General features: G+C 62.7%; 32 protein-coding genes and 1 pseudogene. 13 read left to right on the plus strand and 20 right to left on the minus strand.

All coding sequences use genetic code 11. From position 1 onward, the window contains the following. Nucleotides 1-119: 119 nt before the first annotated feature. Nucleotides 120-284 (minus strand): DUF3309 family protein, encoded by a 165-nt coding sequence (locus tag Q7U29_RS26555; protein ID WP_304746413.1) that lies wholly within the window; start codon nucleotides 282-284, stop codon nucleotides 120-122. A gap of 156 nt (nucleotides 285-440) precedes the next feature. On the opposite strand from Q7U29_RS26555, the gene Q7U29_RS26560 reads away from it, so the two are divergent. Then, nucleotides 441-752: a polyhydroxyalkanoic acid system family protein gene (locus tag Q7U29_RS26560; RefSeq protein WP_304746414.1), complete on the plus strand. Its 312-nt coding sequence runs from the start codon at nucleotides 441-443 to the stop codon at nucleotides 750-752. Nucleotides 753-936: 184 nt separating this feature from the next. Here Q7U29_RS26560 and treY read toward each other — a convergent pair whose 3' ends face one another. Genes treY through Q7U29_RS26590 form a run of 6 tightly spaced genes read right to left on the minus strand, consistent with a single transcriptional unit; the run spans nucleotide 937 to nucleotide 14981 of the window. Next, nucleotides 937-3732, minus strand: a complete 2796-nt coding sequence (gene treY / locus Q7U29_RS26565; RefSeq protein ID WP_304746470.1) for a malto-oligosyltrehalose synthase — start codon at nucleotides 3730-3732, stop codon at nucleotides 937-939. After that, nucleotides 3732-5498 carry a malto-oligosyltrehalose trehalohydrolase gene (gene treZ, locus Q7U29_RS26570; protein WP_304746415.1) on the minus strand — a complete coding sequence of 589 codons (1767 nt, stop codon included), beginning with the start codon at nucleotides 5496-5498 and terminating at the stop codon, nucleotides 3732-3734. Before treZ ends, treY begins: the two co-directional genes overlap by 1 nt. Then, nucleotides 5495-7570, minus strand: coding sequence for a glycogen debranching protein GlgX (gene glgX / locus Q7U29_RS26575; protein ID WP_304746417.1), 2076 nt, complete (start codon nucleotides 7568-7570; stop codon nucleotides 5495-5497). The genes treZ and glgX overlap by 4 nt, the downstream gene beginning before the upstream one ends. Nucleotides 7571-7573: 3 nt before the next feature. Next, the gene (glgB, locus tag Q7U29_RS26580; protein ID WP_304746419.1) at nucleotides 7574-9721 is read right to left on the minus strand and encodes a 1,4-alpha-glucan branching protein GlgB; all 2148 of its coding nucleotides are present in this window, start codon (nucleotides 9719-9721) and stop codon (nucleotides 7574-7576) included. Next, nucleotides 9718-13023, minus strand: coding sequence for a maltose alpha-D-glucosyltransferase (gene treS, locus Q7U29_RS26585; protein ID WP_304746421.1), 3306 nt, complete (start codon nucleotides 13021-13023; stop codon nucleotides 9718-9720). The genes glgB and treS overlap by 4 nt, the downstream gene beginning before the upstream one ends. An 8-nt stretch (nucleotides 13024-13031) precedes the next feature. Then, complete coding sequence (locus Q7U29_RS26590) at nucleotides 13032-14981, minus strand: alpha-1,4-glucan--maltose-1-phosphate maltosyltransferase (protein WP_304746423.1); 1950 nt, start codon at nucleotides 14979-14981, stop codon at nucleotides 13032-13034. Between the two features lie 200 nt (nucleotides 14982-15181). Between Q7U29_RS26590 and malQ the strand changes: the two genes are divergently transcribed. The 11 genes and pseudogenes from malQ to Q7U29_RS26640 all read left to right on the plus strand — a co-directional run bounded on the left by malQ (nucleotide 15182) and on the right by Q7U29_RS26640 (nucleotide 25130). Next, on the plus strand, nucleotides 15182-17131 hold the full coding sequence (gene malQ, locus Q7U29_RS26595) for a 4-alpha-glucanotransferase (protein WP_304746425.1): 1950 nt from the start codon (nucleotides 15182-15184) through the stop codon (nucleotides 17129-17131). 77 nt (nucleotides 17132-17208) lie between these two features. Further along, a pseudogene (locus Q7U29_RS26600) lies at nucleotides 17209-17790 on the plus strand (glycoside hydrolase family 15 protein); the annotation flags it as partial. Nucleotides 17791-17896: 106 nt separating this feature from the next. After that, entirely contained in the window at nucleotides 17897-18319 is a 423-nt protein-coding gene (locus Q7U29_RS27745; protein ID WP_370691838.1) for a nuclear transport factor 2 family protein, read from the plus strand. A gap of 265 nt (nucleotides 18320-18584) precedes the next feature. Then, a complete protein-coding gene (locus Q7U29_RS26605; RefSeq protein WP_304746427.1) occupies nucleotides 18585-19136 on the plus strand; it encodes a hypothetical protein in 552 nt (183 codons plus the stop codon). Between the two features lie 345 nt (nucleotides 19137-19481). Next, entirely contained in the window at nucleotides 19482-19853 is a 372-nt protein-coding gene (locus Q7U29_RS26610; RefSeq protein WP_304746429.1) for a peptidoglycan-binding protein, read from the plus strand. Beyond that, the gene (locus Q7U29_RS26615) at nucleotides 19837-21369 is read left to right on the plus strand and encodes a glycoside hydrolase family 15 protein (protein ID WP_304746431.1); all 1533 of its coding nucleotides are present in this window, start codon (nucleotides 19837-19839) and stop codon (nucleotides 21367-21369) included. The genes Q7U29_RS26610 and Q7U29_RS26615 overlap by 17 nt, the downstream gene beginning before the upstream one ends. Nucleotides 21370-21669: 300 nt before the next feature. After that, nucleotides 21670-22152 (plus strand): BLUF domain-containing protein, encoded by a 483-nt coding sequence (locus tag Q7U29_RS26620; protein WP_304746433.1) that lies wholly within the window; start codon nucleotides 21670-21672, stop codon nucleotides 22150-22152. 89 nt (nucleotides 22153-22241) lie between these two features. After that, nucleotides 22242-23006, plus strand: coding sequence for a B12-binding domain-containing protein (locus Q7U29_RS26625; RefSeq protein WP_304746435.1), 765 nt, complete (start codon nucleotides 22242-22244; stop codon nucleotides 23004-23006). A gap of 241 nt (nucleotides 23007-23247) precedes the next feature. Beyond that, the gene (locus tag Q7U29_RS26630; RefSeq protein ID WP_304746437.1) at nucleotides 23248-24246 is read left to right on the plus strand and encodes a L,D-transpeptidase; all 999 of its coding nucleotides are present in this window, start codon (nucleotides 23248-23250) and stop codon (nucleotides 24244-24246) included. Nucleotides 24247-24363: 117 nt separating this feature from the next. Further along, nucleotides 24364-24825, plus strand: a complete 462-nt coding sequence (locus Q7U29_RS26635) for a YidB family protein (protein ID WP_304746439.1) — start codon at nucleotides 24364-24366, stop codon at nucleotides 24823-24825. Nucleotides 24826-24869: 44 nt separating this feature from the next. Next, nucleotides 24870-25130, plus strand: a complete 261-nt coding sequence (locus Q7U29_RS26640) for a GlsB/YeaQ/YmgE family stress response membrane protein (protein WP_304746441.1) — start codon at nucleotides 24870-24872, stop codon at nucleotides 25128-25130. Between the two features lie 186 nt (nucleotides 25131-25316). On the opposite strand, the gene Q7U29_RS26645 is transcribed toward Q7U29_RS26640, so the two are convergent. The 8 genes from Q7U29_RS26645 to Q7U29_RS26680 all read right to left on the minus strand — a co-directional run bounded on the left by Q7U29_RS26645 (nucleotide 25317) and on the right by Q7U29_RS26680 (nucleotide 34388). Beyond that, nucleotides 25317-26129: a Cof-type HAD-IIB family hydrolase gene (locus Q7U29_RS26645; protein WP_304746443.1), complete on the minus strand. Its 813-nt coding sequence runs from the start codon at nucleotides 26127-26129 to the stop codon at nucleotides 25317-25319. Next, nucleotides 26126-26650, minus strand: coding sequence for a gluconokinase (locus Q7U29_RS26650; RefSeq protein WP_304746445.1), 525 nt, complete (start codon nucleotides 26648-26650; stop codon nucleotides 26126-26128). The genes Q7U29_RS26645 and Q7U29_RS26650 overlap by 4 nt, the downstream gene beginning before the upstream one ends. Next, the gene (zwf, locus tag Q7U29_RS26655; protein WP_304746447.1) at nucleotides 26651-28165 is read right to left on the minus strand and encodes a glucose-6-phosphate dehydrogenase; all 1515 of its coding nucleotides are present in this window, start codon (nucleotides 28163-28165) and stop codon (nucleotides 26651-26653) included. Nucleotides 28166-28171: 6 nt separating this feature from the next. Then, complete coding sequence (gene gnd, locus Q7U29_RS26660; protein ID WP_304746449.1) at nucleotides 28172-29200, minus strand: phosphogluconate dehydrogenase (NAD(+)-dependent, decarboxylating); 1029 nt, start codon at nucleotides 29198-29200, stop codon at nucleotides 28172-28174. Between the two features lie 11 nt (nucleotides 29201-29211). Then, nucleotides 29212-32058 (minus strand): bifunctional transaldolase/phosoglucose isomerase, encoded by a 2847-nt coding sequence (locus Q7U29_RS26665; RefSeq protein ID WP_304746451.1) that lies wholly within the window; start codon nucleotides 32056-32058, stop codon nucleotides 29212-29214. Nucleotides 32059-32296: 238 nt separating this feature from the next. Further along, nucleotides 32297-33124, minus strand: a complete 828-nt coding sequence (locus tag Q7U29_RS26670) for an RMD1 family protein (protein WP_304746453.1) — start codon at nucleotides 33122-33124, stop codon at nucleotides 32297-32299. A 141-nt stretch (nucleotides 33125-33265) separates the two neighbouring features. Next, nucleotides 33266-33715 carry a DsrE family protein gene (locus Q7U29_RS26675; protein WP_304746455.1) on the minus strand — a complete coding sequence of 150 codons (450 nt, stop codon included), beginning with the start codon at nucleotides 33713-33715 and terminating at the stop codon, nucleotides 33266-33268. A 40-nt stretch (nucleotides 33716-33755) separates the two neighbouring features. Further along, the gene (locus Q7U29_RS26680; protein WP_304746457.1) at nucleotides 33756-34388 is read right to left on the minus strand and encodes a hypothetical protein; all 633 of its coding nucleotides are present in this window, start codon (nucleotides 34386-34388) and stop codon (nucleotides 33756-33758) included. A 389-nt stretch (nucleotides 34389-34777) separates the two neighbouring features. Between Q7U29_RS26680 and Q7U29_RS26685 the strand changes: the two genes are divergently transcribed. Further along, entirely contained in the window at nucleotides 34778-35992 is a 1215-nt protein-coding gene (locus Q7U29_RS26685; RefSeq protein ID WP_304746459.1) for a DUF3754 domain-containing protein, read from the plus strand. Here the strand turns inward: Q7U29_RS26685 and Q7U29_RS26690 are convergent. The 5 genes from Q7U29_RS26690 to Q7U29_RS26710 form a co-directional block, all read right to left on the minus strand. After that, nucleotides 35989-37044, minus strand: coding sequence for a 2-oxoacid:ferredoxin oxidoreductase subunit beta (locus tag Q7U29_RS26690; RefSeq protein ID WP_304746461.1), 1056 nt, complete (start codon nucleotides 37042-37044; stop codon nucleotides 35989-35991). The genes Q7U29_RS26685 and Q7U29_RS26690 overlap by 4 nt on opposite strands. Further along, nucleotides 37041-38891, minus strand: a complete 1851-nt coding sequence (locus Q7U29_RS26695; RefSeq protein ID WP_304746463.1) for a 2-oxoacid:acceptor oxidoreductase subunit alpha — start codon at nucleotides 38889-38891, stop codon at nucleotides 37041-37043. The genes Q7U29_RS26690 and Q7U29_RS26695 overlap by 4 nt, the downstream gene beginning before the upstream one ends. After that, nucleotides 38861-40660 (minus strand): FAD-dependent oxidoreductase, encoded by a 1800-nt coding sequence (locus Q7U29_RS26700; RefSeq protein WP_304746464.1) that lies wholly within the window; start codon nucleotides 40658-40660, stop codon nucleotides 38861-38863. The genes Q7U29_RS26695 and Q7U29_RS26700 overlap by 31 nt, the downstream gene beginning before the upstream one ends. Nucleotides 40661-40889: 229 nt before the next feature. Further along, nucleotides 40890-41555 (minus strand): DUF4286 family protein, encoded by a 666-nt coding sequence (locus tag Q7U29_RS26705; protein ID WP_304746466.1) that lies wholly within the window; start codon nucleotides 41553-41555, stop codon nucleotides 40890-40892. Nucleotides 41556-41568: 13 nt separating this feature from the next. Beyond that, on the minus strand, nucleotides 41569-42327 hold a 759-nt coding region (locus Q7U29_RS26710; protein WP_304746468.1), incomplete at its 5' end, for an alpha/beta fold hydrolase.

Consider the following 42327-nt stretch of genomic DNA (forward strand, 5'->3'; position numbering starts at 1 on the left):
CTACGAAACCTGGCGCCGTCATTACGGGGCGCGCGGAGCGCGAAACCCGAATCTCGAGGTTAAAATCTCAGGATTACGGGTTCGCGAGTTTAACTCGCGCCCCGGAATGACGAGACGATTTAAAGCTTCCCGAGCAGAAGCAGGATCAACAGGATGACGATGACGAGGCCGATGCCGCCGCCGCCGTAATACCCGGTGCCGTAGAACGGGCCGCCGCCGATGCCGCTGAAGCCGCCGAGCAGGGCGATAACGAGAATAATGAGAATGATCGTACCGAGTGACATGTGGCATCTCCTGCAGCCCGGCAGCGGGCACTGTTGCTCTGCCTTCCCTCGAAAAACGAACCGGAACTCATAAAGTTCCGGATTCGAAACATGCAAATGGCCTCGCATTCGAACGATGCGGAATTACATGGTCTGAATCAGCTGGAGGTTTGAAGAATGTCCGCACCGCTCGTGGTTTCGATTCCGCATCGCCTCGGCCGCGAAGAGGCGGCCCGCCGCCTCAAGACCGGATTGACGCGCGCCGCGTCCAGCGTTCCCGTTTTGAAAGTCGATGAGGAGCGATGGGAGCAGGATCGCATGATCTTCCGCGTCCGCGCGCTCGGGCAGGCGGCTTCAGGTCATCTCGATGTGGCGGACGACCATGTCAGGCTGGAAGTGACCTTGCCCTGGCTGTTGCAGCGATTTGCCGAGGCGGCGCAAACGGCGATCAAGGCTCGCGGCAATTTGCTGCTGACGAAGAAGAGCTGAACTGAGAGCGCTCCGCACTGCAGCATCAAAGAATCCGATGCGCTCGATTTTCGTAAACTTCTCGGTAACCAGACGCACGGAAGATCGACACAGCGGGAGAAGGGAACCGGCTTATTGTCGGCACAACATCCGCAAGGCCGTCCGGCCGTTGATCCCGGGCGGCCTTCCGCGTTTTGGGCGGGCCTTACCTGCGGCCACGCTTTCGCGCCGGCTTCAAGGCGCCCTGAAATTTCGCTTTCATCACCGCGACCGGCAGATGCTGAAACAGCAGGGAGAGCGGTACCTCGATGGCGCCGTTCTTGCCGAGGCCTTCCAGCGAATGGCCCTTGAGGTTGACGGTGCCATCAAAAACGTCACCGCGCGGCCAGCTGCGGCCGCCCTGCGAGAAGGCCGCGAACGATTTCGTGACCGCAACGATCACGGCGTCGCGGCCCCGGCGCCGCGCGAAGGCGATGACATGGTCGCGGTGCGGCCCACTGACCTCGAGCGGCTGATAATCGCCATGCGCGAACAGGTCGGCGAGCTCGGCGCGCCGCTTCAGGAGCCGGCGGGTCCAGGCCAGCTTGATGTGGCCGTCAGGCCAATGTTGCGCGAGATCGGGCCAATCCGGAATCTCCAGGGCGGGCAGCACCGCGGCGCGCGCGGCAAAATCCACCGGGCGCCGGTTATCGGGATCGACCAGCGACAGATCCCAGAATTCCGTGCCCTGATAGAAGTCCGGCACGCCGGGCATCGTCGCCTTCAAGGTGATCTGGCTCAGCGAGTTCAGCGCCCCCAGCAGCGCGACGCGCCTGGCCAGCGTCTCCATCGAATCCAGAAACTCGGCCGAGACAGTCGGATCAAGAATCCGTTCGATGAATGTGTGCAATCCCGCTTCATAGGCCTGGTTGGGATTGAGCCAGCTGGTTTCCTGTTTGCCCTCGCGCGCGGCTTTCAGCGCATAGGCCTGCACCCGCTCCGCAAATGTTTCATCCGGGCCGTCCATCGGCCAGGCGCCGAGCAACGCCTGATACAGCATGTATTCGAACGCGGCCGATGGCGCGCGCATCTCGCCTTCGATCACCAGATGCGGCGCGTTCAGGACTTTCCAGCGCCCGACCGTGCTGGTCCATTCGCCGGGAATTTCCGCCAGCGCCAGGATGCGGGCGCGCGCGTCCTCGCCGCGTTTGGTATCGTGCGTCGCGGTTGACGTCATGCCGTGCGGCCACTCGCTGGCGCGCGTCTGCATCATGTCGTGAAAGGCGTCGACCGAAAGCGCCCTGGCGGAGGGATCGCCGCCGACCTCGTTGAGCGCAAGCAGGCGGTGATAGCGGTAGAATGCGGTGTCCTCCAGCGACTTCGCCATCAGGGGTCCGGTAAACTGCTGCACCTTCAGGGCGAAGCGTCGCACGCGCGGCGCGCTGTGCGCAGGCCCGCCCGGCTTGAGCAGGTCCATGGCCAGCGCATCGCGCAGGAAATCGAAGATGCCCTCGTCGGCGGCGAACCAGTCCGCGCGCGCCTTTTCGATGGTCGCCGAAATCAGCGCACGGTCATGCGGCGATGGCGCTGATGAGGTCAGATAGGTGCGATAGACCGGGAAATGCAGAACATAGAGTTCGAGCGCCTGCCGCAGGCTGTCGGCGGAATAGTCGCGGGTGGAATAGTGTCCGCCGGCGATCCGCGCCAGCAGCCGCGCCAGCACCGTGAACTCGCTGGCCAGCAGGGTTTCGAGCACCCGCCGCTTGGCCTCCTTCAGCAGCGGCTCCAGTTTTGGCGAGGTATTGCTGACCTGCCGCCAAATCTCATCGAGCGGATCGAGGCCGTTGCCGTCGACCAGCACGTGGGTGATGACATTCATCCATTCATATCCCGTGGTGCCGTGCACGCCGGAGAACGGATGCAGCTTCTCGCCTTCGCCGAGAATCTTCTCGATCACGAGGTAGAACGGTTTCGCGTGCTCGCCCTGGGCGTCGCGGATCAGGCGGCGCAGGCGCTGGAAATATTGCGCGGGATCGCGCAGCCCGTCGATATGGTCGAGCCGCAGGCCCTGCAGCCGGCCGTCCGCGATCAGTTGCTTGACCAGGCAGTGGATGGAATCGAGCGTGCCGGGGTCCTCGACGCGCAGGCCGGCCAGCGTATTGACGTCGAAAAAGCGCCGGTAGTTGATGTCGCTGGAAGCCAATCGCCAATGGCCGAGCTTGTAGTGCTGGCGCTCCAAGAGATGATGCAGCGCCAGAATTTGCGCAGGCCGGTCCGCCCCCGCGCGATAGGCGTCCAGCCCGTGCGCGATGATATCAGCACCGCCGTCGATGGCCTGCAACTCGGCCTTGAAGGCGGGCGCTTCCTTGCGGTTGGGATGCCGCAAGCCCTTGTAGCGTGCCGCCAGTGCGAGAATGCGCTTTCCCGCCGCGCTGTCGTCGGCCCCGGCTTCCCTCACGACGCTGCGCAAAATCTCGCTGTACCGCTCGGGGGCGATCGGCAGCCGGTGTTCGAAATACCAGGCGGAGAAGCTGCCTTCGGCAGCGTCGTAGCGCAGCTCGATCTCGCCGCTCTCCAGCGCCCGCCCATAGGACGAACCGATCACCGGCAACAGCACGCCGCCGCGGGCGCGGTACGGCAGCTGGTCCCAGTCGATATCGAACGAGACCGCGTGCGGCGAGGCCGGGCCCCATTCCAGCACGTCGAGCCACCATGGATTGTCGGCGAAATGCACGCCGACATGGTTGGGTACGAAATCGAGGATCAGGCCGATATCGTGCCGTTGCAGCGCCTCGCTCAGTCGCAGGAAGCCGGCCTCGCCGCCGAGCTCGGGATTGAGTTTGGTGTGATCGACGATGTCGTAGCCGTGGGTAGAGCCCTTGCGCGCCTTCATGAAGGGCGAGGCATAGAGATGGCTGATGCCGAGCGCCTTCAGATAGGGCACGACGGCGGCCGCGGCGTCGAAATTGAAATCGGCGGTCAGCTGCAGACGATAGGTCGCGATCGGTACGTCGGCAGTCATCATCGCGAATCCAGACGCCAGAATACCGACCACGGCGGAATCGGTCCGCTGGCCGCGCCGCCCCAGATCGGCGTGCCCATGAGTTCGATTTCCGGGCGGGGAATTTCGTCATTCGACAGGTTGGCCATCAACCGAAGCATTGCGCCATCGCCCATGCGCCAGTTCGCCGTCAGCAAGCCGTTGTCCGCCGCGTGCGCCTCGCCGAATGCCGCGCTAGCCAGCCGCGGAACGATTTTTTCGCGGCGAATCGCGAGCAGGTCCCGCACCAGCGCCAGCCGCCGGCGCCCGTTCGCCTGATCGCGGGAGTCCCAATCCAGCACCGCGGATTCGGCGGTCGATCGCTCGAGCGGGTCGGGGACCTCGTTGCCGTGTTCCGCATAGGCGTCGGCAAATTCCCTGCGCCGCCCCTGCCGCACGGCCTCGGCGAGTTCGCCTTCGAAGTCACAGAAGAACGGGAATGGCGCTTTTGAACCCCATTCCTCGCCCATGAACAGCATCGGCACCATCGGCGCCAGCAGGGTAATCGCCAGTCCGGCTTCGACCGCCCTGGGCTCGGCAATGGCTTCAAGCCGGTCACCGAGCGCGCGGTTGCCGATCTGGTCGTGATTTTGCAGAAAATTGACAAACGAAATGGGAGCGAGCTGGCCGCTGGGCTCGCCGCGCAGCGCCCCGCCGCGATGCGCGGAGGCTTCGCCCTGGTAGACGAAGCCGGACGCCAGCGCCCGCGCGATGTCCCGCAGCGGCGATCTCGCATAGTCGCCGTAATAGCCATGGACTTCCCCGGTCAGCAGCACATGCCAGGCATGGTGATAGTCGTCATTCCACTGCGCGCGATAATTGCCACGGGGCGGATCCTGCCCGGCATCCAGCAGGCTTGCGGCGTTGTCGTCGTTTTCCAGCACCAGATGGATATGCCGGCCGGTTTCGATGGCGAGGTCACCGACGGCGCGGCTGAGATCATGCAGCATCGAGATTTCGCCGAGCTCGGGAATGGCATGCACCGCATCCAGCCGCAGCCCGTCGAAGCGGTATTCGCGCAGCCAGTACAGCGCGTTGCCGATCGCGAAGGCGCGCACTTGCCTCACCCGATAGTCGATCGCGCTGCCCCACGGCGTCTGCGCCTCGGTGAAGAAGTCCGGCGCATAACGGCCGAGGTAATTTCCCTCGGGCCCGAAGTGGTTATAGACCACGTCGAGAAACACCATCAGCCCGCGCAGATGTGCCTCGTCGATCAGCGCCTTGAGATCGTCGGGGCGACCATAGGTGCCGTCGGGCGCATACCACAGCACGCCGTCATAGCCCCAGTTGCGGGACCCGGCGAAATCCGCCAGCGGCATCAATTCCAGCGCGGTGATACCGGTTTCCATCAGATGATCGAGCCTGCCGATCATGGCGCGGTAAGTGCCGTCAGGCGTGAAGGTGCCGACATGGCTTTCCAGCAGCACGGTGTCCTGCCACGGCCGTCCGCGCCAGTCGGCCGCGCGCCAGCGGTAAGCGCCGTGATCGATCAGCTCGCTCGGACCCTTGATATCGTCGGGCTGAAAGGCGGAGGCCGGATCTGGCACGTCGATCTCGTCGTCGATGCGGAATTTGTAGCGCGCTCCGGCCTTTACACCGGCGACGTCGGCGGCAAACCAGCCGCCTTCGCCGCGCTGCATCGGGTGAGATGTGTCCAGCAGCAGCTCGACACGCTTCGCCGCCGGCGCCCACAATGAGAAGGAGGCGCCGTCCGATGTCAGCCTTGCGCCGAATTGCCGCTCATTCATGCCGAACCCGCAAAGGCGAGGACCGAGCGGGGAGATGCCTTGATCTCGCTTCCCGACGCGAAGTCCATGACCTCCTGCTTAACGTCCGCGGTGCTCAATAGTTGCTGCCAGCTCTTGTATTCCGGCATGCCAGGCAGTTTGAACGCGATCTCTTCGGGGGCGGCGTTCAGCACGATGAAGATCGGTTGCTGTCCGTCCCCGGTCGGTCCCAGCACGTAGGCCAGGAACCGGCCTTCCGGAAAATTCCAGTCCTCTTCCGTCATCTCCTCGGCGGCGGGCGTCAGCCACAACACGCCATACGAACCGTCGGCGCGCCGGCCGTCGAGCCAGCAGTGTGAGCGGATCTGCGGAAAGCGCCTGCGCAATTCCGTCATGTGACCGACGAATCCGGTGAGGTCGTCGCCTTCGCGGCCGAGGCCCTCCCAGCCGACCCAGCCGATCTCGCTGTCCTGACAATAGGCGTTGTTGTTGCCGTTCTGGGTGTTGCCGACCTCGTCGCCGGCCAGGATCAGCGGCAGGCCCTGGGCCAGCAGCAGGCAGGCCAGCTGGTTTTTCCGGAGCTGGCGGCGCAGCGCGATGATCGCCGGATCGTCGGTAGGGCCTTCATGGCCGCAGTTGTTGCTCAGGTTGTCGCTGGAGCCGTCGCGATTGTCCTCGCCGTTGGCCTCGTTGTGCTTCTCGTTGTAGCTGAACAGGTCCGCCAGCGTGAAGCCGTCATGGACGGTGATGTGATTGACCCCGGCCCGCTGGGTGCGGCCGTCATGGTTGAACAGGTCGGACGAGCCGGTCATGCGGCGCGACACTTCGCCGATCAGGCTGCCTTCGCCGCTCCAGTAGCGCCGCATCGCGCTGCGATAGCGGTCGTTCCACTCCGACCATTGCGAGGGAAACGCACCGACCTGATAGCCGCCCATGCCGAGATCCCACGGCTCCGCCACCAGCTTCACCGAGGCCAGTACCGGGTCCTGACGGATCGCGGTCAGGAAGGAGGCGTTGCGGTCGTAGCCGTTCGGCCCGCGCGCCAGCGTGGTCGCGAGATCGAAACGGAAGCCGTCGACATGGCAGACCTCGACCCAGTAGCGCAGCGAATCCATCACCATCTGCAGCACGCGCGGATGGGTGAGGTTGACCGAGCTGCCGCAACCGGTGAAATCGTCGTAGAACCGCGGATTGTCCGGCTTCAGCCAGTAGTAGGAGGCATTGTCGATGCCGCGAAACGACAGCGTCGGGCCGAGATGGTTGCCCTCGGCGGTGTGGTTGTAGACGACATCGAGCATCACCTCGATGCCGGCGTCGTGCAGCCGCGCCACCGTGGTGCGGAAGGCGTCGAGCGGGTTGTCCTGCGAGTAGCGCGCCTCCGGCGCGAAAAACGACAGCGTGTTGTAGCCCCAGTAGTTCACCAGCTTCTTCTCGACGAGGGTGCGATCGTCGACGAAGCCGTGGATCGGAAGCAATTCGATGGTGGTGATGCCGAGCCGCTTGAGGTGGTCTATCATCGCAGGCGACGACAGCCCGCCATAGGTGCCGCGCAGGCCGGGCGGCACGTCCTCGCGCTTCTGGGTCAGGCCTTTGACGTGCGCCTCATAGATGATGGTGTCTTGCCAGGGGATATTGAGACGCATTTCGCGGCGGCCCCAATTAAAAGTCTCGTCGACCACGACGGCCTTCGGCATGCCGCGGGCATTGTCGCGGCGGTCGAATGACAGGTCCTCGCGGGCGCTGCCGGTACGATAGGCGAAATGCGCATCGCTCCATACCAGACGGCCCGCCGTTCGCCTGGCATAGGGATCGATCAGCAGCTTGTTGGCGTTGAAGCGGTGGCCGTGCTCGGGCTCGTACGGCCCGTGGACGCGATAGCCATAGAGCTGGCCCGGCGACACGTCGTTCAGATAGCCGTGCCAGACATCCTCGGTACGTTCCGGCAGTTCGATGCGTTCGAGTTCGCGACGTCCCTGGCTGTCGAACAGGCACAGCTCGACCTTCTGCGCATTGGCCGAGAACAGCGCGAAGTTAGTGCCCCGGCCGTCCCAGCTTGCACCGAGGCGTGAGGACGTTCCGGCGGTCAATCGCATGCGTCAGCTTTCCGGTACGAGAAATATCGCGGCCAGTGGGGGAATGGTGAGATCGAGTTGGGGCACGAGGCCTTCCAACGTCTGGACCTCGCCGACGTTCCCGTCATTGCTGCCGCCGTAATGCGCGGAGTCCGAGTTGAACACCTCGCGCCATTTGCCGGTGAACGGCACGCGGATGCGGTAGTCATGATAGACGTTCGGCGAAAAATTGACGACGACGAGGCAGCGCGCGCGGGCAGCGTTGCCCTTGCGGATGAAGCCGAACACGTTGCCGGCGGCATCGTCGGTCACCACCCATTCGAACCCGGCGGGATCGCAGTCCAGTTCATGCAGCGCCGGCAGCGACGAATACAGCCTGTTGAGGTCGCGGATCAGGCTGTGGATGCCGCCGTGCCTTGGCTGTTCGAGCAGATTCCAGTCGAGCGCACGGTCGTGATTCCACTCCCGTTCCTGGCCAAACTCGCAGCCCATGAACATCAGCTTCTTGCCGGGATGCGCGAACATGAAGGAGTAATAGGCGCGCAGATTGGCAAAACGCTGCCAGTCATCGCCGGGCATCCGGCCCAGCAGCGAGCGTTTGCCGTGGACGACCTCGTCATGCGACAGCGGCAGGACGAAATTTTCCGAGAAGGCATAGTGCAGGCCGAACAGGATATCGCCGTGATGGTGCTTGCGATGGATCGGGTCCTTGCTGATGTAACTCAGCGTGTCGTGCATCCAGCCCATGTTCCATTTGTAGCCGAAGCCGAGCCCGCCATATTCGACCGGCCGCGACACCTGCGGCCACGCGGTCGATTCTTCCGCCGCCGTGGTGGCCTCCGGAAAGCGGGCGAACAGCTCGGTGTTGAAGCGGCGCAGGAAGTCGACCGCCTCAAGATTTTCCCGGCCGCCATATTTGTTCGGTATCCAGCCGCCGGCCGGCCGGCTGTAGTCGAGATACAGCATCGAGGCCACCGCATCGACGCGCAGGCCGTCGATGGCGTAGCGCTCCAGCCAGAACAGCGCGTTCGACACCAGGAAATTGACCACTTCGGTGCGGCCGTAATTGTAGATCAGCGTGCCCCAGTCCATGTGCCGTCCCTGCAACGGGTTGGCGTGTTCGTAGAGCGCGGTGCCGTCGAAATTGGCGAGGCCGTGCGGATCGTCGGGGAAATGACCGGGCACCCAGTCCAGCAACACGCCGATGCCTTCGCGATGAAAGGCATCGATCAGTGCGGCGAAATCTTCCGGCGTGCCGAACCGGCTGGTCGGCGCGTACATGCCGGTCGGCTGATAGCCCCATGAGCCGTCGAACGGATGCTCGCTGACGGGCAGGAATTCGACATGGGTGAAGCCGAGATCCCTGACATAATGTGGCAATTGCTCGGCGAGCTCGCGATAGCTCAGCCATGCGTTGTTATCGTGGCGCCGCCACGAGCCGAGATGGACCTCGTAGATCGACATCGGCGCGCCGAGCGCGTTGATGCCTGATGGCGCCGGGCGCGGACGCGGCAGTTTTGCCTCGTCGAATACGATCGAAGCGCTGCTCGGGCGGATTTCGGCGGCAAACGCCATCGGGTCGGATTTCAGCGGCAACTGCTCGCCATGCGGACCGATGATATCGAACTTGTAGTGATCGCCGGCGGCGGCATGGGGCACGAACAGCTCCCAATAGCCGGCACCGCGCACCCGCATCGGATGTCGCCGCGGATTCCAGAAATTGAAGTCGCCGACCACGCTGACCCGTTTGGCATTGGGGGCCAGTACCACGAAGGCCACGCCGGGAACGCCGTCCAGCGTCATCGGATGCGCGCCGAGCTTGTCGTAGATGCGCTGGTGCGTGCCTTCACCGAGGAGATACAGGTCGAAATCGGTCAGCACCGGCGGAAAGCGGTAGGGATCGTCGAGGTCGACCACGGTGTCGCCGAACCGGGCGCGCAGCTGATAGCGCTTGGAGCCATTGGGCATCGCGCCGACAAACAGGCCGGCGTCATGGACGCGCGCCAACGCAGCCGTCTCGCCATGCTCGCCGATCGCCTCGACATTGGAGGCCTCGGGGAGGAACGCGCGCACCACGCTCTTGTCCCCCTCGGCGTGGAGGCCGAGATAATGGAAGGGGTCGGAATGGCGGCCTTCGACGATCGCATAGGCCTCGGCGGACAGTTTGGTCATGAGGCCTCGTTGGGTTGTTGGGACAGAATACGAAGCGCGCCGGTCAGCGGGACGCGCAGCCAGTCGTGCCGGTGAGCGAGTTCGTATTCGATCTCGTAGATGGCTTTTTCGAGCAGGAAGAAATTCAGCATCGCTTCGCTCGCCCGCGGCTCGGCGGGCCACAGCAACGGGTTGGTCATGGTGTCGCGATAGGCGGCGAGGAAGGCTGCCGACGAGCGGTCGCGCCATTCCGACAGCGCCGCGCCAAGCTTGCCGTGCTCGTCGGGCGCCACATTGAGCGCGCGTTCCAGTGCTGCGGTCGCCGAATAGTCGATCGAGCGGATCAGACCGGCGACATCACGTGCTGCGGGGGCCTTGCGCCGGCGATCGGCCAGGCTGCGTCGAGGCTCGCCTTCGAAATCGATGATGAAGATATCGTCCTTGGCGATCAGCATCTGTCCGAGGTGGAAATCGCCGTGATGACGGATGTTGAGACCGCCGATATCCGGAGGGAGCAGTGCGCCGAGGCGATCGTTCAGGTTGGCGCGCTGCGCCAGCAATTGATCGACCAGCACGCGATCGGATTCCCGTAACCCCGACTGGCGTTGCTGCAATGCCTGGCAGACGCGCCCGGCACGGGCGGAAATTTCCTGGATCCAGAGCCGCACGTGTTCGGGCCGGATCGGCTCCGGCGTGAAGTCGGCCAGTTCGCCGCTGCCGGCCAGTGCCAGATGCATTTCGGCCACGCGTCGTCCGGTCTGCGACATGTAGCGCAGATAGGGGACCTGCTCTTCGCTCTCGCCGGGATGCTCGCTCGCCGCCAGCAGGCGCTGCTCCTCGACAAAGCGGTCGAGATAGGCCGAGGTCACGGTCCAGGCATCGCCCTGATTTTGCACGAAGGCGTGGACGACGGCGACCGCGCTGGTCTTGTCGCCTTCGATAAGCTCGACGCTGCCGAGCAGCGCCGGCGTGTTGGCGAAGCCCGCGACTTCGGTCAGGAAGCGGCCGACCTCGATCTCCGGATTGATGCCGGGCTCGAGTTTTCGATAAATCTTGCAGACGTAATCATTATCGACCAGCGCCGTGGAGTTGGATTGCTCGGTCTCGACCGCGCGAATATGCACCGGCGGCTTGAACGGATGTTCCAGAAGCCTGGCGGTCGGCCTGAATTCGAGGCGTACGCCCTCGAGTTCATCGACAACGAGGGAGTCGCGCAGATTGCGCAGCAGCAGGGCGATGAAAATCTGGTCGGTGGCGACGTCCAGCAGGGTGCCTTCGCGCGCGCCCTGGCGCACCGCCGCGAAGGCGCGGGGATTGTAGCGCTCGCGGTCGAAACGAACCCACTCGATCTGCATCGGCAGCACATAGCGCGAACTCTCGCCGTGTTCGGTGGTCGCCTCGAAAAAGGCAAGCCACGGCCGGTTGTCGCCGATATCGCAGAACGGCACCGCCGAGGTCACGTTGGGGCGGATCTCCCGCGACGAGCGCTCCGGGTACCAGCGGGTTCGCGCCAGATAGGTCGGCAACACGTCGCGCTCGAACACGCCGCGGGTGCGCGCCAGCGACATCCATGTGGCGCCGAGCGGCACCACGAGCGTCTCGAATTCCGGAACGGCAGTCGGCTCGACCGGCTCCGACTTGTCGCGCTCCGTGAGCTGGAACCAGTAGAACCCGTACGGCGCCAGCGCGATCATGTAAGGCAGTTCGCCGATCGGCGGGAAGCGGGTGCGGCCCAGCATCTCCAGCGGGATGCGGCCCTTCCAGGCCGACAAATCGAGTTCGGTCGCCTGCGCCGATCGCGACAGATTGGCGACGCAGAGAATGACTTCGTCCTGGTACTGGCGGACGTAGCACAGCACCGAGCGGTTGACCGGGCGGATGAAGGTCATGGTGCCGCGCCCGAACGCCAAGGTGGACTTGCGCACCGAGATCAGCCGCTTGGTGGCGCTGAGCAGCGAGGACAGGCTGCGCGACTGCGCTTCCACATTCACCGACTCATAGCCGTAGACCGGATCCATGATGGTGGGCGCGTAGAGCCGTGCCGGATCGGCCCGGGAGAAGCCGCCATTGCGGTCCGGCGACCACTGCATCGGCGTGCGCACGCCGTTGCGGTCGCCGAGATAGATGTTGTCGCCCATGCCGATTTCATCGCCGTAATAGATGATCGGCGTGCCCGGGAACGACAGCAGCAGGGAATTCATCAGCTCGATCTTGCGCCGGTCATTGTCCATCAGCGGCGCCAGCCGCCGCCTTATGCCGACATTGATGCGCGCGCGCGGGTCGTTGGCGTAGGTCGACCACAGATAGTCGCGCTCGACGTCGGTGACCATTTCCAGCGTCAACTCGTCGTGGTTGCGCAGGAACAGCGCCCACTGGCAGTTGGCCGGGATATCCGGGGTCTGGCGCAGGATGTCGGTGATCGGAAAGCGATCCTCCTGGGCGATCGCCATGTAGATCCGCGGCATCAGCGGAAAGTGATAGGCCATGTGGCATTCGTCGCCGCGGCCGAAATATTCCTGCACGTCCTCCGGCCACTGGTTGGCTTCCGCCAGCAGCACCTTGCCCCTGGCATAGGCGTCGAGTTCGCCGCGCAGCTTCTTGATGATGCTGTGGGTCTCGGGGAGGTTCTCGTTGTTGGTGCCGTCGCGCTCGCACAGATAGGGAATGGCGTCGAGACGGAAGCCGTCGACGCCGGAATCGAGCCAGCGCTTCATCACCTGCACCAGCGCGCTGACCACGCGCGGGTTGTCGAAATTGAGATCGGGCTGGTGCGAGAAGAAGCGGTGCCAGTAGAACTGGCCGGCTTCCGGATCCCAGGTCCAGTTCGATTTCTCGGTGTCGGTGAAGATGATCCGCGTGCCCTGGTACTTCTGGTCGGTGTCGCTCCAGACATACCAGTTGCGCGCGCTCGATTTCGGATCGCTGCGGCGGGCGCGCTTGAACCAGTCGTGCTGGTCCGAGGTGTGATTGATGACGAGCTCGGTGATCACGCGCAGGCCGCGCGCCTTGGCCTCGGCGATGAAGCGCTTGAAATCCTTCATGGTGCCGAAATCGGGATTGATCGCGCCGTAGTCGGCGATGTCGTAGCCGTCGTCGCGGCCGGGCGAGGGATAGAACGGCAGCAGCCAGAGTGCGGTGACGCCGAGTTCCTGCAGGTAGCCGAGCTTTTCGGTCAGTCCGGCAAAATCGCCGATGCCGTCATTGTTGCTGTCGGCAAAGGCCTTGACGTGCAGCTGATAGATGATGGCGTCCTTGTACCACAGCTCGTCGCTCACGTCCTTGACGGGAAGCTCCCTGGCGTCGATCGACGACATCACGTTCATGGCGCGCCTCACGCCAGGCAACGGAAGAGTATGGCGGGATCGCGCACCGGATCGATCCGCAGCCGGATGCCGCCGTGCTCGACCGGATAGCGTTCGCCGGTCATCAGGTTTTCCACCGCGGCGACGTTGCGGCGATCGTCGGGCATGCCGACCTGGATATCGCCCAGCGGCAGCCAGAATTCATGGACGTCGCGCGACAGCGCGATGGCGGCGATGACGCTGTTGGTTTGGTTGACCGATTCCTTGACGAAGGCGATGATGTTGGTGTCCTCGACTGGGAGAAAATGCAAATTGCCGGTCTGCTGCAGCGCCGCGTTTTGCCGGCGGGCGCGGTTGAGATCGCGGAGGTAGGGCTTGATATTGCCGGGCTTGTCCCAATCCCGCACCTTGATCTCGTATTTTTCGGAATCGAGATATTCTTCCCTGCCGGGGATCGGCTCATGCTCGAGCAATTCGAAACCGCTGTAGACACCGTAGGTGCTGGACAGCGTGGCAGCGAGCGCCGCGCGTGATTTGAACATCCAGGTCTCGCCGCTCTGCAGATGATAGGGCAGAATATCCGGCGTATTGACGAAGAAATTGGGGCGATAGTAATCGCGTTCGGGATAGGCGGTCAGTTCGGTCAGATACTGCTCCAGCTCCCATTTCTGGGTCCGCCAGGTGAAGTAGGTATAGGACTGGGTGAAACCGAGCTTGGCGAGGCCCTTCATCAGTTTCGGGCGCGTAAAGGCTTCGGCCAGAAAGATCGTGTCGGGATGAAGCAGCTGAACCTCATGGATCAGCCATTCCCAGAACCTGAACGGCTTGGTGTGGGGATTGTCGACCCGGAAGATGCTGACGCCCTGATCGATCCAGAACAGGATGACGTCGCGCAACGCGTTCCACAGCGCGCCGGCGTCCTCGGAGGCAAAATCGGGATTGACGATGTCTTCGTACTTCTTGGGCGGGTTCTCCGCATAGCGCATCGACCCGTCCGGCCGTTTCCTGAACCATTGCGGATGGTCCCTGAGCCAGGGATGGTCGGGCGAACACTGCACGGCGATGTCGAGTGCCACTTCCATGTTCAGCTGCTTGCACGCCGCAACGAAGCCGCGAAAATCCTCCAGCGTGCCCAGTTCCGGATGCACGGCATCGTGCCCGCCGTCGGCCGACCCGATGGCGTAGGGGCTGCCGGGATCGCCTTCCGCCGCCGTCACCGCATTGTTGCGGCCCTTGCGGTTGGTCTGGCCGATCGGGTGAATCGGCGTCAGATAGACCACGTCGAAGCCCATGTCAGCGATATCGGCCAGTCGCGCGATACAATCCTGGAAGGTGCCGTGCTGGCCGGGGTGAACGCCCTGGCTGCGGGGCATCATCTCGTACCAGGCGCCGTGGCGCGCCCGTGGCCGGTCGGCGACAAACGGGAAGAGCTGCGATCGGGTCAGATCCGGCCGTAGCTGGCTTTCGGCCATGGCGGTCTTCAGTTCATCGGTCAGCAGCGGCGCGGCTTCGCCGGTCTGCAGAAAATCCTCGCATTGCCGCAGGATCACGGCGGCCGCCGCCTGTCCACCGGCCTGCGCCTTGGTCAGCATGCCCGCGCCTTCGATGGCGTTGAGGGTGAGATCGGCGCCGGCCTTTTGCTTCAGTTCGAAGCCGTGCCGCCAGGTGGCGAACTCGTCGGTCCAGGCCTCGATGGCATAGACATAGCGGCCGGGAGCGTCGGGCACGAACGCGCCGCCCCAGCGGTCGTTGCTGTGGTGGGTCATCGGGGCCCTGTGCCATTCGCGGTCTTGCTCGCGCCGCCAGACCAACGCCGCGGCAATGACATCATGGCCGTCGCGATAGATGTCCGCCCACACCTCGACGCGCTCGCCGACGATGCGCTTCACAGGGAAGCGGCCACCGTCGATCAGCGGGAAGACATCTTCGATATGGAAAGCGCCACCGGCGCTCTCGACAGTTTGAGTTGTCTTGTTCACGGTGATGCCATTGACATGGGAAAGACGTCCCGTTGCGGTTGCGGGACGCGGGATGTTCCGGACATATATACAAAGCCGCTCAACGGACATTGGTTCCCGGGGAACGGCGGGGATGGCAGAGAGTTAACCACGGCTATCCTCTTCCGACATCTAGAGAATTTCGCGACATCTCGGGTTGTCGCGTGCAAACCCTGTGCCGAATGGACCTTCTCACCAGAGCCAGAGAGCTGGGGATTCAGACCGAATATATCGATGGTCAGGGTCACCGCCATGTGACGGACGCAGACGCGCTGCAAATCATCCTCGATGCCCTGCCGGTGCGCACGCCCTGCCGGTTTCTGGATCAGGCGGTGGTGGTGCGGTCGGGTCACCCCTCCCGGACCGAACTCAGACCGGCCGCCGCATTCCCGCTGCGCTGGAAAATCGTGACGGGAGATAGGGTTATCGCCGATGGCGAGGCCCATGATCGCGCCATCGTCTGGCCGGATCTGCCTGTCGGCTCCTGGCGATTGCATCTGGCCGACGCGTCCGGCTTCGCCGAGCAAGCACCTTTGATCGTGGCGCCGCCCCGGGCTTTCGCAGGCGATTTCGACCGCTGCTGGCTGTTGGCCGTGCAGCTCTACGGCGTCCGGTCGGCGCGCAACTGGGGGATCGGGGATTTCACCGACCTCGAAGGATTGATCGAACTGGCCGCCAGTCTCGGCGCCGACGGCGTCGGCCTCAATCCGCTGCATGCCCTGTTCGACGACCGCCCGGGCGATTGCAGTCCCTATTCGCCGAACAGCCGGCTGTTCCTGAACCCGCTCTATGTCGATGTCGAAAAGCTGCCGGGATATCAGCGCGCGTTCGAGAGCAAGGGCGCGGTCGCGGGGCTGAGAGCGGGCGATACCGTCAATTATGCAGGCGTTGCCGAGCTGAAATGGCGCGCGCTGCGTTTCGCTTTCGATACGTTCAAGGCCAACCCCAAAGGAGAGCGCAAGCAGGATTTCGAGAACTTCCGCGCCGAGCGCGCGCCGTTGCTGCCGCGGTTCGCCTGTTTCGAGGTGCTGCGGCACAAATTCGGCAAGCCGTGGTGGGAATGGCCCGAACAATGGCGCCAGCCGGACGAGGCCACATGCGCGTCCCTGTGTCAGGGGGAGGATGCCCTGGAAATCGAATTCGTCGAATTCGTGCAATGGACAGCCGACCGGCAGTTGCTGGCCTGCAAGGAGCTCGCGGCTTCGCTCGGCATGAAGGTCGGGCTTTACCTCGACGTCGCCGTCGGGGTGCAGTGCGACGGGTTCGACGCCTGGAATGAGCAATCGGCGATCTCGCGCCATCTCTCGGTCGGCGCGCCGCCGGATCCGCTCAACACCGCGGGCCAGAACTGGGGCCTCGCCGGCTTCAACGCTGCCGGCCTCGAACTGCAGTCGTTCGAGCCCTATCGCGAGATGCTGCGCGCCTCGATGCGCCATGCCGGCGCGATCAGGCTCGATCATGTGCTCGGCCTGAAGCGGCTTTACCTGGTGCCGCACGGTTTTGCCGCCGACAACGGCGTCTATGTGCAAATGCCGTTCGAGCCGCTGCTGGCCGTCACCGCGCAGGAAAGCGTGAGACATCGCTGCGTGGTGATCGGTGAAGACCTCGGCACCGTGCCGGAGGGATTTCGCGAGCAGATGGCGGGGTGGGGCATCTGGTCGTACCAGGTGATGATGTTCGAGCGCGACGACACGGGCTCGTTTCGCGGCGTCGACCACTATGCCGCCAATGCGCTGGTCACCTTCAACACCCATGATCTGTCGACCTATGCCGGCTGGCGCTCGTTCAGCGATCTCAAGCTGAAACGCTCGATCGGGATCGATCCCGGCGAGAGCGACGATGCGAGGTGGCATGCCCTGCACATGCTGAGCGACATGCTGCGCCATCATGCCATCGAAGATCACGACCTCTATGCGGTGGCGGGCTTTCTGGCGCGAACCAGATCCCGCCTGCTGGCGATCTCGCTGGAGGATCTGCTGGGCGTGGTCGAGCAGCCCAACATTCCCGGCACCGTCAACGAGCATCCGAACTGGCGACAGCGGCTGCCGCTGACGATCGACGCTCTGGCCTCCGCGATCGATGTCGCCGCGCTCAAGCGCGCGACGGCGGAACGGTCGCGGGCGGCGGGCTGAGTTTCTAGCTGGTGAAATGATTTGTCCTGCCGGATCGAAGATTACGGGTTGATCGGCGATTGCGAGACCGCGGCCCCGGCGAACTGATCGACGCGTTTCATCAATCGCGGATGGCCGAACTGAAGCTCGATGACGGCACGTGGGACCTGGAATGCGCGGTGCTCGAACATCTGGAAAAGGTATGGGATCAGCCGGATCACGGCATCTGGGAGCGGCGCGGCGCCGCCAGACATTACGTATTCTCGAAAGTGATGACGTGGGTCGCGTTCGATCGCGGCATCAAGAGCGCCGAAAAATTCGGCTTCAAGGCGCCGCTCGATCGCTGGCGGAGCCTGCGCGATACGATTTGCCGCGATGTCTGCGAGAAGGGTTTTGACACGACGCACAACACCTTCGTCGAATTTTACGGTTCAGAAACACTCGATGCCGGCCTGCTGTTGCTGCCGGCGGTGGGCTTCCTGCCGGCGTCGGACTCGCGGATTCGCGGCAGCATCGCGGCGGTCGAACAGCATCTGATGCAAGACGGGTTCGTGCTGCGCCACGATCCCCGCGAGGTGTCGAATGAAATGCAGCCGATCGAGGGTGCCTTTCTCGCCTGCAGCCTCTGGCTCGCGGATGCCCATGAGCTTGCCGGCGAGTTCGACAAGGCGCAGATATTAAAAGCGACACGAATGACCCTGAGCGGTAGTTTGAGTTGCATGACAATCGAGCGGCATGCCATACTGAGTTACGGATGCTGCAGCCTTGTCCGATGCGGAGATCGATATGTCACCGGAGGCGAATGTCAAATTGGTTCTCAAGTACTTCGATGGCTGCAATACGGGCGATATCGAGCACTTGAAAAGCACCTTGGAGGACGACGTAGTTCACTATTTCCTGCCTCAGGTCCATCGACCCATCAGAGGGTCTGACCACTTGGCCAGATATTGGCGGAAATTCAAACAAGTGTATCAACCAACTTGGAAAATTGACCATACACTTGCAAGCGGCAACGAGGTAGTCAGTGAATGGAGTTGCGCTTACACGCAGCCGTCAACCGGCGACCGGCTGATATTTCGAGGAACCGAATGGTACGTCATCACGCAGGGCCAAATTGCAGAAGTGCGTGCCTACTATCATTATGATGAATCTAGAGACTGCCAGCTGAATGGTTTTCCATACGCAGATCGCCGCTACCTTGCAAAGTAGCGCACGTCGTTTGTTGGCACGAAACGGACCAGCCGAGCCGGTCTAACGATGTCCGTTGACCGGGGTAGAGCAGAAGCCTCGTTTTGGGGCCGTCAGGTCCGAGTCTGGCCCAACTGAGACATCGGGCGAGATGTAGTTCGAAGCCTAATGAGGTGTCAGCGACTGTGCGATTGCGCGTATACCTTGCAGCGAGCCCGAAATCCAAGAATACCAAGACAGTTCATAAGTCATTTGACGAATCCTGGATCAGGAGGGCTCCCCCAAGATGCCATTCATTTTTCGACATCTGTTCCTTGGAGCAGGGCTGGTTGCTGCAGCTGTCGGTGCCCTAGCGTTTCCTGCCTTCGCCAACGCTCCGCGACAGCTTTACAATAAAACGATACAGATCAACTGGTCTGTCCAGATCGTTCGAGCAGACGGCCAAGGGCAGAAAAATTTCGTCTCCTCAGCCGTGAGTCGTACGGTGTACGTCAGTTCGGGTGGGCGTTTGTTCGAACGTGCATCGCGGTCGAATAAACGTGGCAAAAAGCAAACCGATAATGCGCCTGATACGACGCGCAACAAGGGTGGAGAAGCAACGGGGATAAGGTTTAGCGGCAACCGGCTCATCGGCCATACCGCCTTCGCGCAAGGTGCGCGCCAATGGGTTGCGACCTTCGACTCTAGCTTTTCCAAATGCACGGTCGCAGTAACGTTCGGTCGCGAAGGAGGAGCAATGAAGCGTAGGGGCATCGACGGGGTCATGCATACGAACGAGTCGATGACTGCATCAGGCGAAAGCTGCTCGATCCGTGATGGCAATCCTTTCGGGGACTAGGCAAGTCTAGAAACCCGCGGATGTTGCTTGCTGGCACGAAGCGGACCTGAGCGTGTAGCCTGAAGATGTCGGATATCGGGGTAGATCGGACATCCCGCACCGGAGGGCCGAGGTCTGCAGTTGGCACTTTTCGGACCAGAGGCGAGGCCCGATTTGAGTCTGCAATTCGCAGGATAGCGGACGTCGAGCCGCGCACACGAACTTCGGTTTACGAGCACTCGCCCTGGGCGGATCGCCGACTCCGGGTTTGCGCTCCGGAAGCACGACGACGAATCCGCGCGCGGCGGCGGAACCCGCGAGCCCCAGGCTGCTTGGTTAGGCGAACCTTTGCCGGAGGCCGCCGAATTGATCCGCTTATTCCTCGCCACCATCCTGTGGGGCTGGCTGCTGTTTCCCGCCGCTGCTGCCAGCCTCGACGCTGCGGCCATCAACGGCGCCGAGTATGCTGCCAAGCGTGCCGCCGATGACCGGATCGATGCCGCCGTCGTCAAGATCCAGGTCTGGCTCGACCGTGCCAGATTTTCGCCCGGCGAGATCGACGGCAAGCTCGGTGAAAATGCCCAGAAAGCCCTGAAGACCTTCGCCGAGGCGAAAGGCCTCGCCTCCGACAAACTGCCCAATCCCGAGATCTGGAAGGCGCTCGCCGCGACCGGCGAAGATGCCGTTATCGTCGAGTACAAGATCTCGGACAAGGATGTGCATGCCGCCGCGCGGTAATGCTTCGGACGTGGTCAGATTGGTGCGCGGCGTCAGCGGCCAAGTGAAACTCGGCATGGAGCTGGTGATCCGCTTCGGCTTCGGCGCCGATATTCCCTGGGTCAAGCGCACCGGAGACGGCGCGCTGCTGGCGATTGCTGGGCCGGACATGACGGTGCTGCGAACGCCGGTGGCGACGCGTGGCCAGGACATGACGACGGTGGCCGACTTCGAGGTCCGCGAGGGCGAGACGATCCCCTTCGTGCTCACTTATGGGCCGTCGCATCTGCCGATCCCGGCGCCGATCGATCCGGCGCAGGCCTTGCAGGACACCGGGGAGTTCTGGATCGAGTGGTGCAGCCACTGTACCTATGAAGGCGTTCACCGCGACCTGGTGATGCGGTCGCTGATCACGCTGAAGGCGCTGACCTATGCGCCGACCGGCGGCATCGTGGCGGCGCCGACCACCTCGCTGCCGGAAAAGCTCGGCGGCCAGCGCAACTGGGACTACCGCTTTTGCTGGCTGCGCGACGCCACCTTTACCCTGCTGGCGCTGATGAATTCGGGCTACACCGCGGAAGCCTCCGCCTGGCACAACTGGCTGCTGCGGGCCGCGGCCGGCGCGCCTGCCAACATGCAGATCATGTACGGCATCATGGGCCAGCGCCGCCTGCTGGAATGGGAGGCGTCGTGGTTGCCCGGCTATCAGGGCGCGAAGCCGGTCCGGGTCGGCAACGCCGCGCATGCGCAGCTGCAGCTCGACGTCTACGGCGAACTGATCGACGCGGTTCATCAGTGGCGCGTGGCCGAACTGAAACTCGATGACGGCACGTGGGCGCTGGAATGTGCGGTGCTCGAACATCTGGAAAAGGTATGGGACCAGCCGGATCACGGCATCTGGGAGCGCCGCGGCGCTGCCAGACATTACGTCTTCTCGAAAGTAATGACGTGGGTGGCGTTCGATCGCGGCATCAAGAGCGCCGAAAAATTCGGCTTCAAGGCGCCGCTCGCTCGCTGGCGGAGCCTGCGCGATACGATCTGCCGCGATGTCTGCGAGAAGGGTTTTGATGCCACGCAGAACACCTTCGTCGAATTTTACGGTTCAGAAACACTCGATGCCAGCCTGATGTTGCTGCCTGCGGTGGGCTTCCTGCCGGCATCGGACTCGCGGATTCGCGGTACCATCGCGGCGGTTGAACAGCATCTGATGCAAGACGGGTTCGTGCTGCGCCACGATCCCCGCGAGGTGTCGAATGAAAAGCAGCCGATCGAGGGTGCCTTTCTCGCCTGCAGCCTCTGGCTCGCGGATGCCCATGTGCTTGCTGGCGAGTTCGACAAGGCGCAGGCGCTGTTCGACCGGGTGGTCGGGATCGCGAACGACCTCGGGCTGCTGGCGGAAGAGTATGATTCAGGCGAACGCCGCCAGACCGGCAATTTTCCGCAGGCGCTGACCCATATCGCGCTGATCAATACCGCGCAGAATCTCAACGCCGCCAAGAGACCGGCGGAGAAGCCGGCGGTGCAGCGGGCGACGTAGAGCGCGGACTCATAAGCGCGTAGCCAAATCCGAATGGCTCACACTCATTTCGGTGATCGCAACGCCAAATTGCCGGCCCGGGATAGGCCGGATAGCGGACATGCTGCAGATATTAAAAGCGACACGAATGACCCATCTCGGAAGTCGCTCGTTCACTGCCTTACCGAAAGCGCAATCTAGATGGTCTTGTGACTGCGCGCCTTCCTTCTCTCCGTAGTTTTACCGTTCGTCTATTTAACGACTGCTTCCGCATTAGCGGTGAGTGTCAGCGCGGGTAAACGGTCATCTCGGAGCATCGCCATGCAGTTGTGCCGCCTCGTCTACTACAGCAAGTACAATATCAGCGCGCGGTCTGGAGTGGCTGATGATTTGAAGCAGATACTCGCCACCGCAATTCGTTCAAACTCAGGGAAGGGAATAACCGGCGGCCTCATTTTTAATCGTCAATTTTTCGGGCAAGTGCTTGAGGGTGACCACGCTGCCGTAACTCAGACTTTTGTTCGCATTAATGGTGACCCACGGCACAGTGACATCGTCCTAACTGAAATGAAGCCGGTGGGCGAACGCCTGTTCGGCGCTTGGTCCATGGGCTACGCGGGTAAGAGCGAGTTGTTTCAAGCGCTTTGCGGGAAGTACGGGCTTGCTGATGGGTTTGACCCGATGCGTATGTCAGGCTCCGATTTGACTGCGTTCATCCTCACGCTCGTAACCCAAGAGCAAAATGTCGTATCCTCTGAGAAGATCGGAGCATCGGAAGAAGTAGGGGAATTTCACGAACTGTGATGGCCTAAGTCTGTAGATGCGCGTAGGTATTCAGCGAGCAGCGCTAGTTCGAGGCAAACTCGGTACGCGGCGCGGAAAGACGGGCAGCGATGCTGAAGTGGTGCTCCTATTGTCAGCAATTCTTGGGTGAAGTCCCCGACTATGACAATTTTGCTATTTCGCATGGGGCATGCCCAGAATGCCACGCGGCAACTTTGGAGCACGGTGACGTTGATTTAACCCGTCCGCTTTTGCTGAAGGCGGTCCAGCGCAAGCTCTGGACCGCTGGTTTAGAAAACAATCTGGCGGCAGCCGCGAAGGTTATAGACGATGCAGCCAGCACTGGCCTCAGACCAGTCGATATTCTAATCGGAATGCTGGCACCGATGCTTTATCAGGTCGGTGAGGACTGGAAGAAAGGTGTCCTCAGTGTCGAGCAAGAGCATAGTTTTACAGCCTTTTGCGAACAGGTAATTGATCTGGTTTCGACCAAGATAAAACTTAGCACGCCTCTCAACTCAACGTCCGATGGCGCAATCCTATTGATGAACGCCCCCGGAAATGTACACACGCTCGGACTGCGCATAATTGCTCTTTGGTTGGCAAGCAAAGGCAAAGTAGCCACAATCCTCGACAAGCAATACGATGCGGCGCACCTACTGAAGCGCATCAAAACAACACGGACCAAACTTCTTTTGATCTCCGTGGCCCTCCCAGCGCAATACAATGGTGTGAATGAAATTGTTGAACGGGTCGCCGAATTGGCAAACCCGATCCGACCGAGGGTCGTCGTCGGAGGTTCTGCGGTGAAGCTCGGTCTCATCCCGCCAATCCGCGGAGCTGATTTAATGGCTGATATTAGTCTGTTAAGCTGAACACTCCTCCCAAGAGTTCGTGCACTTTTCGGACCAGAGGCGATGTCCGGTTTGAGTCTGCAATTCGCAGGATAGCGGACATCGAGCCGCGCACACGAACCTCGATTTATGGGGGCGCCTTGGGCGGATCGTCGCTTCCCGGCTTGCGCTCCGGAAGCACGGCGACGAATCCGTCGGTGGCGGCGGAACCCGATAGCTCCACGCTTCTTGGTTAGGCGAACCTTTGCCGGAGGCCGTCGGATTGATCCGCTTATTTCTCGCCACCATCTTGTGGGGCTGGCTGCTGTTTCCCGCCGCTGCCGCCAGCCTTGACGCTGCGGCCATCAACGGCGCCGAGTATGCTGCCAAGCGTGCCGCCGATGACCGAATGGATGCGGCAGTCGTCAAGATCCAGGTGCTGCTTGACCGTGCCAGATTTTCGCCCGGCGAGATCGACGGCAAGCTCGGTGAAAATGCCCAGAAAGCCCTGAAGGCCTTCGCCGAGGCGAAAGGCCTCGCCTCCGACAAACTGCCCAATCCCGAGATCTGGAAGGCGCTCGCCGGCACTGGCGAAGATGCCGTTATCGTCGAGTACAAGATCTCGGACAAGGATGTGAAGGGGCCGTTCCTGGAAAAGCTGCCGGCCAAAATGGACGACATGAAAGACCTCAAGGCATTGGGCTACACCAGTCCGCGCGAGGCTCTGGCGGAGAAATTCCATATGAGCGAGGAACTGCTCGCGGCCCTCAATCCCGGCAAGAAGTTCGACAAAACAGGCGAAGCCATTTTCGTGGCCAACGTGCTGAACAAGCCGGCCAAGTTGGCGATCGGCCGCATCGAAGTCGACAAGACAGCTCAAACAGGGAGGGCGTTCGACGCCGCGGGCGCCCTCGTGGCATTCTTTCCGGCGACGGTCGGAAGCGAAGAGAAGCCGACCCCGGCGGGTAGCCTCAAGGTCGTCTCCGCCGATGCCAATCCGAACTATCGCTACAATCCCGACTACAAATTCAAGGGCGTGAAATCCACCAAGGCGTTCACCATCAAGCCCGGCCCGAACAACCCGGCCGGGTCGTACTGGATCGGGCTGTCAGCGGAGGGCTATGGCATTCACGGCACCCCCAACCCTTCCAAGGTCAGCAAGTCCGAATCCCACGGCTGTATCAGGCTGACCAACTGGGACGTGGCGTTGCTGGGTGCTAGCATCAAAAAAGGTACAATAGTAGTGTTTGTCGGCGAGCCGGCCGGTACCAAAAAGCGCTGATGCCGTAAGCACTTGCTTTCTGTGCATGGGGTTGTTTTGGACATTTTTGATTCAAGCCGCATCTGGAACCGAACGGAACCGTGAGCGTTGCCGACGACAATTGCATGGGAGACGAAGATGAAACGCGGATTGCCCTCCATGACTGCGCTGCTGGGACTGCTCGCGATCGCCGGGTACCAGAACCGGGACAAGCTGGCGGAGATGCTGAACGGGGCCGGAGCCAACAAGGCGGGCCCCGGCGGCGGCGCCCCGGATTCTCCGCTGGGCGGCCTGTTGGGCAACCTCGGCGGCATGCTGGGCGGCGCCGGAGTCGGTGGCCTGCTGAACGGCGGCATCGGCGAGTTGCTCGAGAAGTTCAAGCAGAGCGGCCAGGGCGAGACCGCCGAATCCTGGGTCAACAACGGTCCGAACAAGGAAGTGGCACCGCCGCAACTGAAGCAGGCGATCGGGACCGACGTGCTGGCCGCCCTGGAGCAGCAGACCGGCCTTTCGCAGGACGAGATTCTGGCGCGGCTTTCCCGCGAGCTTCCGGCGGCCGTGGACAAGTATACGCCCGGCGGCCGGCTACCCAACGACTAACACCAACGCACCGTCGTCACCTCAATCAGGAAGGAAGTATCGAGATGGGTATCTTGTGGACCATCATCATTGGTTTTGTCGCCGGCGTGATCGCCAAGTTCCTCATGCCGGGTGACAACGAGCCCTCAGGGTTCATTCTCACCACGATCCTCGGAATCGTCGGCGCGTTCGTCGCGGGCTACCTGGGGCAAGCGCTCGGATGGTATGGCCCCGGCGAGGGTGCGGGCCTGATCGGTGCCGTCGTCGGCGCCATCATCGTGCTGTTCGTCTACAGCCTCGTCGCCGGACGTCGGAGCGCGGTCTGATCGCGGGCGGAGGCAACTCTCTCGTCGTCCCGGCGAACGCCGGGACCCATAACCCCGGTCATCTATTGTAGCCAAAGGTATCTGCCACAACGCCTTAACGAACCGTCACGGTGTATGGGTCCCGGCGTTCGCCGGGACGACATGTTGAGCGAGTGGCGCGAAGCATTGCTTAACTGCCGCCATCGCTCAACTCGTTTCACCATTCTTCAGGATGATCTCAATCGCCTTAGCGAAGCCCTCGTCCTCGTTCGAGGCCGTGACACGCGTCGCCATGTTCTTGATGTCGTCGGCAGCGTTGCCCATCGCGAAGGAGAGGCCGCTCGTCCTGAACATCGCCAGATCGTTTTCCATATCGCCGATGGTGGCGACCGCGTCGGTCGGAATACCCTGGCGCTTCGCCATGGCCTGGACAAAGGTGCCCTTGTCGCAGCCCGGCGGGGTGACATCGAGATAATAGCTTTGCGACCGCACCGCGGTGGCTCGCCCGCCAAGGGTCTCCTGCAACGTAGCTTCACAGCGCTGCAACAACGCCGCGTTGCTGCTGGAGCCGACGATCTTGCAGGCGACGGTCAGGTAAGGCGAAAAATCCGCCACGACGGCCGGCTCCGCCCGGATCGCCCGCATTTCGTTCGGGACATACTCGCCGTCGCCGTTGCGGGTCAGCCAGCGATCGTTGGTGAACAGCCAGATATCGACGCCGAACTCGTTCAACACGTCGAGGCTGATTTGCGCCGTGGCCGCCGGGATCAGGTGCTGCTCGATCGGGTTCAGCTGCGAGTCGACGATGGAGCTGCCGTTGAACGACCCGACCGGCAGCGTGATCTCCAGCGGCTCGATCAGAAACCGCATCCCGACGGTCGGACGGCTGGAGACGACGGTGAAGCCGATACCGGCATCGCCGAGCCGGCGGACCGCGCCCCTCGCGGCATCGGTCAGGATTTTCTCCCTGTTCACCAGCGTGCCATCGACATCGGAAACAACGAGCGCGATGCGGGTCATGGCCGGCTCCTGCTGGTGCCAGGCCTGAGCTGGCGCACGATGTCTTCGACGATGGCCTCAATCGTGGCATCGATCGATACGGTGACGGGATTTTCGTTGCCGGCCGGCGGCTCCAGCGTTTTGAACTGACTGGCCAGCAGGCCCGGCGGCATGAAATGACCCTTGCGCGCGGCAAGCCGGCCGGCGATCAGATCCTGGGTACCGTCGAGGAAGACGATCCTGACATCGTCACGGCCATGCACGAGAACCTCGCGATAGGCCCGCTTCAGTGCGGAACAGGCGATCACCGCGCGTCCGCCAGCCTGGCAGACCCGGTCGATCTCGTCGGCAATCGCCTGCAGCCAGGGCCAGCGGTCCTCATCGGTCAGGGCATGGCCGGCGCTCATCCTGGCAACGTTGCCGGGGGGATGAAACCTGTCGCCATCTTCGAAAGTCCAGCCCAGGCGTTCGGCCAGCGCTTCGCCGATGGTGCTCTTGCCGGAGCCGGATACGCCCATCACGATCAGCGCGCAGGGCATCATCTAACCGAGCTTTCGCCAGCTGCGGCCGTCACGGGTCAGCAGCGTGTTGGCCTCGGCGGGACCCTCGCTGCCGGCCTCGTAGCCGAGCAGGCCGTCGGCGCCGGCCTTCTTCCAGACATCCAGGAACGGTTGCACCGCCTTCCAGCCGGCTTCGACGCTGTCGGCGCGCTGAAACAGGATGTTGTCGCCGATCATGCAGTCATAGATCAGCGTCTCATAACCGGTGCTCGGCTCCGCCTTGAAGTAATCCTTGTAGCGGAACTTCATCTCGACGCCGTCGATCCGGATCGCGGGCCCGGGCACCTTGGTGTTGAATTGCAGCGCGATGCCCTCGGTCGGCGCCACGCCGATCACGAGGTAGTTCTGCGCCAGCGTCTCCACCGGGGTGCAGCTGAACATCGCAAACGGCGCCTGCTTGAACTTGATTGCCACTTCGGTGCGTTTGACGCCGAGCGCCTTGCCGGTGCGCAGGTAGAAGGGAACGCCCGCCCAGCGCCAGTTGTCGATGGTGAGCTTCAGCGCAGCATAGGTTTCGGTGGTGCTGCCGGGATCGACTTCCCCGGTGCTGCGATAGTCCCCGATCTCGACATCGTCGACCCTGCCGGCCCGGTACTGGCCGCGCACGGAATTCCGAAGGGCCTCGCTCTCGCTCGGAACCTGGATCGCCGCCAGCACGTCGGCCTTCTCCGCGCGTACCGAATGCGCATCGAACCGGATCGGAGGCTCCATCGCGACCAGCGACAGCAGCTGGAACAGATGGTTCGGCACCATGTCGCGCAGCGCGCCGGTCGCATCGTAGAAGCCGCCGCGGTGGCCGACGTCGAGCTTTTCGTCGACCGTGATCTGCACATGGTCGATGTGATTGCGATTCCAGATCGGCTCGAACATGCCGTTGGCAAAGCGCAGCACCAGGATGTTCTGCACCGTCTCCTTGCCGAGATAATGGTCGATCCGGTAGATCTGGTGTTCGTCGACAATGCCGAGCAGTTCGGCGTTCAGCGCCTTGGCCGAGGCCAAATCGGTGCCGAACGGCTTTTCGATCACCAGCCGCCGCCACGTGCCGTTCGGCTGGCTCAACATGCCGGTTCGTCCGAGTTGGCGGGCGATCGGCGCAAACGCATCGGGCGGCGTGGCCAGATAGAACAGGCGATTGCCGCCGGTCTGCCTGATCGCCTCGAGTTCATCGAGCTGCGCCTCCATGCGGTCGAACGAGGCCGGTTCGCCGGGATCGGCGGCTATGCAGGTGACGCAATTGAGGAGTCGTTCGGCGGTTTCATCTTCCACCGGGCGGGTGGCGAATTCGCGCAGGCCCTTCATCAGGCTGTCGCGCAACGCTTCATTCGACGTCGTCTTGCGGGTGATGCCGACCACGCAGAATTTGTCGGGCAACAGTCCGGTGGCCGCCAGATTATACAGCGCGGGGATCACCAGCCGGTGGGCGAGATCGCCTGACGCGCCGAAGATAACGAAGGAACAGGGTTCGGGCTTTTTCCAGGCGGGCTGATCGGAAGGCATCGGCGGTTACGCCTTCGGCTTGACGATGTCGGGCGCGTTCTGCTGTACCGGCGCCGCATGCTGCTGCGGCTCCTTGTGGCCGCCAAAACCGTCGCGCATTGCGGAAAGAATTTTTTCGGCGAAGGTATGCTGCTTGCGCGAGCGAAACCGCGCGAACAGGGCCGCGGTCAGCACCTCCGCCGGGACCGCCTCGTCGATGGCGGCGTTGACGGTCCAGCGGCCCTCGCCGGAATCATCGACATATCCCGAATAGCTCTCCAGCGTTGGATTCCTGGCCAGCGCCGAAGCCGTGAGGTCGAGCAGCCATGACGGGATCACGCTGCCGCGCCGCCAGACCTCGGCAATGTCAGCGATATCAAGATCGAATCGATGCTCGGCGGGCAGCGCGTCGATATTGGCATTGCGCAGGATGTCGAAGCCCTCGGCATAGGCCTGCATCAGGCCGTATTCGATGCCGTTATGGATCATCTTGACGAAATGGCCTGACCCGACCGGGCCGGCGTGAATATAGCCCTGCTCGATTCGGGCGTCGCGTCCTTCGCGTCCGTCGGTTCGCGGAATATCGCCAATGCCCGGCGCCAGGCTCGCAAAAATCGGGTCGAGGCGGTCGACCACCGCCTTGTCGCCGCCGATCATCATGCAATAGCCGCGCTCGATGCCCCAGACGCCGCCAGAGGTGCCGACATCCACATAATGGAGGCCGCGCTCCCTCAGCGCCTTGCCGCGGCGGACGTCGTCCTGCCAAAAGCTGTTGCCGCCGTCGATGATGACGTCGCCGCTCTCCATCCACTTTGTCAGCTCGTCGATGGTCGCCTGGGTGATCCCGCCCGCGGGCAGCATCACCCAGGCAGTGCGCGGCCGCTCCAGCCTGGAGACAAAATCCTGTAGCGAACTCCCGCCCGCTGCGCCCTCGGCCGCGAGCGCGGCAACGGCCTTGGGATCCTTGTCATAAACGACCGCCGAATGGCCGTGCTTCATCAGCCGGCGGACGATGTTGCCGCCCATCCGCCCCAAGCCGATCATTCCGAGCTGCATGGGGAATACCCTTAGTTCAAGGCCTCGGTGATCGCAGCATCGAGCATCTTCAGTCCCGATGCGAGATCGCCCTTGAGATGCACGCGCAATGCACGCCGGCCGCGCTCGGTCAGCACGTCGAAATCGCCGCGGGCCTGCGCCGCCTTGATCACGCCGAAGCTGGCCTTCTGGCCGGGCACCGCGAGATCCTTGCCGTCATCGGCGGTGATCTGCAGGAAGACGCCGCTGTCGGGGCCGCCCTTGTAGGCCTGTCCGGTGGAATGCAGGAAGCGCGGGCCGAATTCGGCGCAGGTTGCGACATGGCGTTTGTCGCGAACCGCGAGCCGCATGGTTTGCAGGCTGCCGATATGATCAGCATCGCGTTCGATATAGGCCAGCAGCGCGACATAATCGTCCGCGCCGGCGCGGGCGAGATGGGCTTTGAGCCAGGAGCCGAGATCGCCATCGGCGCCGGCCTTGCGCAGCTCCGCGGCATTTCTGTCGTCGGTGTAGAGATCGGCCCCGGCGGTGGACATGACAGGCTTTTCCGCAGGCAGTTTGCCTGTCTTCTCGAACGCCGTGGTCAGCTCGCGCGTCTTGATCTTGGCGTCCTCGACGTCGGGCTGGTTGAACGGATTGATGCCGAGCACGGCACCCGCCACCGCCGTCGCCATCTCGAACCGGAAAAATTCCTGGCCGATATGGTCGATCGATTTCATGACGATGCGGACCACCGGATGCCCGGCCGCTTCAAGTGCGGACAGCTTTTCGTCATGCGCCGTGTCGTCTTCACCTTCGGTCCGGATGTCGATGAAGAAGCGGTCGCGGCCGTAAGCCGCGGGATCGCCGAGCGGCTCGCCGTCGATCGGGATCAGGCCCTTGCCTTCCTTGCCTGTGGATTCGGCGATCAGCTGCTCGGCCCAGGCGCCGAAATCGGCGACCTTTGCGGATGAGAGGATGGTGACCTTGTCTCGGCCTTCGAGCCCCGCCAGCCCCAGGGCCAGGCCAAGCTGCACGCCGGGATTTTCGTGCGGCGGCACGTCGGGTCCGCAGGAGCGAACCATGGCGAGCGTATGCTTGATCAGGGTGCGGACATCGATGCCCGCGGTTGCCGCCGGCACCAGTCCGAACGGCGACAGCACGGAGTAGCGTCCGCCGATGCTGGGATCGCCATGGAAGATACGGGCAAAGCCTTGTTTGGTCGCAACCTTCTCCAGCGACGAGCCGGGATCGGTCACCGCGATAAAGCGATGGCCGGCCTTGTCGGCGCCGATGGTCTCGGAGACTCGCGCGAAGAAGTAATCCTTCATCGCGTTGGGCTCGGTGGTGCCGCCGGATTTGCTGGAGACGATGAACACGGTATTGGCGAGGTTGACCGAGCCTTGCAGGGTGCGAACCTGCGCGGGATCGGTTGAATCAAGCACATGCAGTCTCGGAAAGCCGGGCTGCTTGGCAAATGTCTCCGCCAGAACCTCCGGCCCGAGACTCGATCCACCCATGCCGAGCACCACGGCGTCGGTGAAGTTTTGTCCTTTCACGCGCTGCGCATAATCCTCGTAGTCGGCGATGTCGGCGGCCTCGGCGCTGTTGAGCCAGCCCAGCCATTTGTGTTCGTCGCTCCCGCTCCAGACCGATTTGTCGTGTTGCCAGAGCCGGCGGATTTTGGCCGACGCGCGCCATTCCTCGGTGGCCTTCTCGACCGCGCTGACGATGGTGCCGCCGAGCTTCAACTGCTGGCGGTCGATGCCTGCGCCGAGCACGCTGGCGCGCTTGTGCGCGACCGCGCCGTAGAGCTTGTCGGCGGCGTCGGCGAACAGCCTGACGCCGTCCCTGACCAGTTCGGCGGCGATGGCATCGAGCGAGATGCCGGACTTCTCGAGTTCGACGAGAACGTGCCTGGCGTCCTCGATGTTTTCCTCGAGGCTGTCGCGCGGCGTGCCGTGGTCGCGGAAGGCGTCGAGCGTCGCCGGCGGCACCGTGTTGATGGTGTTGGGACCGATCAGCTCCTCGACATAGAGCACATCGCTGTAGTCCTTGTTCTTGGTGCCGGTCGAGGCCCACAGCAGCCGCTGCGGTTTGGCGCCCTTGGCGGCAAGTTTGTCCCAGCGCGCGCCGGAAAACAGCCGCTTGTATTCCTGGTAGGCCATCTTGGCGTTGGCGATGGCGACCTTGCCCTTGAGCGCGCTCAGGCGCGCCTTTTCGGTCGGGTCATTTGCCTTTGCGATCTTCTCATCGAGCTCCTTGTCGACCGCGCTGTCGATGCGGCTGACGAAGAAAGAGGCGACGCTGGCGACGCGTGAGGGATCGCCGCCGCTCTTGACGAGTTTTTCCAGGCCCGCGAGATAGGCCTCGGCGACCTGCACATAGACTTTCTGCGAGAACAGCAGCGTGATGTTGATACTGATGCCCGCGCCGATCAGCTGCTGGATCGCGGGCAGGCCTTCCGGCGTCGCCGGCACCTTGACCATCAGGTTCTTGCGACCGACGTCCTTCCAGAGCCGCTCGGCCTCGGCGACGGTGCCTTTGGAATCCATCGCCAGATAGGGCGAGACCTCCAAACTGACAAAGCCGTCCTCGCCCCTCAACTGGTCATAGACCGGGCGCAGCACGTCCGCCGCGTTCTGGATGTCCTCGATCGCCAGATGCTCGAACAATTCGGCAACCGGGCGATCGCCCTTTTCCAGGGCGTTCCCGATGGCGCCGTCATATTCGTCCGAACTGCCGATCGCCTTCTCGAAGATCGACGGATTCGACGTAACGCCCTTGACGCCGTCGGTGTCGATCAGCCGCTTCAGGTCGCCCCTGGCGACGAAGCCGCGGGCCAGGAAATCCAGCCAGACCGCCTGGCCGTGGTTTTCGAGTGCTTTGACGGGATTCATGATGCCTTGTTCTGTTCGAGCTGGGTTTGCTGCGGGTTCCCGGCACCTTTTCTGGCGAGGGGCCGGGTTGTCAACAAGTGGTTGGGCAACGCTGGGGAGGGGACTATGCGGATCCCCCGAGGCTAACGCCATTCACACCCTATCGATCCCTCCGGGACGTGGCGGTTTAGTGGCGATCCCGGTTTCTGGAGGGCGATTGAACCGCTTTTTGGGCGACGACAGCGGTATGACGCGGAATTTAGCCAGGGCGCAAGAAAAGGTCGTACAGGTAGACCGAGATTTCGAGCATGATCAGGAGCACGATCATGGTTTCCAGCCGAATCCCTCGCTGCGCGTCGATCAGTTCGGTGAGCGCAGCCATCATCACCTCGATGGCGTCGAGCTTGCGCGACAGCGCCTTGGCGCGCTTCCGGAAATGGTAGGCTTCGGCCAGTCGTTCGTGCAATTGCCCGACTTCACCATCATCCGGCGACAACTCGGGTCTTTCTTCCACTTCGACCCGTTCAAGAAGGCGATGATGGGTCAGCAGCGCATGTCCGACAGTGCGCAGCATCCGTTTCCGCTGCCACGGCAGCCGGCCGGTATTGGCGAGGTCGCTGGCAAAAGGTTCGAGCACCTCGATGAGATTCCTGACCTCTTCTTCCTCAGAGGCGAGTGCGACATTCTTGGCAAGCGCATCGACTACGACGACGAGGCGCGGAGGTGACAGGTTCCGGACGGTAATGACATCCCCCGAGATCTTGTCGCTCGCTCCGATCTCGATCTCCGATGTCACGATGACCGGCGCGTCCAACCGGCCTTCGACGCGATCGCCCAGCTTTTGCAGGAAAGCCTCTTCCTCGCCCTGCGAAACCCCAATGAGGACGACGGTACCATAGGGCAACAGCGCGGCAGAGCCTCCATCGCGCAGGCGCAATATCAGTGGCGACGTCGCGACGGCTTCGGCTTGATTGAGGTCTGCGGCTTCGAGGCTCGTCAGCTTGAGACGACGGCCAAGGCGAAATGCGCGAGCAGGCAGCCGCTGTGTGGTACTCGCGCGCGAGGGGGTGAGCGGGTTGTCGGTCATTTCACCTGGTGCAGGACGTCCGGATCCTCGCTGGCGGGCAGGCGAAAAATTCCAGCGAGATTGCCTGAGTGCAGGCTGGCACACGGCAAGAGAACCGGGATTGCGCTATATCAACTTCCAGGAGCCGGGCGTTACGGACCTTTACGGCCGCAGATAGAGATAACCCTGCGACTGCAATTCCGCGATCCGGACCACGCCGCCCTGCTCGACACCGACCAGGCCCGGAAGCAAATCCTTCAGCTCGACCTTCTGCGATTTCATGGTGTTGCCGCAGGCGGCGAGTTCGACCCCGGCCCTGGAAAATTGAGCGACGCGCCGGGCGATATCCGGGTTCGCGGCGCTCAGGTGAAACGACCGCAGCGCCTGGCCGTGAATCACCAGCGCGATGGTGACGTGGTCGGGACCGCCGACGCCGTCGAAATGATTCTGGATATTGCCGAGCACGAACGAGACCTTGTCGAGGTCGTTGAGATGATAGACCACTTTCAATTTGGCGGCGGGTGCGGCGTCGGTGGCCGCGCCGGCGCGCGATGCGGCGAAGGCCGCGCCAAAGGCCGAAACCGCGCCCCACAAGATGCTGCGTCGATGCATGGCACTCTCCCTGGGTTGCTGAACGGGATCTGCAGCGAGCCTATCGTTTGCGCCTGATCTCCGCCAGTTCCTTGCGGTCGGTCACCAGCGTGGCACATTCGCGGATGTCGGCGCGGTCGAGCCGGAACACCTTGTCGTCGGCGCCGCCGACCAATGCGTCGCTGAGTTCCTCGTCTGGCTTGCTGTTCTGCCAGATCCGCACCCGCTCGACCCGGACGATCGCGGATTTTTCGTCCTTCGACATCGCAACATTGAGCCCGCCACCGTCGCAATCGACGCCGCAGCCGAGGCGTATTTCATGTCCATCGTCTTCGGGCACGAAGTGATTGCAGGAGCCGCTGGAGTCGAAATCGCCCGATCGATGGCGATACTTCAGGCCGAGCCGGAACGAATAATTGGTGATCTTCTCTTCCGGCGGGGTCTCGGCGGTGACCAGCAGCTTCATCGCGTTGACCTGCTGCAGGGGGTGACGCGCCAGGTGGTCGGGGTCATAGCGGCGCACGAAGCAGGCATAGGCCTTCTTGCCCGGCGGCTTGCTGAACATCCTGACATCGAACGCGGCCGCCCTGGCCTTGTCGATGCCTTCCTCTCCGGCGTGGCCGAGGGTGATCCCGGTGGCCGGGACCGCCAGCGCCGCGGCGGCAGCCAGCGTCGCATTCCAACGGTGTTTCATGAAACTCGCGGCCATTTTACGCACATCCATCCATTGGTCACGCGGCCAGCCATTTTTGACGCGGCGCGAGGCGTTGCGTTCCGGGCATGCCGGGTCAATGCTTTGGTCGCGGCAGGCGCTGGGGACGTTCAACGGATTGGCTGCATCAGGGGAGTGCCTGCGGCTTTGCGGGGTTGCAGCGCTAGCTGCGAGTAGCGCAACAGCAGCAAGGAAGCTATCCTGTGCGGGGGGCGAGCGGGCCCGCGGCTGACTTTTGACCGCGAAATGGTCGGCAGGATTACGCTTGCAGTGATTATTCCAGCGAGGACGGCAGTTTTGTGAAGGGAGTACCGGGCGAATCGGCCGTTCCGGAGTCGCGGGATCGTTTCATTCCGCTTCGGAAGTCGGATTTGATCGATGGCCTCGTCGCCGCGGGCCATCTCGGCGACGCCGGTGAGATCGGGTTCCGGCAATTTGCGCGTCAACTCGGCGCCGTCTTTCATTACCAGTATTTCGAACAGCTCGACCTGCTGCGCGAGGCCTATTTTCCCTTCGACCCCGAGCTCGATGCGCGGTCCTGCGGATCTCACCAGGAAAACGAGGCGGCCTATCGCCGGCTGAGCGAGGAGGTAGTGCGTGTACTCACCGAGGCCAATTTCATCGAGATCACGCATGACGAAATCATCAAGGCCTTTGCCGAGCACGCGTTGGTTCGAGTCAAGCTCAAGGCCCCGGTCGAGGAATACCGCGACGTCCGCATGTTCCGCCGCGGCAGCCACATGGAGACCATCGAAATTCCGGTCTGGCGGGGCTTGCGCCGGCGCTCGCGCGAGATCGAGGTGTTCGACGACGTGGTGATGATGGTTGCGACCCGGCCGGGCGTCGACACGCCGGCGGACGCCCGCAATCTGCGCTGGAGCGGGAAGCGGAGCAGTCATAAAATTCGCGGCGGCGCCGTGCTGTTCAAGTATTTCCGGCACGTCGCCCGCGCCGATCTCGAGGCGCTGTATCCCAATGTGCGGGTGGTGATGAGTCTGTCCGACCAGCTCATGCTGGGCGTGCCGGCCATTTTCGGCGGCATCCCGATCCTGATCAAGCTCGCATCGACCCTGGTGATCCTGTTTCTGGTCGCCGGCTTCTACCTCGGCGTCAACGGAACGCTCGGCGACAATGATCTCGAGCAGGCGCTGGCCGCGCTCAGCGGCCTGTTCGCGCTCGGCGCCTTCATGCTGCGGCAATGGGGAAACTTCCACCGTCAGTCGCTGATTCATCAGAAGCAGCTGACCGACAATATCTACTATCGCAATATCAACAATAATTCCGGCATTTTCAGTTATCTGATCGGCGAGGCCGAGGAACAGGAGTGGAAGGAAGCGCTGGTGGCCTACTACTGCCTGGCCACAGCAGCGCAACCGCTTACGCAGGCAGCTCTCGGTGCTGATATCGATGAACTCTTGTCGCAGCGTTTCGCCGTCTCGGCCGATTTCGCCATCAATGAGGCGCTGTCGCGGCTGAAGCGCCTTGGGCTACTGGACGAGAGCGGCGGTATGCTGTCGGCTCTGCCGCTTCCCGCGGCGATCGAACGGCTGGAGACCGAGTGGGCGCAGTTGCTGCGGCCTACCTAGCGCAGGCTCGCGTTGATCTTTTCGAGCGCGGCGGTGCCGGGGCAAAGATCCCCCGCGTCCAGCGTATTGAGCGGCACTTCCACGGTGTCGAGATGGCTGTGCAGATCGTCCGATTCCGGATCGACATACAACAGCCCGGTGACGATCTGTCCCTTGGCGGCGTGCTTCTGCAGGAACGACATCGCCCCGACGCGATCATGCGGATCATAGTCGGCATCGATCTTGCGCAGCGCGATCCGGGTGCCGTCGTGCTGTTCGACCAGTTGCACGGTGCCCGGGGCATAATCCACCGTGATCGGGTCGCGTCCCGAGATGACGTCGAGCCGGTTCACCGCGTCATTGTGCTCGCGCACATAATCGAAACTCTTGGTCGAGCCGGCGTGGTTATTGAAGGCCACGCAGGGGCTGATGACGTCGATGAACGCCGCGCCCTTGTGCTGGATCGCGGCCGCGATCAGCGGCACCAATTGGGTCTTGTCGCCGGAGAAGCTGCGCGCCACGAAGCTGGCGCCGAGCTGCAGCGCGATCGCCACCAGGTCGATCGGGCTGTCGCTGTTGATCAGGCCTTTCTTGGACTTCGAGCCACGGTCGGCGGTGGCCGAGAACTGGCCCTTGGTCAGGCCGTAGACGCCGTTGTTCTCGACAATATAGGTCATGTTGACGCCGCGCCGGATCGAATGCGCGAACTGGCCGAAGCCGATCGAGGCCGAGTCGCCGTCGCCGGAAACGCCGAGATAGATCAGGTCGCGGTTGGCGAGATTGGCGCCGGTCAGGACCGACGGCATCCGGCCGTGCACCGAATTGAAGCCGTGCGAATTGCCGAGGAAATAATCCGGAGTTTTCGAGGAGCAGCCGATGCCGGAAATCTTGGCGACCCGGTGCGGTTCGATCGACAGTTCGAAGCAGGCTTCGATGATCGAGGCGGTGATTGAGTCATGGCCGCAGCCGGCGCACAGCGTCGAAACCTTGCCCTCGTAATCCCTGTGGGTGAAACCGAGATCGTTTTTCGGAAGTCCCGGATGCTGGAATTTCGGCTTGGCGATATAGGTCATGACTTCACCTTGCGGAGCGGGGTCACCTTGAGCTGATCCTGGTGGTCGCCGATCGCGCCGGCGATGAAGCGCGCGGTAATCGGCGTGCCGTCATAATGCAGGATCGGGATCAGCCGGACCGGATCGATGCCGTTCTCGTTGACGATCAATGAGCGCAGCTGCGCATCGCGGTTCTGCTCGACCACATAGACGAAGTCGTGGTCGGCGATGAAGCTGGCGACGCTGGAATGGAACGGGAAGGCGCGGATCCTCAAGCGGTCGAGCTGATGCCCGCGCGATTCGAGGATCCCGATCGCCTCGTCCATCGCCGGCGCGGTGGAGCCGAAATAGATCACGCCGTATTTGGTCGGCTTGGCGGCGTTGGCCTGCAGCGGCCGCGGCACCATGTCCTGGGCGGTTTCGAACTTGCGCACCAGCCGCTGCATGTTGTCGGCATAAACAGGGCCTTCCTCGGAGTAGATCGCGTAGCGGTTGCGCGAGGTGCCGCGGGTGAAGAACGAGCCCTTGGTCGGGTGGGTGCCCGGATAGGTGCGGTACGGAATGCCATCGCCGTCGACGTCGAGATAGCGCCCGAAGTCGCGGCCGGGTTCATCCAGCATCTCCGCCGTCATCACCTTGCCGCGGTCGTATTGCCTTGCGTCGTCCCACTTCAGTGGACGAGAGAGACGGTGGTTCATGCCGATGTCGAGATCGAGCATGAGGAAAATCGTGGTCTGCAGCCGCTCGGCGAGATCGAAGGCCTGGGCGGCGAACTCGAACGCCTCGGCCGGGTCTTCCGGAAACAGCAGCACATGCTTGGTGTCGCCATGCGAGGCATAGGCGCAGGCGATGACGTCGCATTGCTGGGTACGCGTCGGCATGCCGGTCGAGGGACCGGCGCGCTGCACGTTCATGATCACGGCCGGAATCTCGGCGAAATAGGACAGGCCGATGAATTCCGTCATCAGGGAGATGCCGGGGCCGGAGGTGGCGGTGAAGGCGCGGGCGCCATTCCACGACGCGCCGATCACGATGCCGATCGACGCCAACTCGTCCTCGCCCTGGACGATGGCGTATTTCGCCTTGCCGGTGACGGGGTCGTGCCGCAGCTTCTTGCAGTGACTGGTGAAGGCATCCGCCACCGATGACGACGGCGTGATCGGATACCACGCGCACACGGTGGCGCCGCCGTAGACCGCGCCGAGGGCAGCCGCGCTGTTGCCTTCGATGAAAATGCGGTCGCCGACCTTGTCGGCTTTTTTGACGCGCAGGCCGATCGGGCATTTCAGGTTCTGCAGCGCCCAGTCGCGGCCGAGATGAAGCGCGTGGATGTTCGACGACAGCAGCTTTTCCTTGCCCTTGTACTGCTCGCCGATCAGCTGCTCGACCAGCTTCGGGTCCATGTCGAGCAAGGCGCACATCGCGCCGAGATAGATGATGTTCTTGAAAAGCTGGCGCTGGCGCGGATCGGTATAGGTCGAGTTGGTGATGGCGGTCAGCGGCACGCCGATCACGGTAATGTCGGCCCGGAATTTCGACGCCGGCATCGGCTTGGTCGAATCGTAGAACAGATAACCGCCGGGCTCGATCGCGGCGATGTCCTTGTCCCAGGTCTGCGGGTTCATCGCCACCATCATGTCGACGCCGCCGCGGGCGCCGAGATGTCCATCCTCGGTCACCCGCACTTCGTACCAGGTCGGAAGCCCCTGGATGTTGGACGGGAAGACGTTGCGCGGGCTGACCGGCACGCCGTGGCGCAGGATCGAACGCGCGAACATCTCGTTGGCGCTCGCCGAACCCGAGCCGTTGACGTTGGCGAAGCGGACGACGAAGTCGTTTACGCTGCTGATCGGGCTTTGGACGGACATGATGTTCCTGCGTGGGTCATATCGATGAGGTATTTCTGCATGTCCCAGGCACCGGTGGGACAGCGTTCGGCGCACAGGCCGCAGTGCAAGCAGACGTCTTCGTCCTTGACCATGACGCGCCCGGTCTTGAGGCCATCGGCGACATAGAGGTCCTGGTCCGGATGCAGCGAGGGCGCCTTCAGCCGGGTCCGCAGATCTGCTTCCTCGCCATTCTCGGTGAAGTTGATGCAGTCCATCGGACAAATATCGACGCAGGCGTCGCATTCGATGCACAAGGGGGCCGCGAACACGGTCTGAACGTCACAATTCAGGCAGCGGTGAGCTTCGCCGAGCGCCAGCTTGACGTCATAGCCGAGTTCTACTTCGGCGCGGATGTCCTTCAGCGCGATGACCTTGTCGCGATGCGGCACCTTGTAGCGCTTGTCGTTGGAGATGTCGTTGTCGTAGCTCCACTCGTGGATACCCATCTTCTGCGAGGAAACGTTCACCTCGGGCAGCGGCCGTTCGGTGATGTCCTCGCCGGACAGCATCTTGTGGATCGACAACGCGGCGTCGTGGCCGTGCGCCACCGCCCAGATGATGTTTTTCGGGCCGAACGCGGCGTCGCCGCCGAAGAACACCTTCGGATTGGTCGACACAAAAGTCCTGGCGTCGACCTTGGGCATGTTCCACTTGTCAAATTCGATGCCGCAGTCGCGCTCGATCCAGGGGAAGGCATTTTCCTGGCCGACCGCCACCAATACGTCGTCGCAGTTGATCGTCTCGTCCGCTTCGCCCGCCGGCACCAGATTGCGGCGGCCGTTGGCGTCGTATTCCGCCTTCACCTTCTGGAAGGTGACCCCGGTGAGCTTGCCATTGTCGTGGATGAAAGCGATCGGCACCATGAAATTGAGGATCGGAATGTCCTCGTGAAGGGCGTCTTCCTTCTCCCACGGTGAGGCCTTCATTTCCTCGAAGCCGGAACGCACGATTACCTTGACGTCTTCGCCGCCGAGCCGGCGCGCAGTGCGGCAGCAATCCATCGCGGTATTGCCGCCGCCGAGCACGATCACGCGCTTGCCGATCTTGCTGACATGCTCGAACGAAACCGACGCGAGCCATTCGATGCCGATGTGGATGTTGGCGGCGGCTTCCTTGCGGCCGGGAATTTCCAGCTCGCGGCCGCGCGGCGCGCCGGAGCCGACAAACACCGCGTCGAAGTTTTCGGTGAGCAACTGCTTGAGGCTGTCGATGCGGTGACCGCCCTTGAACTCGATGCCGAGATTGAGGATGTAGTCGGTTTCCTCGTCGATCACCGAATCCGGCAGCCGGAATTTCGGAATCTGCGTCCGCATCATGCCGCCGGCCTTGGGGTCGGAATCGAACACGGTGCAGTGGTAGCCGAGCGGTGCTAGGTCTCGGGCCACCGTCAGCGAGGCGGGACCGCCGCCGACGATCGCGATGCGCTTGCCGTTTTTTGCCATCGGCTTCGGCATGCGGTGCTTGACGTCGTCCTTGAAATCGGCGGCGACGCGCTTCAACCGGCAGATCGCGACCGGCGTATCCTCGACGCGGCCGCGGCGGCAGGCCGGCTCGCACGGGCGATCGCAGGTGCGTCCGAGAATCCCCGGAAACACGTTCGATCTCCAGTTGATCATGTAGGCGTCGCTGTAGCGGCCTGCAGCAATCAAACGGATGTATTCTGGAACGGGCGTATGCGCAGGACAGGCCCATTGGCAATCGACCACTTTATGGAAGTAGTCCGGCGCCGAAATATCAGTCGGTTTCATTCCTACCTTGTCCGCGCCGTTTAAAGGAAGGCGCGGCCTCATCTTTGTCTGCGAACGCTCAGTCGGCGTTCTTGTGGTTTTTGAATTGCATCATAGACTTACCTTATTAGAGGCATTCCAGAGCGTGCACAAAGGCAAATTTGTCTCACCACCAGCCTTCATTAGTCGAAGGCCATAACGTTGCCATCATTGCGGCAGTGCAGCATGCGCAACACGGTTCACGTGGCGTTCAAATCGTCGGGAGGTCGCTCTTTGCGAGGTCCCACATCAGGTGGTAGAGGCCGGTCGAGATCACAGCGGATTTGATCGCGGCATCGCCCAGGCGCGCGGCGATGGTGGCCGACACCGCCTTCACATCCGTACCGTCAATCAGCACGAACCAGTCGCCGGCGCCGGGATTGGGGGCCGCGGGATCGTCGGTGATCGGCTTGGACAATGAAGCATCGCTTTCGAGCAGGTGCATCGAGAAAATTCCGTCCAGCTTGCCGGGTTTGAGTTGATCCCGCAGTGCGGTACGCAACCTATCCTTGTCCACGGGACGCAGGCGCACGATGCCGAGTGCGGCACCCCGGCCCTGGCCGCGGCTGATCGTGATGCGCGCGACCGCGCGGATCATGTTCTTGAAGCGCGCGATGTTCGCCTTCGACCAGGCGGTCTGGTTGGCGAGCGCCGTGCGATAGGCCGGACTATCGAGCACCTCGAAGGTTTCGGTGGAATAGAGGCTGAGATATTTCGGCTTGCCGTCATGGGCGACATAGCGCCGGGCCTCCAGGAAGCCGGGAATTGCGACGCGCTCCTCAAGATGCTCGCGGTCGTACCAGCGGTTGAATTCGGCCTCGTCGGACGGATCGATGTCCATCGACGTCAGCAGCATTCCCTTTCCGGCGAGCGGCATGTTCGGATTGTCCCTATCGTTTGATGATGGAAGCCAGATCGGCGATCGCCTTCATCACGGCGTCCCTGACGCCGGGATCGTATAGCGAATGGCCCGCGCCCTCGACGATGCGGATTTCACATCCGCGCCATGCCGCGGCCAGCGCGTGCGAGGTCGCGGGCGGACACAGCAAATCGTAGCGGCCCTGCACGATGATGCCGGGAATGCCTTCGAGCCGGCCGGCATGGTTGAGGAGCTGATCGGGGTTCATGAAGCAATCGTTCTGAAAATAATGCGCTTCCATGAACGGTGTCGACGGCAGCGCGCGGGTCGAGTTCAGCGAAGTGAGATCGAGCCGAACCCGCGACGAGGTGTGTTCCGAAAGAATGCGTTCGGTATCGCCCCACGCGCGCGCGGCAGGGGTGTGCACCGCCGGATCGGAATCAAGGATGCGGCGGAAGTAGGCATCCAGCGGCTTCTCGCGTTCTTCCCCTGGCAGCACGCCGAGAAAATCTTCGGAGAGTGCGGGATGCAGGCGCGGCAGCGCGTCGAGGAAGGCGCCTTCCAGCTCCCGGCGGGTGCCGAGAAAGGTCGCGCGCAACACGATGCCGGTGACCCGGTCGGGATGCGTCTGCGCATAGGCCAGCGCCAGCGTCGCGCCCCAGGACCCGCCGACGATCATCCAGCGCTGAAACCCAAATTTCTCCCGGATCAACTCCATGTCGGCGATCAGATGCGGCAGGGTGTTATCTTCGCAGCGGCCTTTTGGGCGGCTGCGGCCGGCGCCGCGCTG

This window comes from Bradyrhizobium sp. (assembly GCF_030654605.1).
In the GTDB taxonomy this organism is placed as follows: Bacteria; Pseudomonadota; Alphaproteobacteria; order Rhizobiales; family Xanthobacteraceae; genus Bradyrhizobium.

Bases quoted from the DNA above. Each gene is read 5' to 3' on its own strand.
- Q7U29_RS26555 (WP_304746413.1), bottom strand. From the start codon at position 284: ATGTCACTCGGTACGATCATTCTCATTATTCTCGTTATCGCCCTGCTC.
- Q7U29_RS26560 (WP_304746414.1), top strand. From the start codon at position 441: ATGTCCGCACCGCTCGTGGTTTCGATTCCGCATCGCCTCGGCCGCGAA.
- treY (WP_304746470.1), bottom strand. From the start codon at position 3,732: ATGACTGCCGACGTACCGATCGCGACCTATCGTCTGCAGCTGACCGCC.
- treZ (WP_304746415.1), bottom strand. From the start codon at position 5,498: ATGAATGAGCGGCAATTCGGCGCAAGGCTGACATCGGACGGCGCCTCC.
- glgX (WP_304746417.1), bottom strand. From the start codon at position 7,570: ATGCGATTGACCGCCGGAACGTCCTCACGCCTCGGTGCAAGCTGGGAC.
- glgB (WP_304746419.1), bottom strand. From the start codon at position 9,721: ATGACCAAACTGTCCGCCGAGGCCTATGCGATCGTCGAAGGCCGCCAT.
- treS (WP_304746421.1), bottom strand. From the start codon at position 13,023: ATGAACGTGATGTCGTCGATCGACGCCAGGGAGCTTCCCGTCAAGGAC.
- malQ (WP_304746425.1), top strand. From the start codon at position 15,182: ATGGACCTTCTCACCAGAGCCAGAGAGCTGGGGATTCAGACCGAATAT.
- Q7U29_RS27745 (WP_370691838.1), top strand. From the start codon at position 17,897: ATGTCACCGGAGGCGAATGTCAAATTGGTTCTCAAGTACTTCGATGGC.
- Q7U29_RS26605 (WP_304746427.1), top strand. From the start codon at position 18,585: ATGCCATTCATTTTTCGACATCTGTTCCTTGGAGCAGGGCTGGTTGCT.
- Q7U29_RS26615 (WP_304746431.1), top strand. From the start codon at position 19,837: ATGCCGCCGCGCGGTAATGCTTCGGACGTGGTCAGATTGGTGCGCGGC.
- Q7U29_RS26620 (WP_304746433.1), top strand. From the start codon at position 21,670: ATGCAGTTGTGCCGCCTCGTCTACTACAGCAAGTACAATATCAGCGCG.
- Q7U29_RS26625 (WP_304746435.1), top strand. From the start codon at position 22,242: ATGCTGAAGTGGTGCTCCTATTGTCAGCAATTCTTGGGTGAAGTCCCC.
- Q7U29_RS26635 (WP_304746439.1), top strand. From the start codon at position 24,364: ATGAAACGCGGATTGCCCTCCATGACTGCGCTGCTGGGACTGCTCGCG.
- Q7U29_RS26640 (WP_304746441.1), top strand. From the start codon at position 24,870: ATGGGTATCTTGTGGACCATCATCATTGGTTTTGTCGCCGGCGTGATC.
- Q7U29_RS26645 (WP_304746443.1), bottom strand. From the start codon at position 26,129: ATGACCCGCATCGCGCTCGTTGTTTCCGATGTCGATGGCACGCTGGTG.
- Q7U29_RS26650 (WP_304746445.1), bottom strand. From the start codon at position 26,650: ATGATGCCCTGCGCGCTGATCGTGATGGGCGTATCCGGCTCCGGCAAG.
- zwf (WP_304746447.1), bottom strand. From the start codon at position 28,165: ATGCCTTCCGATCAGCCCGCCTGGAAAAAGCCCGAACCCTGTTCCTTC.
- gnd (WP_304746449.1), bottom strand. From the start codon at position 29,200: ATGCAGCTCGGAATGATCGGCTTGGGGCGGATGGGCGGCAACATCGTC.
- Q7U29_RS26665 (WP_304746451.1), bottom strand. From the start codon at position 32,058: ATGAATCCCGTCAAAGCACTCGAAAACCACGGCCAGGCGGTCTGGCTG.
- Q7U29_RS26670 (WP_304746453.1), bottom strand. From the start codon at position 33,124: ATGACCGACAACCCGCTCACCCCCTCGCGCGCGAGTACCACACAGCGG.
- Q7U29_RS26675 (WP_304746455.1), bottom strand. From the start codon at position 33,715: ATGCATCGACGCAGCATCTTGTGGGGCGCGGTTTCGGCCTTTGGCGCG.
- Q7U29_RS26680 (WP_304746457.1), bottom strand. From the start codon at position 34,388: ATGAAACACCGTTGGAATGCGACGCTGGCTGCCGCCGCGGCGCTGGCG.
- Q7U29_RS26690 (WP_304746461.1), bottom strand. From the start codon at position 37,044: ATGACCTATATCGCCAAGCCGAAATTCCAGCATCCGGGACTTCCGAAA.
- Q7U29_RS26695 (WP_304746463.1), bottom strand. From the start codon at position 38,891: ATGTCCGTCCAAAGCCCGATCAGCAGCGTAAACGACTTCGTCGTCCGC.
- Q7U29_RS26700 (WP_304746464.1), bottom strand. From the start codon at position 40,660: ATGAAACCGACTGATATTTCGGCGCCGGACTACTTCCATAAAGTGGTC.
- Q7U29_RS26705 (WP_304746466.1), bottom strand. From the start codon at position 41,555: ATGCCGCTCGCCGGAAAGGGAATGCTGCTGACGTCGATGGACATCGAT.